Genomic DNA, 56,630 nt, shown 5'->3' with positions numbered 1-56,630 from the left:
ATCTTCCGTGACGTCACCCCGCTGGTGGAGCCGCTCTCGCTGGACGAGGCGTTCCTCGACGTGGCCGGGGCCCGGCGGCTCTTCGGCAGCCCCACCGAGATCGCCCGGCTGATCCGCCGCCGGGTGGCCGAGGAGCAGGAGCTGACCTGCTCGGTCGGGGTGGCGCCGAGCAAGTTCGTGGCCAAGCTCGGCTCGACCCGGGCCAAGCCCGACGGCCTGCTCGTGGTGCCCGCCGCCCGGGTGCTGGAGTTCCTGCACCCGCTGCCGGTGGCGGCGCTGTGGGGGGTGGGGGAGCGGTCCGCCGAGGCGCTGCAACGGCTGGGCCTGCGCACCGTGGGCGACCTGGCCGAGGCGCCGCCGGGCCTGCTCCGCCGGGCGGTGGGCGAGGCGTCCGCCGCCCACCTGCACGAGCTGGCCTGGGGGCGGGACCCGCGCCGGGTGAGCCCGGAGCACGTGGAGAAGTCGATCGGCGCCGAGGTCACCTTCGACACCGACGTCACCGACCCGGCGGAGATCCGGCGCGCGCTGCTCGCCCTCGCCGAGAAGGCCGGCGCCCGGCTGCGCGCGGCGGGTCAGGTGGGGCGCACCGTGTCGCTCAAGGTCCGGTTGGCCGACTTCCGCACGGTCAGCCGCTCCCGCACGCTCGGTGTGCCCACCGACACCGCCCGGGAGATGTTCGACACGGCCTGGGCGCTCTGGACCGCCCTGGCCCCCGGCGAGCCGGTCCGCCTGGTCGGCGTCCGGATGGAGGGGCTGGCCGCCGCGGAGGAGACGCCGCAGCAGCTCACCCTGGGCGCGCCCGAGCGCGGATGGCGGGAGGCGGAGGCGGCGGCGGACGCCGCGGCCGCCCGATTCGGGCGGTCCGTCATAGGTCCGGCCAGTCTTCTCGGGAAGCGTGATCCCCGGCGACCGGAAAAACCGACCCGGCCGTAGGTCGTCCCGCTTTCCGACGCGCGAGCCCCCTCGTAGACTTGCGGGTAAGCAGCCGGTTGGCTGCCACGGTCTGTCGGCCCGCCCGGGCCGACCAACGTGACCGGGGAGGAGTGCCGTGCCGCTCTCGGAGCACGAGCAGCGGCTGTTCGAGCAGATCGAGCGGTCGCTTGCCGAGGACCCCAAGTTCGCCTCGGCCGTGCGCGCCAGCGACCCGCGTTTCCACGCGCGGCGTCGCGTGCTCGTCGCTGCCGGCGTGGTCATCGCTGGTCTGGCCCTGTTGATCTACGGTGCCGTGATCAAGACGCCCCCGCTGGCCGTGGCGGGCTTCGTCGTCATGCTGGCCTCGTTGGGCTACGCGGTGCAGTCGCACCGCCGATCCCAGTCGCCCGACCTGCACGTGGTCGGCGGCACGACGAGCCGCCGTCGTCCCCGTGGCCGCAGCGGCCGCCGGGGCTCCTTCCTGGACCGGATGGAGGACCGCTGGCGGCAGCGCCCGGAGGGCCACCGCTGAGCACGTCCCGCCCCTGAGGGCGGGCCCTCGCGACGGCGAATCGCCGGGCACCGCCCCCGGCGAGCGTGGTCGCTTCCGCGCGCCCCGATCCGCCCGGTCTCACGCCGCCCCGCCACGCCCACGCACGCCCCACGCCGCGTTGATCAAGAGGTTTGCGTCGGCGTGCGCCCGTTTCCTGACGCAAACCTCTTGATCGACGCGCGCTGGTGGCGACGCCGTGGGTGGAGTTCTGGGACCCGGTCCGGCCCGCCGGCGGGGGAGCGCCGGCGGGCGGAACCGGGTCAGCGGGCCGGTCGGCCCGCCAGGAGACGACGCGGGTTCCAGCGCAACAGTCGCTGCCGCACCTGCCCGGTCGTGGTGACCAGCCGGGTCGAGCGTTCGGTCAGGGCGGTCCGCCAGCGCAGCAGCACCGACGGTGGCAGCAGGGCCGCCAGCAGCCGGGTACGCCGGTTCGCCCGGGCCGCGAGGGCGCCGCGCACCGACCGCAGGGCCGGGTGCAGCTCCTCGCCGGTCAGCGGGTCGCGGGCGTAGCGGGCCCGCTCCTCGGCCCGGCCGAGCAACCGGATCCCGGTCACGGCGGCGGCGTCCTCGGCCAGCGTCTCCCGGGTCAGCCGCTCGGCGGTCGTCCGGGGGGTCTCCGTCAGGTCCACCCGGACGTGGAAGTCGACAAGCGTGTCGAGCAGTTCGTCCCAGGCGGCGTGCGCGTCCGCGCGGGCCCGCTCGGCGTCCACACCCACGACGATCTCGCGGGCCTCACCCCGCTGCCCCGGCACGGCGGCCATGGTGGTCGCCGCGGGCACGCTCGCCCGGGCGCGCCGGCGCCGGCGCAGCGCGGAGCGCCGCAGCGCGGGCACCGCGAGCAGCGCCAGCAGGGCGAGCGCCCCGCCCACCCACCACGGCCAGACCGGGCTCTGCCGGGTCGGACCGCCGTCGCCGACGGCCAGGCCCTGGTCGGCGTCCTTGTCGAGCCGGTCCGGGTCGTCCGCGCCGGCCGACGGGTCGACCCCGCCGGGAGCGGCCGTGCTCCCCGGCAGGGGCGTCACGTCCTCGGGGGCGTCGGTGTCCGGCGCCCAGGCCGAGCGGACCGACCCCTGGACGCTCGCCGCCGGGGTGGCGTCGAAGGGCACCCAGCCGATCCCGCCGAAGTGGACCTCGGTCCAGGCGTGCAGGTTCTTGTTGGTCAGCACGTACGTGCCGTCGCCGGAGTTGCTGCCGTTGGTGAAGCCGAACGCCACCCGGGCCGGGATGCCGGCGGACCGGACCAGCCAGGCCATCGCCGCGGCGTACTGCTGGCAGAAGCCCACCTTGGTGTTGAGGAAGTTGGTGATGTCGTCGCCGCTGGTGCCGCTGCGCGTGGACAGCGAGTAGGTGAAGCCGTTCTCGACCGAGAAGTAGTCGTAGATCGCCCGGACCTTGTCGTAGTCGTTCGTGCGGCCCTTCACCAGCTGGTCGACGAGCTTCTGGACCTCGCGGACGGACGGCGTGACGGTCTGCTGCGCCAGCACCGGGTCGTCGGCCGGTTGCGACGGCGCCGCCCGCAGCGCCGCCGGGCTGAACGTCGACCGGACGTAGTCGAACGAGTAGCGCTTGCCCCGGGAGTTCTCCCGGTTGGAGAACACGATCTGGCGGTTGGCGTCGTAGAGCCAGTTGCCGCTCAGGTCCTCGGTCTTCACCGGCTCCGCGTAGACGGGCAGCAGCGGCATGGTGAGGTTCTTGCTCACCTCGACGCTGGCCTCGTAGCGCTGCTGCGTCACGCCCCGGCCGCCGCGCTCCGTCGGGTCGGGCAGGTTGCGGTTGGCCGGCTTCCCCGAGGGCACCCGCACCCGGAAGCCGGTCGGCAGCAGCTCGTCGGCGACCCCGAAACGCAGGTAGAACGGAGCCGGTTCGTTGGTGGTCACCTTGACCAGCTCGGTCACCTCGCTCTGGTTGAGCTGGCCACTGAGCGCCGCGAACAGGTCGATCCGGCCGGGGCTGCCGCCCTGGCCGGGCCGCCCGTTGCCGGTGCCGGTGCCGTCGCCGACGGCGTTCAGGAGCCCGCCGGTCATCCCGGGCACGGCCAGCGGCAGGGCCACCGCCAGGACCACACCGACCACGGCCAGCCGGCGGCCCGCCGCGGCCAGCGGTGACGCCTCCCAGACGTCGACGTCGCGCCCCTCGCCGGTGAACCGCCGGCCGAACCGGCGTACGCGGTCGACGTTGTCGGTGACCAGCAGCCACAGGTAGCCGCAGGCGCCCACCACGAACGGGGTGGCGGGGACGCTGTCCACGTAGACCGCGACCGGCACCGAGTAGATGGCCAGCATGGGCAGCCCGGCCAGCGCGGGCCGGCGCAGCCCCACGGTGAGCACGTCGACCACCACGGCCACCGCGCCGATGCCGAGCACGGCGAGGAAGAGCAGCGAGTCCACGTCCGGCACCTGCACGCCGTAGGAGCGCATGTCCGACAGGGAGGCGCTCAGCAGGTCACCGAAGTGGGCGAAGGTGGCCGGGGTGGGCACGAACGCGAAGAACTCGGTGCCACCCGGGAAGACCCAGGTCAGGGCGAGCGTGAGACCGGTCAGCATGGCCAGCACCTGACCCCACAGGGGTGCCCGGGCCAGCCGGCTCAGCGCGGCCGCGCCGGCCACGACGGCGACCACGATGGCCGCCTGGATGAGCCAGGTCCAGCGCTCGAAGATCGCCGACAGCGGGGCCGCCGCCAGCAGGGTCGCCGCCGCGGCGACGAAGCCGAGGTTGCGGTGCGCGGTCACGGGTCCACCCTTCGGGTCATCGCACGCCTCCGGCCACCGTCTCGGCCAGCGCCGCCCGCAGCGCGAAGCCCTGCGACCCGCGCGCCGCCTGTGGCCAGAGCACCGGCAGCCGGTTGCCGTGCTCCACCCCGATGACCCGCCAGCCGCTCTGCAGCAGGGCGAGCACCGCGGCGCCGTGCGCGTGCTCCGCCTCGGCCCGGGCCTTCGGCGGCAGGTTCAGCCAGGTGTTGCTGTCGAGCAGGAAGCCCACGCAGGTGGCGCCGTTGCCGCGCAGCCCGGCCAGCAGCTCGGCCTCGGCGGTGCTCAGCGTGCCGAGGAGCGCGATGATCAGGCCGCCGTCGGCGCGCTGCCGGACCTGCTGCACCAGCGTGGTGAGCTCGCCCCGCTTGTCGAGGTGCACCTCGGCGAGGTGGTCGAGGAGCACGCCCTCGCCCCCGGCCTCGGTGGCGTCCACGTCCGCGCCGTTGCCGGTGACCAGGCGCAGCTTGTAGCCGGCCTGGCGCAGGTGCACCGCGATGCTGGCGGCCGTCGAGACCGCCCACTCGAAGCTCGCCGTCGGCCCCTCGCCCCGGTGCCCGGCGGCCCGGGTGTCCAGCACCACGGTGGCCCGGCTCTCCCAGGGCTGCTCCTCCCGGCGCACCATCAGCTCGCCGGTGCGGGCCGTCGACTTCCAGTGCACCCGGCGCAGGTCGTCACCCATCCGGTACTCCCGGGTGGCCGCGTCGTCCTCGCCGTGCACCGCCACCGAGCGGGCCCGGCTGTCGCCGCTGCCCGCGTACTCGCCGGGGAGGCGGACCGGGGGCAGTGGGGTGACCTGCGGGATCACCGTCAGGTGGTCGGTGCTGGGGAACGCCCGGCTCAGCTCGCAGAGCCCGAACGGGTCGGTCAGCCGGATCACCAGCGGCCCGACCTCGTAACGGCCGCGGACGTCGGCCCGGACCGTGTAGGCCACCGAGCTGGCCTGGTGGGCGCCGAGGCGCTCCAGCACCACCCGCGGCCGGCTGCCGAGCGCGTAGGGCAGCCGGTCCTCCAGCAGCAGGGTGCCGGTGGGCAGCCGGGACAGGTTCTGCAGCCGCAGCACCACGCGGGAGCTGGCCCCGACCGGCGCCCGGTGCGGCTCCAGCGACCGGCTGCAGGCGAGCTTGTAGCGGCTGCGCCCGACGTAGGCCGCCGCGAGCAGCGGCAGGATGGCGAGCAGGACGGCCACCCGGAGCAGGTCCTTCTCGCCGAGGATGGCGGCGGAGATCGCGGCGGCGACCGCGGCCGCCAGGAAGGAACGGCCGCGGGTGGTCAGCCCTCGCAGCCCGTCGCGCACCTCACGGCCTCCGCGGCTCGTACGGCCCGCGCCCGTTGTTGGGGGCCGGGGGGCGGGTGTCGTAGGGCGAGCGCTTGCGGTCGTGCGGGAGCGGGAGGCGGTGCACCAGCTCGGCGACGATCGCGTCGGTGGTGCGCCGGGCCAGCTGCGCGTCGGCGGTCGGGATGATCCGGTGCGCCAGCACCGGCACCGCGAGGGCCTGGAGGTCGTCGGGCAGCACGTAGTCGCGGCCCTCCAGGGCGGCCACCGCGCGGGCCGTGCGCAGCAGCTGGAGGGTGGCCCGCGGGGATGCGCCGAGCCGCAGGTCGGGAGCCTCGCGGGTGGCGGTGACCAGGTCGATCGCGTACTGCTTGACGGCGTCGGCGACGTGCACCTGCCGGACGTGGCCGATCAGCCGGCGGACGGTGGCCGCGTCGGAGACCGGCCGCAGCTCGTGCAGCGGGTCGGTGGCGCCGTGGCCGTCCAGCATGGCCAGCTCGGCGCCCGGGTCCGGGTAGCCCATGGCGATCCGGGCGGTGAACCGGTCGCGCTGCGCCTCCGGCAGCGGGTAGGTCCCCTCCATCTCGATCGGGTTCTGCGTCGCGATCACCATGAACGGGGTCTGCAGCTGGTAGGTCACGCCGTCGACCGTGACCTGCCGCTCCTCCATGCACTCCAGCAGCGCCGACTGGGTCTTCGGCGAGGCCCGGTTGATCTCGTCGCCGACCACCAGGTTGGCGAAGACCGCGCCCGGCCGGAACTCGAAGTCGTGCGTCTCCTGGTTGTAGACGCTGACCCCGGTGACGTCGCTGGGCAGCAGATCGGGGGTGAACTGGATCCGGCGCACCGAGCAGTCGATCGACCGGGCCAGGGCCTTGGCCAGCTTCGTCTTGCCGACGCCGGGCACGTCCTCGATCAGCAGGTGGCCCTCGGCGAGCAGCACCGCCAGCGCGAGCCGGACGGTGGCCGTCTTGCCCTCGATGACCTGCTCGATGTTGGCCACGATGGCCTCGCTGGCGGCGCGGAACTCGTCGTGCGGCAGCAGACCGCCCACCTCGTCCCAGGTCTGTTGTGTCACGGGCCTCCTCCTCGTCGCCGGACGGCAGCTCTGTATAGAGCACCTGGACCCGCCGTTGGGTTCGCGACGCCGAGCCTCGTCTGCCGCAAAAATCTCACTGGCCTCTCAGGCTAACCATGTTTCTCGTTGTCGCCGACCCCCGCAGCCCGTCGGCCGGTTACGCCCGGAATATTCGCCGGACCGGGGGACGTGTGGCCGGCCCGCGGGCGGGTAGCCCGGTTCCGGTTTCCGTGCCGAGGGCGGCGGGCGACCGGCGGGAGCCGCCGACGGGGTACACTGCCGGTCATGGCCGGAGTCTTCCTGCTTCTTACCGAGCCGTGCTGATGCGCTGAGAGCGCGACAGCACGGCGGCCCCTCCTGCGCGAGGGGCTTTTTCATGCCCGCAGCAGACCTCCGATACCCGACATGACCGCGCCGAGGAGACGCCATGAGTGAGGCAGCCGCACCGGCCACCGACATCCCCCCGTTCCGCTACACCGCCGCCCTGGCCGAGGAGATCGAGCAGCGCTGGCAGGACACCTGGGAGCGGGAGGGCACCTTCCACGCGCCGAACCCGGCCGGTCCGCTGGCCGACCCGGCCCACCCGCGCGCGGGCGCCGAGAAGCTGTACGTGCTGGACATGTTCCCCTACCCGTCCGGCGCGGGCCTGCACGTCGGCCACCCGCTGGGCTACATCGGCACCGACTGCTACGCCCGCTACCAGCGGATGGCCGGGCGCAACGTGCTGCACGCGATGGGCTTCGACGCGTTCGGCCTGCCCGCCGAGCAGTACGCCGTGCAGACCGGCACCCACCCCCGGACCACCACCGTGGCCAACATCGAGCGGTACAAGGCGCAGCTGCGCCGGCTGGGGCTGGGCCACGACGAGCGGCGCTCGGTGGCGACCATCGACACCGACTTCTACCGCTGGACCCAGTGGATCTTCCTGCAGGTCTTCAACTCCTGGTACGACGCGGACGCGAAGACAGCCCGTCCGATCGCCGAGCTGATCGCCGAGTTCGAGGGGGGCACCCGGCCCACCCCGGACGGCCGGGCGTGGGCCGAGCTGACCGTGGGCGAGCGGCGGAAGATCGTCGACGACCACCGGCTGGCGTACGTCTCGGAGGCGCCGGTGAACTGGTGCCCGGGGCTGGGCACCGTGCTGGCCAACGAGGAGGTCACCGCCGACGGCCGCTCCGAGCGGGGCAACTTCCCGGTCTTCAAGCGGAACCTGAAGCAGTGGATGATGCGGATCACCGCGTACGGGGACCGGCTGCTGGAGGACCTGGACACGCTGGACTGGCCCGAGCCGATCAAGCTGCAGCAGCGCAACTGGATCGGCCGGTCGACCGGCGCGCACATCGACTTCCCGACCGAGCGCGGCCCGGTCCGGGTGTTCACGACCCGGCCGGACACCGTCTTCGGCGCCACCTACATGGTGCTGGCCCCCGAGCACGAGCTGGTCGACGTGCTGGTGCCGGCCGCCTGGCCGGAGGGCACGAAGGAGGCCTGGACCGGCGGGCACGCCAGCCCGCGGGCCGCCGTCGAGGCGTACCGGAAGGCCGCCGCGGCCAAGACGGACGTGGAGCGGCAGGCGGAGACCAAGGAGAAGACCGGTGTCTTCGTCGGCGCCTGGGCGACCAACCCGGTCACCGGCGGGCGGATCCCGATCTTCATCGCCGACTACGTGCTGGCCGGCTACGGCACCGGCGCGATCATGGCGGTGCCGGCGCAGGACGAGCGGGACTGGGAGTTCGCCGAGGTCTTCGACCTGCCGATCGTGCGCACCGTGCAGCCGGCGGAGGGCTTCGACGGCAAGGCGTGGACCGGCGACGGCCCGGCGATCAACAGCGCGGCGCCCGACCGCGGCCTGGACCTGAACGGCCTGGGGGTGGCCGACGCCAAGGCGCGGATCATCGAGTGGCTGGAGGCCAACGGCCACGGCGCCGGCGCGGTCACCTGGCGCCTGCGGGACTGGCTGTTCTCCCGGCAGCGCTACTGGGGCGAGCCGTTCCCGATCGTCTACGACGAGACCGGGGCGCCCATCGCGCTGCCCGAGTCGATGCTGCCGGTCGAGCTGCCCGAGGTCGACGACTTCTCGCCGAAGACGTTCGACCCGGAGGACGCCGACAGCAACCCGGAGACCCCGCTGTCCCGGCGGCGCGACTGGGTCGAGGTGGAGCTGGACCTGGGTGACGGCCCGAAGCGCTACACCCGCGAGACCAACGTGATGCCGCAGTGGGCCGGCTCCTGCTGGTACGAGCTGCGCTACCTGGACCCGACCGACTCGCGGCGCTTCGCCGAGCCGGAGAACGAGGCGTACTGGATGGGGCCGCGCGGCGCGGGCGACTGCGGGGGCACCGACCTGTACGTCGGCGGCGCCGAGCACGCCGTGCTGCACCTGCTGTACGCGCGCTTCTGGCACAAGGTGCTGTACGACCTGGGCCACGTCTCGTCCTTCGAGCCGTTCCGCCGGCTGTTCAACCAGGGCTACATCCAGGCGTACGCCTTCACCGACCCGCGCGGCGCCTACGTGCCGGCCGAGGAGGTCGTCGAGGTCGACGGCCGCTACTTCCACGGCGAGACGGAGGTCAGGCGCGAGTACGGCAAGATGGGCAAGTCCCTGAAGAACGTCGTCACCCCGGACGAGATGTGCGCGGCGTACGGCGCGGACACCTTCCGGGTGTACGAGATGTCGATGGGTCCGCTGGAGGTGTCCCGCCCCTGGGAGACCCGGGCGGTGGTCGGCTCGTACCGGTTCCTGCAGCGGGTCTGGCGCGCCGTGGTCGACGAGCGGACCGGCGCGGTGCGGGTCACCGACGCGCCGGCCGACGAGGCCACCCGGCGGCTGCTGCACAAGGTGATCGACGGGGTCCGCGGCGACATGGAGGCGATCCGGTTCAACACCGCCATCGCCAAGCTGATCGAGCTGACCAACGGGCTGACCCGGCTGGCGGAGACCCCGCGCGAGGTGGCCGAGCCGCTGGTGCTGATGGTGGCGCCGTTCGCCCCGCACGTCGCCGAGGAGCTGTGGCGGCGGCTGGGCCACGACACCTCGCTGACGTACGCGGACTTCCCGACCGCCGACCCGGCGCTGCTGGTCGCCGAGACGGTGACCTACCCGGTGCAGGTCAACGGCAAGGTCCGGGGCCGGGTCGAGGTGGCCGCCGACGCGTCCGAGGACGACGTCCGCGCGGCCGCGCTGGAGGCCGTGGCCGGCGCGCTGGCCGGCAAGGAGCCGCGCAAGGTCATCGTGGTGAAGGGCCGGATGGTCTCCGTCGTGGCCTGACCCGGCGGGTTCGGCGGAGGCGCGTTCCGGGTTCGGGGCGCGCCTCCGCCGTGTCCGGGATCAACCGGTCCGGAGGGCTGCCTCGACCGTCGCGCGGTGCCGGCGCAACCACCCGTGCCAGCCGCGTACCGCGTCGACCGCGCCCGCCGCGCGGAGCCGGCGCATGCCCGGCTCGTCCCGGTCGGCGCCCGCGTCGATGCCCCGCCAGGTGCCGTCGAGCTGGTCGAGCATGACGGCGGCCAGCTCGCCCCGCGGCAGGGACACCCCGGGGGCCGCAGCCTCGTAGGCGTCGCACAGCAGCCGGCACCGCCGGGCCAGCTCGATCGGGTCGGCGTCGCCGCCCAGCGCGCTCCAGTGCCAGCCGGCGAACGCCACGTCCTCGATCCGCCGGCCCGGCCCGGCCAGGTCCCAGTCCAGGAACGCCACCGGCAGCGGCCCCGCCGGCGAGTCCCGGTAGACGGTGTTCTTCGGCGACAGGTCCCGGTGGCAGACCGTCTCCGCGTCGCCGGCCAGCGGGCTGCCGGCGCAGGCGTCGTGCAGTGCCCGGATCAGCTCGGCCAGCCGGGTGAGGGCCGGGTCGGCGAAGAAGGCGGGGTCCTCGCGGTCCCGCCAGGGCACCCGCCCGGCGAGGTGGGTGAGCACCTGCCGGCCCTGCTCGTCCACCCCGAGGTGGCGCGGCGCCAGGCCGGGCGCGGTCGTGGCCAGGTGCCGCAGCAGGGCCGTCACGACCTCGGCCCGGGCCGGGGGAGTGCGGCGGACGGTGTCGCCGATCCGGACCACCTCGGTGACGAAGCCGCCGGGCAGCCGTTCCTCCGCGGCCATCTCAGCTCGGGCCCAGCCGGCGGTGCCGCTCCGCCCGCCACCAGCGGTGGATGATGACCGCGCTGGCGATCAGGCCGAGGCTGGCCGGGGCCGCGGCGTACCAGTTGATCGAGTCGGGGGAGCTGACCGCCGCCCCGATGGCCGCGTAGCCGATCGCGGTGGGGGCCGCGGCGATCACGCTGCCGGCCAGGAACGGCAGCACCCGCGCCCCGGTGGTGCCGTAGCCGTAGCTGACCAGCCCGAACCCGGCGATCGGCAGCAGCCGGACGGTCATCACGCCGAACACGGTCTGCCGCGCGAACCAGCCGTCCAGCCGGGCCAGCCGGCCGCGGACCCGCTCGGCGACGAACTGCCGGCCCAGCAGGCGGCCGACCGCGAAGCCGAGCGCCGCCGCGAGCAGCGCCGCGCCGAGGGCGTAGGCGGCGCCCTGCACCGGGCCGAAGATCGCCCCGGCGGCCAGCGTGACGAAGGTACGCGGGACCAGCGCCACGAGCAGCAGCGCGCCGCCCACCACGGCCGCGACCGGCGCGTACCCGCCGAGCGAGTCGGCCAGCCGGGGCAGGTCGCCCGGATCCGGGCGGGGGACCACCAGCAGCGCGACGCCGAACGCCGCTAGCAGCAGGAGCAGCAGCGCGAACCGGCGCGCCGACGGCTGCCGGAGCAACCGGGCGAACCGGCGGGATCGTCGCCGCCACGGTCGGGCGGCGCCGGTCATGCCCTCGCGGCGTCGGCCACCGCGGTGCGGCGCTCGGACCGGAGCCGGTCGGCCCACGTGTCGTCGAGCGGGGGGAGCTGGTGGACGCCGGTCGCCCAGCGCAGCAGCAGGTCGGCCAGGGCGGGGTTGCGGGCCAGCGCCGGCCCGTGCGAATAGGTGCCGAGCAGCTTGCCGCGCCAGGCGCCCTCGGTGGTCCCGTCGTTGCCCACCCCGGCCGTGACCCGGGCCAGCGGCGACACGCCGGGCCCGAGGTGGGTCCGCCCGCCGTGGTTCTCGAACCCGGTCAGGTACGGGATGCCCAGCCGCGGGTCGACCTCGCCGGCCAGCTCGCCGACCGCCCGGGTGGGACCCCGGTCGGAGGAGATGTCCAGCAGTTCGAGGCCGGTGCACCGGGTGCCCTTGGCGAAGAACGAGGTGCCCAGCAGTTGGTAGCCGGCGCAGACGCCGAACACCACCGAGCCCTGGGCCACCGCCCGGTGCAGGCCGCCGTCGGCGATGAGCCGCTGCGCGCCCAGTGCCTGCGGGCCGTCCTCGCCGCCACCGATCAGGTAGATGTCGGCGGTGGCGGGCAGCCGCTGGTCGGAGCGGACCTCCAGCACCTCGACCGGCATGCCGCGCAGCTGGGCCCGGCGGGCCAGGATCAGCGCGTTGCCCCGGTCGCCGTAGGTCGACAGCAGGTCGGGATAGATCCAGACGATGCGCAGGCTCTCAGTTGACACGGTCCAGCTCCGCTCGGATGTCCTGGAAGGCGGTGTAGTTGGCGATGACCTCGAGCCGGCCCGGCGGCACCGCGCGGACCGCGTCGTCGAAGGTCCGCACGTGCTGGAACGGCACCCCGTTGACGTCGAGCCGTACGGCCAGGTCGTAGGCCCGGTCGCCGGTGATCAGCACCTGCCGGCCGGCCAGCGGGGAGAAGTCGACGTCGAAGAGCCAGGAGGTGTCCAGCCCGTCGGGGTCGCGCGCGTTGATGGAGAGCAGTGTCGGCGCGACGTCGGCCATGTCGAACGCCTCCAGCCAGCTGGCCGGGTTCTTGGCCAGCAGCAGCCGGATGTTGCGCCCGTCCCGGTCGACCTGGGCGTAGCGGCCGGCCACCGAGGTGACCACCCCGAGCCGGGAGACCGCGTCGACGGGGCGTACCCCGAACTCGGCGGCGACCGCCAGGGCGGTGGCCGCGTTGCCGAGGTTGACCTTGCCGGGGAGCTGGAGCTGCACCTTGTGCCAGGCGCCGGTGGGGTCGAGCACGCCGTCGTCCTCGACCGTCCACTGCGGCTGGGGGCGGCGCAGCGGGCAGCCGGTGCACCACCACTGCTCCCCGGAGCGCTGGATGGTGGAGCCGCACTCGGGGCAGACCCAGGAGTCGTCGTGCCAGCGCTGGCCGGCGCTGAACCAGGTGACGTGCGGCGGGACGTGGCCCTGGGCCGGGTCGGCCGGCGGGGTGGCGGCCCACACCACCATCGGGTCGTCGGCGTTGGCGACCACCCGCACGTCGGGGTGCCGGACCAGCGCGGCGCGCCAGAGCTGCGCCATCATGGCGACCTCCTTGGCCCGGTCGAGCTGGTCGCGGGAGAGGTTGAGCAGCGCCACCACGTGCGGCTCGGTGGCCTCCAGCACCTGGGCGAGGTAGTGCTCGTCCACCTCCAGCACCGCGTAGGGGGTGCTGCCGGCCTTGGCCAGCGCCGAGGTGTGCCCGGTGGGCATGTTGGCGCCGAAGGAGTTGGTGGCGACCCGGCCGAGCACGCCGACGGCGGCCGTGGTGAGCCGGGTGGTGGTGGTCTTGCCGTTGGTGCCGGACACCAGGGCGATGGCCCGCCCGGCCGAGAGGTGGGCGAGCAGGTCCGGGTCGATCTTGAGGCCGATCCAGCCGCCGATGACCGAGCCGTCGCCACGGCCCGCGGCCCGCGACAGCGCCGCGGCGGTCCGCGACACGGAGCTGGCCACCTTTGCCCGCAGGGGCATCTTCGCGTCCGTCACCCGAGCGAGGTTACCGGACCACCGGGCCCACCAGATCGCCGCCGAGGGCGATCCGTTCGGCCGGGGACGTCCGGCGGACGGCCAGCGTGCGCTCCGCCGGACGGAGTCGATCAATGTCGGGAAGCGGACCCCGGCGGCGGCCCGCCGCGCCCCTCCACTCCGCCCCACCCCCGTTGACGTGCGGTTTTGCGCGCGCAAACGCCACGCCACGCGGGCGTTTCTGGTTGCGGGTGGAGGGAAGTGGAGTAGAGTGGGGCGCGATGGTGAGGCCGGGAGGGCCGCACCGGCCCGGGGGGTCAGCGGCGCCGCGAACGCCGCTCAGGGCGAGGGGGTTGGGCCGATGTTCCTCGGCACCCACACTCCGCGCCTGGACGACAAAGGCCGGTTGATCCTTCCGGCGAAGTTCCGGGACGAGCTGGCGGGGGGTGTCGTGATCACCAAAGGGCAGGAGCGCTGCCTCTACGTCTTCCCGATGCCGGAGTTCCAGCGGATCGCCGACCAGTTGCGCGCGCAGCCGATGACGAGCAAGGCGGCCCGGGCCTACAGCCGGGTCTTCTTCGCCAGCGCGCACGACGAGGTGCCGGACAAGCAGGGACGGGTCACCATCCCCGGGCACCTCCGGTCGTACGCCGCGCTCGACCGCGACCTGGTCGTGATCGGGGCGAGCACCCGGGTGGAGATCTGGGACAGGGCGGCCTGGGAGGCCTACCTCGCGGAGAGCGAAGACGACTTCGCCGACATCGAGGAGGGGGTGCTGCCCGGCGGTCTGTAGGGCGTGACGGCGCCCGACGTACTGCGAGATCTCCAGCCGCTTTCGAGTTCCTGGCACCCCTTCCCCGGTGCCAGGCGCACGATCCGATACGGAGGGCCGCGGCCTCCGGCGGGCGGGAGCGGATGGGGATCTGGCGGTATGGCGAGGCGTCGTGGCGACGACGGACACAGGGACGGAAGCGGGATTCAACCAGTGGGGGTCGAGATGGGGGAGCTACGCGGCACGCACGTGCCGGTGCTGCTCGAGCGGTGTCTCGAGCTGCTGGCCCCCGCACTGGGCCGGCCCGGCCGCACCGTCCACGTCGACGCCACGCTCGGCCTGGCCGGGCACGCCGAGGCGGTGCTCGAGGCGCACCCCGACACGGTGCTGATCGGGCTGGACCGGGACACCGAGGCCCTCGCCCACGCGCGGGTCCGGCTGGCCCGGTTCGCCGACCGGATTCACCTGGAGCACGCCGTCTACGACGAGCTGCCCGAGGTGCTCGACCGGCTCGGCTACCCGGCCATCGACGGGATCCTGTTCGATCTCGGCGTCTCGTCCCTGCAACTGGACGCGCCCGACCGCGGGTTCGCCTACGCGCAGGACGCGCCGCTGGACATGCGGATGGACCAGACCCGGGGGGTGACCGCCGAGGAGGTGGTCAACACCTACTCCCACCCGGACCTGGCCCGGGTGCTGCGGGTGTACGGCGAGGAGAAGTTCGCCGGGAAGATCGCCTCGGCGATCATCCGGGAGCGCGAGCGGGCGCCGATCACCTCGTCGGCGCGACTGGCCGAGCTGGTCCGGGAGAGCATTCCGGCACCAGCCCGACGAACCGGGGGACACCCGGCAAAGAGAACGTTTCAGGCTTTACGGATCGAGGTAAACAGGGAACTGGCAGCGCTGGAGACGGCGCTGCCGGCCGCTCTGGACAAGCTCACCGTGGGCGGCCGCATGGTGGTCCTGTCCTACCACTCGCTGGAGGACCGGCTCACCAAGCAGGCGCTCGCCGACCGGGTCCGCAGCAAGGGCCCGGTCGACCTCCCGGTCGAACTGCCCGGGTCGGGTCCGACGTTCCGGCTGCTCAGCCGGGGCGCGGAGCTGCCCGGGGAGGCCGAGGTCGCCGCGAATCCGCGCGCCGCCTCGGTGCGGCTGCGGGCCGCGGAGCGGCTCGATCCGGAGGCGGCCCGGCAGGGGCGTACCGACCGCGAACGGTACCGCCGCCGGGTGAAGGCGATGCACCAACCGGGGACGGGGTCACCGGGGTCCGGTGAGGACCCGCGGTCGGCGCCGGGGGACGGGAACGGGACGGACGAAGAGGGGGAGGGGACATGAACGTCAACCAGCGCGACGGCCGGGACACCGGCATCGGGCAGCGCGCACCGCGGTCGGGGGGCCGGACCGCGGCGCAGCGTGCCCCGCGCGGCAGCACGTCGACGGTGGCGGCCGACCGGCCCGACCGTCGGGGGGAGACTCGCGCCCGGGGGGCGCGCGAGTTCGCCACCCAGGGCAGCGCCGCGCTGAAGCCGGCCGAGCGCGCCCGGACCACCGGCGGCAGCTCGCCGCGGCTGCGGGTCGCCCCGCCGCCGCCGGTCCGCGTGCCGCGGGCGCCGTTCGTCGGCCTGATCCTGGTGCTCGTGGTCGGCGGGGTGCTCGGCATCCTGGCGGTCAACACCAAGATCAACGAGAACGCGTTCAAGCTGGAGAAGCTCCAGCAGCAGCAGGCCAAGCTCGACGTCGACCAGCAGCAGCTGGAGAAGGAGATCGCCGACCAGAAGGCGCCCGGCAACCTGACGGCCAACGCCCGCAAGCTGGGCCTGGTCGACTCCGACGAGCTGGCCTACATCCGGCTCCCGGACGGCAAGGTGATCGGCGTCCCGCACCCGGTCGAGGGTGCGCCCGCGATCACCAGCCAGCAGGGCAACGGAGGCTGAGCAATGCCGCCGAGATCGGAGGATCCGCGCCGGGACGCCACGGGCTCCCGGCGCGGCTCGTCCCGGGGCGCGGAGCGCCGGGAGCCGGGCGTCGGCGGGATCTCCGACGCCCGGGCGTACACGCCGCGCGGTCGGACCATCCGGGAGGGCGGCGGCGCCGCCCGGACCGGTGGGAGCGCCGACCAGCGGCGTACCCCGCGCAGCAGCCGCTCCGGTGACCCGTTCCGCCCGGCCCTGCAGGTGCTCGACGGCGGCCGTACCGGTGCGACCCGCGCCGGCCGCCGGGAGACCGCGGCCGGTGGCCGGTCCGGCGTGGTGCGGACCGTCTCCGCCCGGCCGGTGCGCGAGCCGTTCGACGACGACGAGGCGCCGCCGCCCCGGCGCCGGCCCGGGCCGCGGCGCCCCGCGCGGCCGGCCGCCGCCCGGCGGCCGGTCCGCAAGCCGCGCCGCCCGCCGAAGCTCGCCGACCCGCGCCGCCGGCTGCGGCTCGGCACGCTGCTCGTGCTGGCGCTCTTCACCAGCATCGGCATCCGGCTGGTCTACCTCCAGACCGTCAGCACCCCGGCGTACGCCGACGGCGGGCTCGCCAACCGGCTCGCCGTGGTCGAGCTGCCGGCCCCGCGCGGCGCGATCTACGACCGCACCGGCGCCCCGCTGGCCCACAGCGTCGAGGCGCGGTACATCTTCGCCGACCCCACCCAGGTCAAGGACCCGGTCGCCACCGCCAGGCTGCTCTCCCCGCTGCTCGGGGTGCCCGCCTCCGAGCTGACCGGGAAGATGAAGCCCCGCAAGCTGCCCGGCGGCGGCTGGTCGCAGTTCGAGTACCTGGCCCGTGGCGTCGACATCGACCGGGCCAAGCAGATCATGGCGTTGGACCTGGCCGGCATCGGCGTGCACCGCGACGAGCGGCGCGAGGTGCCCGGCGGCGACCTGGCCGCCAACCTGCTCGGCTTCGTCAGCCAGGACATGAACGGCCTCGAGGGGCTGGAGGCGAAGTACGACGACGTCCTGGAGGGCAAGCCCGGCCGGAAGCGGTACGAGGTGGGGCAGGGCGACCTGGCGGCGCCGATCCCCGGCGGCTACAGCCAGACCACCCCGGCCCAGCCGGGCAGCTCGCTGGAGCTCACGATCGACCGCGACCTCCAGTTCAAGACCCAGCGGATCCTGTCCGACGCGATGGCCCAGACCCGGAACAGCGTCGGCGCCGCCGTGGTCATCGAGGTCGGCACCGGCGACGTGCTGGCCCAGGCGAGCTACCCCACCTACAACGCGGCCGACCCCGCCAAGGTCAACTCGCCGGCCGACCGCGAGGACGCCGCCACCAGTTTCGTCGTCGACCCGGGTTCGATCCACAAGGCGATCACCTACGGCGCCGCCCTCCAGGAGGGTGTGATCACGCCGGACACGACCTTGCCGGTGGCCAACAGCGTCACCAGGGGCGACGTGCCCTTCACGGACACCCACCCGGCCAACGGGCGGACCATGAGCATCCCGGGGATGCTCGCCTTCTCGTCCAACGTCGGCACCATCGAGATCGCCGACAAGCTCGGCCGGGATCGCCTGATCGACTACCAGAAGCGGTTCGGGCTGGGGCAGCCCACCGGCGAGGGCATGCCCGGGGAGGCCACCGGCCGGCTGCTCCCCGCGAGCGAGTGGAGCGACTCGTCGTACGGGTCGGTGCCGATCGGGCACAGCGTGGACGCCACCCCGTTGCAGATGGCCGCCGCGTACGCCGCCATCGCCAACGACGGCACGTACGTCCAGCCGCACCTGATCAGGAACGTGATCGGCCCGGACGGGAAGAAGAAGCCCGGTGCCGCCCCGGTCACCCGCTCGGTGCTCAGCCCGGCGAACGCGGCCGCGCTGCGCCGGATGCTGGAGGCGGTCACCACGGTCGACGGCCCGGACGGGCGGGCCACCGGCCTGCCCGCCGCGGTGCCCGGCTACCGGGTGGCCGGCAAGACCGGCACCGGCCTGCGCTACGAGAACGGCAAGCGCCAGCCCGGCGACGTCGCCTCGTTCATCGGGATGGCCCCGGCCGAGAAGCCGCGGTACGTGGTGGCGGTCTTCGTCTGGAGCCCGGGTGGCGAGGGTGGGGCGCTGGCCTCGCCGGCCTTCCGGGACATCATGTCCTTCACTCTCCGGCACTACCGGGTGCCGCCCTCGGCGACCAACAAGTCCCCGAAGTTCGAGGTCTTTCCGCACTGAGCCGGGAGGGCGGGACATCATCGGTGAGTGGCGACGAACCACCGGGGCGGCTGTGCGGTCGGAACCGGACGACCGGGTAGGGTCTGACGCCGTGCCCGGCAATCCACGACCCGCCACCGTGAATCCCGTCCGGCTCGGCGACCTCGCCGCCCGGCTGGCCGTCGCGCCGCCGGAGGGGGCCGCCGAGGTGGCCGTCACCGGCGTGACCCACGCGAGCCAGGAGGTCCGCCCCGGCGACCTGTACGCGGCCCTGCCCGGTGCCCGCCGGCACGGCGCGGAGTTCGCCGCCGCCGCGGCCGGGGCCGGCGCCGTGGCCCTGCTGACCGACCCGGCCGGCGTCGCGCTGGCCGCCGGGGCGGGCCTGCCCGTGCTGGTCGTCGACGATCCCCGGGCGGTGCTCGGCGAGGTCGCCGCCACCGTCTACGGCGACCCGACCGCGGGGCTGACCATGATCGGCGTGACCGGCACCGCCGGCAAGACCTCGACGAGCTACCTCATCGAGTCCGGGCTGCGCGCCGCCGGGCACACCACCGGCCTGATCGGCACGGTGGAGACCCGGCTCGGCGACCTGGTGATCGACAGCGTCCGGACCACCCCCGAGGCGACCGACCTGCACGCCATGCTCGCGGTGGCCCGCGAGCGCGGGGTGGACACCGTGGTCATGGAGGTGTCCAGCCACGCGCTGGCCATGGGCCGGGTCGGCGGGGTCCGGTTCGACGTCGGCGGCTACACCAACTTCGGCTCCGACCACCTGGACTTCCACGCCGACGAGGCGGACTACTTCGCCGCCAAGGCGAAGCTCTTCGACGGGCGCTGCCGGGTCGAGGTGCTCAACCACGACGACCCGGCGCTGCGGCCGCTGCTCAAGCCGGCGACCGTGACCTACTCGGCGGCCGGCGACCCGACCGCCACCTGGTGGGCCGACGGCGTCGGCGGCGAGGGCTACGCGCAGCACTTCACCGTGCACGGCCCGGACGGGGTGACCCTGCCCACCGGCGTGGCCCTGCCCGGCCGGCACAACGTGGCCAACGCGCTGCTGGCCGTCGCCACGCTCGTGGCCGCCGGGGTCGACCCGGCCACCGCGGCCCGCGGGGTGGCCGCCTGCGGCGGGGTGCCCGGCCGGCTGGAACTGGTCAGCGGGGACGCCCCGGTACGCGGGGTCGTCGACTACGCGCACAAGGCGAACGCCATCGAGGCGGTCCTCGTGGCGCTGCGCGACCTGACCGATGGCCGGCTGATCTGTGTCCTCGGCGCCGGCGGCGACCGGGACCGGGGCAAGCGGCCGGTGATGGGCGCCACCGCCGCCCGGGGCGCCGACGTGGTGCTGGTGACCGACGACAACCCGCGCACCGAGGACCCGGCCGCGATCCGGGCCGAGGTGCTGGCCGGCGCGTACGCGGCGGGCACCGGCGCGCGGATCATCGAGGCGCCCGGCCGGCGGGCCGCCATCGAGGAGGCGGTCCGGGTGGCCGAACCGGGGGACATCGTGGCGCTGCTGGGCAAGGGGCAGGAACGCGGCCAGGAGATCAACGGCGAGGTGCTGCCGTTCGACGACCGGGTCGAGCTGGCGGAGGCGCTGCGCGCCCGCTTCGGCGACCTGGTGGGCCAGCGATGATCCCGCTGACCCTGGCCGAGGTGGCCGCCGCGGTCGACGGCCGCCTCGTCGCCGCCGACCCGGACGCCCGGGTGACCGGCTCGGTGGAGTTCGACTCCCGCAAGGTCACCCCCGGCGGCCTCTTCGTCGCCTTCCCGGGCGAGAAGGTGGACGGGCACGACTACGCGGCCGGCGCGGTCGACTCGGGCGCGGTGGCCGTGCTCGGCACCCGCGAGGTCCCCGGCGTGCCCATGGTGCTGGTCGGCGACGCGCTCGACGCGATGGGGCGGCTGGCCCGCGCGGTGGTCGACCGGCTGCCCGGGCTGACCGTCATCGGGTTGACCGGTTCCTCCGGCAAGACCACCACCAAGGACCTGATCGCCCAGCTCGCCGTCCGGCTCGGCCCGACCGTGGCGCCGCCCGGCTCGTTCAACAACGAGCTGGGGCACCCGTACACGGCGTTGCAGGCCGGTCCGGAGACCCGCTACCTCGTGATGGAGAAGGGCGCCCGCGGGGTGGGGCACGTCCGGTACCTGTGCGAGGTGGTGCCGCCGCGGATCTCCGTGGTGCTCAACGTCGGGGTGGCGCACATCGGCGAGTTCGGCTCGGTGGAGACCATCGCGCTGGCCAAGGGCGAGCTGGTCGAGGCGCTGCCCGCCGACGGGCTGGCCGTGCTCAACGCCGACGACCCGCGGGTCGACGCCATGGCGGCGCGCACCGCGGCCCGGGTGGTCCGCTACGGCGAGTCCGAGCGGGCCGACGTGCGCGCCGTCGACGTGACGCTGGACGGGCGGGGCCGCCCGTCGTACACCCTCGTCACGCCGGAGGGGAGCGCGCCGGTGCGGCTCGGGCTGACCGGCCGGCACCAGGTGTCCAACTCGCTGGCCGCCGCGGCGGTCGCCCGCGAGCTGGGCCTGCCGCCGGCCGACCTGGCGGTGGCCCTGGGCGAGCTGGGCCTGGTCTCCACCCGCCGGATGGACGTGTTCGAGCGCCCCGACGGGGTGACCGTGATCGACGACTCGTACAACGCCAACCCGGCTTCCACCGGCGTGGCACTGCGGGCACTGGCGAGCATGCGGGGTACGGGGCGTACCGTCGCGGTGCTCGGCTACATGGCCGAGTTGGGCGACTTCGAACGGGAGGGGCACCAGCAGGTCGGCCGCCTGGCGGCCGAGCTGGGAGTCGACCGGCTGCTCGTGGTGGGCGAGCCGGCGGCGCCGATCCACGAAGGCGCGACAGCGGTAAGCAACTGGGGAGGAGAGTCGGTGCTGCTCACCGATCAGGCGGCGGCCGTCGAGGTGCTGCGGAGCGAGCTACGTCCGGGTGACGTGGTGCTGGTGAAGGGCTCCCGGTACCGCACCTGGGAGGTGGCCGACGCGCTGCGCGCGGACGCCGGGAAGGGTTCGGCCGCATGAGGGCGGTGATCGTCGCCATCGGGGTCGCCTTCCTGATCTCGCTGTTCTGCACCCCGATCGCGATCAAGGTGTTCACCCGGCTCAAGGCCGGCCAGCCGATCCGGGCCGAGGGCCCGGCCATGCACCAGGGCAAGAAGGGCACGCCGACCATGGGCGGCGTGGTCTTCATCCTGGCCACGGTGATCGCGTACGTCGCCGGTCACCTGGCCCTGACCACCCTGCCGGACGCGCAGATCGCCCAGGTCGAGCCGACCATCACGGCGCTGGTGCTGCTGGGGCTCATGGTGTTCTCCGGTGCGGTCGGTTTCATCGACGACTTCCTGAAGGTCCGCAAGCGGCACAGCGGCGGCCTCAACAAGCGCGGGAAGCTCGCCGGCCAGATCCTGGTCGGCGCGATCTTCGGCGTGGTGGCGCTCTACTTCCCGAGCAGCATGACCGACGTCCGGGGCAACGCGACCAACACCGAGACCGTCGGCAGCACCATGCTGAGCTTCATCCGGGACATCCCGGCCCTGGAGATCGGCAAGATCGGCTCGGTGATCGTCATCATCCTGGTGGTGATGGCGGCGACCAACGGCGTGAACCTCACCGACGGTCTCGACGGCCTGGCCACCGGCGCCTCGGTGATGGTCCTCGCCGCGTACGCGCTGATCGCCTTCTGGCAGTACCGGCACTGGTGCGCCGACCCGAACTACACCGAGGCGTACTGCTACACCGTCCGGGACCCGCTGGAGATCGCGTTGATCGCGGGCGCGGCGGCCGGGGCCTGCGTCGGCTTCCTGTGGTGGAACACGTCGCCGGCCCGGATCTTCATGGGCGACACCGGCGCGCTGGGCCTGGGCGGCCTGATCGCCGGCATGGCCATGTCCACCCGGACCATCCTGCTGCTGCCGATCATCGGTGGCCTCTTCGTGATCATCACGATGTCCGTGGTGATCCAGATCATCTCGTTCCGCACCACCGGTAAGCGGGTGTTCCGGATGTCGCCGCTCCAGCACCACTTCGAGCTGGCCGGCTGGAGCGAGGTCAACATCGTGGTCCGGTTCTGGATCATCGCCGGCATCGGTGTGGCCATCGCGCTGGGCCTGTTCTACAGCGAGTTCCTCGCCGCGGTGAGCTGACCCGCTGCCCCTGCGTCACGGCGGGATCCCTGGGTGTTACCAGGGGTCCCGCCCTTTCGCGTTCCGACACGCCGACCGGGCGGTTGCGCCACGGGCGGGCGGGTCGAGCCGCCATGATGGGCGGGTGGGGGAGGCACGAGACACCGAGGGCGCGACCGACACGCAGGCCCGGCGACCGCCCGCGGCGACCCGCCCGGCCGATCCGCCGGGGCCGCTGCTCGGGCTGGACGCGGCCGGCGGGCTGGCCGCGCTGCGGGGCCTGCTGGCCCGGCCGCTGGCCTCCTACTACCTGCTGCTCTCCAGCGCCGGCCTGCTGCTGCTGATCGGCCTGACCATGGTCTTCTCGGCGACCAGCGTGAAGGACTACGCCGAGGAGGGGAACGCCACGGCGTCCCTGGTCAAGCAGACGATCTTCGCGGTGATCGGCGTCGTGGCGTTCTGGGCCTGCCAGCGGCTGCCCGCGAAGACGTTCCGGGCCGGCAGCCGCCCCGCGCTCGGCCTCGCGGTCGTGCTGCTGCTCCTGCTCAACCTGCTGGTCGCCCTGGAGGCCCTGCTCCGGGTGAAGTCCATCGGCCCGCTCAAGGCCGAGCTGCTCTGGCTCTACCTCGGCCCGATCTCGGTGCAGCCGGTCGAGGTGGCCAAGTTCGCGCTCGTGCTGTGGGGCGCGCACGTGCTGGTCCGCAAGGGCGCCGCGCTCGGCTGGTGGCGGGAGCTGGCCACCCCGCTGTTCCCCGTGGTCGGCCTGCTCTTCGTGCTGGTCGGCTACAACGACCTCGGCAGCATGCTCTGCCTGCTGGCCCTCGTGGTCGGCCTGCTCTGGGCGGCCGGCGTGCGGAAGCGGGTCTTCGCCACGCTCTCCGCGATCGGCCTCGCCGGCATCGGCCTGCTGGTCGCCGCCGCGTCGCTCGGCGCCGGCTCCGGGTCCCGCGACGCCGACAACTACCGGCTGGGCCGGCTCACCATGTGGCTCGACCCGCCCGATCCGAAGACCTGCTTCGAGCTGGCGCTGGAGAACTGCTACCAGCCCATCCAGGCGCGCTACGCCATCGAGCACGGCGGCTGGTTCGGCGTCGGGCTGGGCAAGAGCAGCTTCAAGTTCGGCTGGCTCCCCGAGGCGCACAACGACTTCATCTTCGCGGTGATCGCTGAGGAGCTGGGGGTGGTCGGCTGCACGGTGGTGCTCGTGCTCTTCGCCGTGCTGGCCTACACCGGGCTGCGGATCGCCCGCCGGGTGGAGGACCCGTTCCGCCGGCTCGCCGCCGCCGGGGTCACCGCCTGGCTGGTCGGCCAGGCCGTCATCAACATCGGCGGGGTCACCGGGCTGCTGCCGCTCACCGGCGTACCCCTGCCGTTCATCTCCGACGGCGGCAGCGCCCTCGTGGTGACCCTGGCCGCGGTCGGGATGCTCGCCTCCTTCGCCCGCGCCGAGCCCGACGCGGCCCGGGCCCTGCATGCCCGTCCGCCGGCCCGGTGGGTCCGACTAGTGTGGGCCCCGTTGCCGCCGCTTCCCGGCCGGCGCCGCCGACCGGCGTCGCCACCGGCGGACCGAGGGTCCGTGCCCCGGTCCCGCCAGCGGCGGCAGGACGACCAGGCCGCGGCCCGCGGCGTCCGGTCCGACCGGGCACGCGCCGGCACGGCGAGCGAGAGGAGACGCTGATGGGTCCGCTGCGTTCGGTGGTGCTCTGCGGAGGCGGCACGGGTGGACACATCTACCCGTTGCTCGCCTTCGCCGACTGCCTGCGCCGACACGACCCGAGCGTCCGGATCACCTGCCTCGGCACACCGAAGGGGCTGGAGAACGAGCTGATCCCGCCGGCCGGCTACGACCTGCGCCAGATCCCGGCCTACCAGCTGCCCCGCTCGGTCAACATGAGCCTCGTGCGCACCCCGGACCGGATGTGGAAGGCCGCCCGCGCCGCGGGCAAGATCCTCGACGAGGTACGCGCCGACGTCGTGATCGGCTTCGGCGGGTACGTGTCGGTCCCCGGCTACCTGGCCGCGTGGCGGCGCGAGCTGCCCATCGTCATCCACGAGGTGAACGTGCCGCCGGGCGTGGCCAACCGGCTCGGCATGAAGTTCACCAAGAACGTGGCGGTCGGCTTCCCGCACCAGCCGGCGCAGGCCGAGTCGCTGCGCGACGCCCGGGTGGTCGGGGTGCCGCTGCGCCGGGGCATCGCCGGGCTGGACCGGGCCGCCGTGCGCAACGCCGCCCGAGCCCACTTCGGCCTCCGCCCCGACCTGCCGGTGCTCTTCGTGGCCGGCGGCTCGCAGGGCGCCCGCTCGATCAACCTGGCGGTCTCCGGCGCGGCCAAGGAACTGGCCCGCAACGGCGTGCAGGTGCTGCACGTGATCGGCGCCCGCAACGAGCCGGTCTCGGTCCCCACCGACCTGCCGGTGCCGTACGTGACCCTGCCCTACCTGTCCGAGATGGAGCTGGGCTACGCGGCCGCCGACCTGATGCTGGGCCGCGGCGGCGCCATGACCTGCGCCGAGGTGGCCGCCATCGGCCTGCCCACCATCTACGTGCCGTACCCGCACAGCAACCAGGAGCAGAAGCGCAACGCGCTGCCCGTGGTGGAGGCGGGCGGGGGGCTGCTCGTCGACGACGCCGAGGTGACCCCGGCCTGGGTGGAGCGCACGGTGATCCCGCTGATCCGGGACCCGCAGCGGCTCGCCGCGATGGGTGCCGCCGCGGCCGCGTACGGCCGCCGCGACGGCGACGTGGCCCTGCTGAACTTCGTCTACGAGGCGGTGAGCCGCTGATGGCGGCCGCCGCGACCGGAAGGTACGTCGCATGAACACCGCGCAGTTCACCCCCGCCGGCACGATGACCGCGGAGGACCTGGGCCGGATCCATCTCATCGGGGTGGGCGGCGTCGGCATGAGCGGCCTGGCCCGGCTCTTCCTCACCCGGGGCCTGCCGGTCTCCGGCAGCGAGCTGCGGGAGTGGCCGTCCCTCGCCGGCCTGCGGGCGCTCGGCGGCACCATCCACATGAGCCACGAGGCGGCCAACCTCGACGGCGTGGACACGGTCGTCTACTCGTCGGCCATCCCGCAGGACCACCTGGAGATGGTCGAGGCGCGCCGGCGCGGCCTGCGGGTGCTGCACCGCTCCGAGGCCCTCGCGGCCGCCATGACCGGCCGTCGCACCGTGGCCGTCGCGGGCACCCACGGCAAGACCACCACCACCTCGATGGTCACCATGGTGCTCCAGCAGGCCGGCGCCGACCCGTCCTTCGTGATCGGCGGCGAGATCTCCGAGGTCGGCTCCGGCGCCCACCACGGCACGGGCGAGCACTTCGTGGTCGAGGCGGACGAGAGCGACCGCTCGTTCCTCATCTACCGCCCGTACGTGTCGATCATCACGAACATCGAGGCCGACCACCTCAACACCTACGGCGACCTGGCCAACCTGGAGGCGACCTTCGCCGAGTTCGCCCGGCTCACCGATCCCGAGGGCTTCATCGTCACCTGCGCCGACGACCCGGGCGGGCGCCGGCTGGCCAAGACGCTGCGGGCCGAGGGGCGCCGGGTCTGGACGTACGGCGAGTCCGCCGACGCCGACCTGAGGCTCAGCGGGATGGCTTCCTCCGCGCAGGGGGTGCGCTACCTGGCCGAGATCGAGGGCCGGTCGCTGGGCGAGATCCGGCTCCCGGTGCCGGGGCGGCACATGGGGCTCAACAGCGCCTCCGCGGTGCTCGCCGCGTACCTGCTGGAGCTGCCGATCACGGCGGCGGAGGCCGCGCTCGGCGCGTTCCCCGGCGTGCGGCGGCGCTTCGAGCGCAAGGGCGTCGCCGACGGCGTGCTGGTCTACGACGAGTACGCCTACCACCCGACCTCGATGACGCTGGCCCTGCAGACGCTGCGTGAGGTGGCCGGCGACGGCCGGCTCATCGTGGTCTTCCAGCCCTACCGGCTCTACCGCACGCGCGACCTCCAAGCGGAGATCGCCGCCGCGCTCGGCATCGCCGACGAGCTGGTGCTGCTGGAGGTCTTCGGCCCGGGCGAGCTGCGCCAGCCCGGCGAGGGCTCGGCCGCGCTGCTGTCGGTGGTGCCGCTGCCGCCCGACCGGAAGGTCTTCGTCGAGGCGTGGGACGACGTGCCGGCCGAGGTGGCCCGCCGGGCCCGGCCGGGCGACGTGGTGGTGACCATGGGCGCGCCGCCGATCTCGCTGATGGGCGACCAGCTGCTCGACGCCCTGCTGGCCCGGACCGGTGGCACCGCGGCGATCGGCACCGGCGTCGACCCGGACGGCGCGGCCGCCACGGCCGGATGAGCCCCGGCCCGGCCCGCGGCCGTACCCCTGGCCAGGACGGCGGGGCCGGCCGGCGCAACCCGGTCCGGCGGTGGCAGCTGGTCCGGGCCGGCGCCGATGCCGTACCCCCGTCCACCCGGCGCTTCATGGCCCGGGCGCGGCAGCGGCGGATGCGCGCCGCGCTGCCCTGGGCGGTCACCGTCGCCGTGCTGGCGATCGCCGGGCTGGTCGCCTGGACCGTGCTCGGCACCGGCCTGTTCGGCGTCCGGGAGGTGCGGGTGGTCGGCGCGACGCTGGTCACCCCGGTCGAGGTGCGCGACGCCGCGGCCGTGCCCGACGACGCCCCGCTGGCCCGGGTGGACCTGGCCGCGACCGCCCGCCGGGTCGGCGTGCTCGCCCCGGTGGAGCGGGCCACGGTGGAGCGGGACTGGCCGGGCGCCCTGGTGATCCGGGTGGTGGAGCGCAGCCCGGCGGCCGCCGTGCCGCAGGGCGAGCGCTGGGCGGTCGTCGACCGCGCCGGCGTGGTCTTCCAGACCCTGGACCAGGCCCCTGCCGGGCTGCCGGTCGTCCGGGTCGGCCGGCCGGCCCCCGACGACCCCGGCACCCGGGCCGGGCTGGACGTGCTCGCCGCGCTCAGCCCGAAGCTGCGGGCCGAGCTGGTCGCGGTGGACGTGGCCGGGCTGGCCCGGATCACCCTGCTGCTGCGCGACGACCGGAGGGTGGTCTGGGGCGACGCGACCCGCAGCCCGGACAAGTCCAAGGTGGCCACCGCCCTGCTGGGTCGGAAGGCCGACACCATCGACGTCAGCGCACCGGACGTGGTCACCTTCCAGTGATCCGCCGGTGCGGCGACGTGAGCCGGCCCGCTCCCCGGGCGACACGCCGGAAAGGTCCTTGGCTCAGCGCGCGGCGGCGCATACGTTGCCCCGAAGAGATCAGTGGTTGACATCGCTCTAAGCCTCTAGTAGAGGGTGAGGGTTTCAGCCCTCGGAACAGCTGGGAAATGCTCCGCCGCTGGTCTGGCCAAGCCGTGTGGGGTCGGCCCATGCCAATCTCGAAGGGAAAGGACCGGAGATGACACCTCCGCACAACTACCTGGCGGTCATCAAGGTCGTCGGCATCGGGGGCGGCGGCGTGAACGCCGTCAACCGGATGATCGAGGTTGGGCTCAAGGGCGTCGAGTTCATCGCGATCAACACCGATGCGCAGGCGCTGCTGATGAGTGACGCCGACGTCAAGCTCGACGTCGGCCGGGAGTTGACCCGCGGCCTGGGCGCCGGCGCCAATCCCGACGTGGGCAAGAACGCCGCCGAGGACCACCGCGACGAGATCGAGGAGGTGCTCAAGGGCGCCGACATGGTCTTCGTGACCTGCGGCGAGGGCGGCGGCACCGGCACCGGCGGCGCGCCCGTGGTGGCCAACATCGCCCGCAAGCTCGGCGCGCTCACCATCGGCGTGGTCACCCGGCCGTTCTCCTTCGAGGGCAAGCGCCGCCAGGTGCAGGCCGAGGCCGGCATCGAGGAGCTGCGCAACCAGTGCGACACGCTCATCGTGATCCCGAACGACCGGCTGCTCGCGCTCGGTGACCGGAACATCTCCATGATGGACGCCTTCCGCACCGCGGACCAGGTGCTCCTCTCCGGTGTCCAGGGCATCACCGACCTGATCACGACGCCGGGTCTGATCAACCTGGACTTCGCCGACGTGAAGAGCGTGATGAGCGGCGCCGGCAGCGCGCTCATGGGCATCGGCAGCGCCCGCGGTGAGAACCGCGCCGTGGAGGCGGCCGAGGCGGCCATCTCCAGCCCGCTGCTGGAGCAGAGCATGGACGGCGCGCGGGGCGTGCTGCTCTCCATCGCCGGCGGTTCCGACCTGGGCCTGTTCGAGATCAACGACGCCGCCCAGCTGGTCACCGACGCGGCCCACCCGGACGCCAACATCATCTTCGGTGCGGTCATCGACGACGCGCTCGGCGACGAGGTGCGGGTGACCGTGATCGCGGCGGGCTTCGACGGGGGTGCGCCCGCTTACAAGGCGGTCGAGCCGTCCCGCAAGACCAACCAGAACCCGCCGACGCAGCCGAACGCACCGGTCAGCCCGCCGGCCACCATGCCGGCACCGCAGCAGTCGCCGCGCCGGGTGCTCTTCGACGACGTCGACGTGCCCGACTTCCTCAAGAACGGTTCCTGAGCCGCGCCGATGACCGACTCACCGACCACGGTGCGACCCGACCGTCGCGCCGAGCTCGCGGCCGGCCTCGCCCGGGTCCGGGCCCGCATCGCCGACGCCTGTGCGGCGGCCGGCCGGGACCGGGGCGAGGTCACGCTGGTCGCGGTGACGAAGACGTACCCGGCCGCCGACGTGGTCGCGCTGGCCGGGCTCGGGGTGACCGACGTGGGGGAGAACCGCGACCAGGAGGCGGCACCGAAGGCCGCCGAGGCGGCCGCCGCCGGTGCCGTGCCGCGCTGGCACTTCATCGGCCAGCTCCAGCGCAACAAGGCCCGCTCGGTGGTCCGCTATGCCGACGTGGTCCAGTCGGTCGACAGCGTGCGGCTGGCGACCGCTCTGGACGGCGCGGCGGCCGCCGCCCGGGACCGGCCGCTGGACGTGCTCGTGCAGGTGAGCGTCGACGGCGACCCGGCCCGCGGCGGGGCGCTGCCGGACGCGGCCGACCCGGACCGGGGCCTCGCCCCGGTGGCGGCGGCGGTGGCCGGGGCCGGCGGGTTGCGGCTCGCCGGCCTCATGGCGGTCGCCCCGCTGGGCTGGGAGCCCGAGCGGGCGTTCGCCCGGCTGGCCGAGGTGGCGGCGCGATTCCGCGTCGATCATCCCGGTGCGACGGTGCTCTCCGCGGGAATGAGCGGCGATCTGGAAATCGCGATCGGGTACGGCGCGACACATGTCCGCGTCGGTAGCGCGTTGCTCGGAATGCGCCCCACGCTGCGGTAGCCTGACCGCGAAAGAAGCAAATTACATCAGTGTTGTTCAGGAACGGCGTTCCCGTAGCCGGGGGCCGTGGCGAGCGGACCGCGAATCGCTCGCCAGGGGATTGCCGATCCGGTCCGATGGGCATCGTTGTCCACTCGTGATCAAGCGACACGGCACGGGGGCGCGTGCCGCACGGCGGACGGAAGGGCGCGGGGATGGGTGCACTGCGCAAGGCGGGGGTCTGGCTCGGTCTCGTCGAGGAGGACGATGAGCGGGCGTACGAGGACGGTGGCTACGACAAGGGTGGCTACCGCGAGTCGCGCTACCGGTCGAGCCGCTACGCGGAGGAGTTCGCCGACGACGAGGACGACGAGTCCGAGGAGCCGCCGGCGACCCGCGGGCGGACCGGCGACCGTGGCCGGCTGACCGAGCGCGCGTCGAGCCGCGCCGCCGAGGCCGACCGCGCCGAGGTGGAGCGGCCGGAGCGGACCGAGCGGTCCAGCGTCCGGTCGATCACCCGCTCCGGCGCGGGCGAGACCTCCGGCGCGCTGACCTACCACACGCGGGACAACCTCGCCCTGGCTCCGCAGGCCCAGCCGCGCGAGCGGGCCGTGGCGCCCGAGGACGAGCAGCGCTACCAGATCACCACGTTGCACCCGACCACCTACCGCGAGGCGCGCACCATCGGTGAGCACTTCCGCGACGGCGTGCCGGTGATCATCAACCTCACCGAGATGGACGAGGCGGACGCCCGCCGTCTGGTCGACTTCGCTGCCGGGCTCGCGTTCGGCCTGCGCGGTACGATCGAGCGCGTGACCAACCGGGTGTTCCTGCTCTCACCGGCCAACGTCCAGGTCACCGCGGAGGACAAGGCCAAGATCGCTGAGGGCGGCTTTTTCAGCCTGAGCTAGCCCGCACGACCGAGGGACGTCGCCTGCCGTGTTGTCGATCCTGTTCCAGGTGCTCTATCTGCTCCTGTATTTCTTCCTGCTTGTGCTGTTGGCCCGATTTGTCCTGGGGGCTGTTCTGGCCTATGGTCGCCGCTGGCAACCGGGCCGTGGAGCATCGGCGGGATTGGAAGTCGTGTGGAGCGTCACTGATCCGCCCCTGCGCGCGTTGAGGCGTGTGATCCCACCACTGCGAATTGGTACCGTGAGCATCGACCTGGCCTCCCTTGTGCTCCTGGTTATCCTGTTCGTGCTGATGGAGTTCGTGTTTAGGCGCCTGATCCTGGCCTTTGCCTGACCAGAGCGCTTTCGCGGCCGCAACTGACCCGAGGAGTTTCGATGCCGCTGACCCCGGCCGACGTCCACAACGTCGCCTTCAAAAAGCCGCCGATCGGCAAGCGGGGGTATGACGAGGAGGAGGTCGACGCCTTCCTGGACGAGGTCGAGCGCGAGCTTGCCCGTCTGATCGAGGAGAACAACGAGCTGCGCGCCCAGGTGGAGCGCGGCGGTCGGGGCGGGGCTCCCGCCGGCCCCGGCGGCGACGCCCGGCTCGCGGCGGAGCTCAACGACGTCAAGGCCCAGCTCGACCGGGTGCAGCGCGACAAGGCGGCCGCCGAGCAGGCGGCGCGGGCGATGCAGGCCGAGCTGGAGCAGGTCCGTGCCCAGGGTGGCCCGGCGGCCTCCGCCGCCGACGGCGAGCAGCAGGCGCTGCGAGTGCTCATGATGGCCCAGCGCACCGCCGACGACCACGTTTCCGACGCCCGGCGCGAGGCCGACCAGCTGCTCTCCGAGGCCCGTTCCAAGGCCGAGGAGGTCACCCGCGAGGCCCGCGCCAAGGCCGACGCCCTGGAGCGGGACGCCCGCCAGCGGCACCAGGAGGCCATGGGCGGCCTGGACGCCAAGCGCACGGCGCTGCAGAAGCACATCGAGGAGCTCAAGCAGTTCGAGCGCGAGTACCGCACCCGCCTCAAGGCCTACCTGGAGAGCCAGCTGCGTGACCTCGACGGTCGCGGCCAGGGCCTCGAGGTCGAGATGAACCGCTCCGAGGGCACCCGTGCCACCGGGGGCAGCAACGGCCTCGCCACCGCCGGCCTCGCCGGCTCCTACGGCGGGGGCCGCGCGGGCTCGCTCGAGTCCGGCCGCTGATCCCGCCGTCGGTGGCCGTCCCCGCGGCGGCCACCGACCGCACCGACGATCGACACGACGCGGCCGGGGGTGAGCCGTGATAGCAGCCAGCATCCCGCTCATCCTCGTCGCCGTCGTGCTCCTGGTCGCCGGGCTGGCCGGTGGGTCCAGCCCGCTGCTGATCACCTCGATCGCGGCCAGCCTCCTGGCTGCCGTCGCCCTCGTGGCGGGCACCCGACAGGCGGCCGCGGCCCGGGCAGCGGCGGGCCGGGAGACCGGGCCGCGCCGCCGGACCGCGCCGACCGGCCCGTCCCCGGACGAGCCGGAGATCCCGGTCCCGCACCACACGTCGACGGTCGGCACCGGTGGACCCGGGTGGCGGCAACCACCCGGTCCACCGGTGACCGACCCGTCCGACCCGCCGGCCGCGGCGTTCGACCCGCCGGCCGAGCCGTACCCGCCGGCCGAGCCCTATCCGCCGGCCGATTCCTATCCGCCGGCGGAGCCCTACTCGCCGGCCGCCGCGTTCGATCCGCCGGGCGAGCCCTACTCGCCGCCCGCCCCACGCGGCCCGTCCCGTGCCGAGGCGGCGTTCGACGGGTCGGCGCCCACCTCACCGGCGCCCACGTCACCGGCGCCCGGCGGCCCGTTCGAGGGCGAGCCGCCCGCCGAGTTCCTCACCGACGGGGAGGTCGCCCGGCTGGTCCGGCTCGACGGCGAGGTCCGCGTGGTCGACGGCCACCCCCGCTTCCACCTGCCCGGCTGCGCCCAACTGGTGGGCCGGGCCGACGAGCCGCTCCCGGTCGCCGAGGCGGTCGGGCTGGGCTTCACCCCGTGCGGTCGCTGCGCGCCGGCGACCACGCTGCTCGCCGAGGCCCGGCCGCGCTGATCATGGTGACCATGGACGACTCGCTCACCGTCGCCGTACGCGTCAAGCCCGGCGCCTCGCGGGCCCGCGTCGGCGGCCGGTTCGACGGGCCGCACGGGCCGGCACTGGTCGTCGCGGTGAACGCACCCGCGGTCGACGGCCGGGCCACCGAGGCGGCCCGCCGCGCCCTGGCCGACGCGCTCGGCGTGCGGCCGGCGGCGGTCTCCCTGCGGTCCGGCGCGGCCAGCCGGGACAAGCTCTTCCTGGTCGCGCACCCGGCACCGGGGCTGCCCGACGTGCTCCGGCGCCTCCGCGACGGATCGGCCGGGTGAGGACCCTCCGGACGGGCCGGGCATGACGCCGGGGCTCGATGTCGCGCTGCTGGTCGGCGCGGCCGTCCTGCTCGTGGCGGTGGGTGCCGTGCGGTTCTCCACCCGGCTCGGCGTCCCGAGTCTCCTCGCCTACCTGGCGCTCGGGGTGGCCATCGGCGAGGCCGGCCTGGGCATCCGCTTCGACGACGTCGAGCTGACCCGGGTGCTCGGCTTCTGCGCGCTCATCGTGATCATCGCGGAGGGCGGGCTGAGCGCCCGGTGGAGCACCCTGCGGCCGGTGCTCGGCCTGGCCGCGGCGCTCTCCACGGTCGGCGTGGCGGTCAGCATCCTGGTCGTCGGCGTGGTGGTGCACCTGCTGCTCGGCCTGGACTGGCGGCTGGCGCTGCTCTACGGCGCGGTGCTCTCCTCCACCGACGCGGCGGCCGTCTTCGCCACCCTGCGCCGGCTGCGCCTGCCGCCCCGGCTGGTGGCCACCCTGGAGGCCGAGTCCGGGATCAACGACGCCCCGGTCGTCATCCTCGTGCTGCTGCTGTCCCGCGCCGGGGTGGAGGCCGCCCACCCCTGGTGGTACGAGGTGCTCCTGGTCGGCTACGAGCTGGGCGTCGGCGCTGCGGTCGGGGTGGCTGCCGGGATCACCGGCCGGTACGTGCTGCGCCGGGCCGCCCTGCCGTCCGCCGGCCTCTACCCGATCGCGGTGGTCGGCTTCACGGTCCTGGCGTACGCGGCCGGCTCGGTGCTGCACGCCTCCGGCTTCCTCGCCGTCTACGTGGCCGGCGTGCTGCTCGGCAACGCCCGGCTGCCGCACCGGCAGGCCATCCTGGGTTTCGCCGACGGGCTGGCCTGGCTGGCCCAGATCGGCCTGTTCGTGCTGCTCGGCCTGCTGGTCTCGCCGAGCCGGCTGGACGCGGCGGTGCTGCCGGCGGTGGTCACCGGGCTGGCCCTGCTGCTGCTCGCCCGGCCGCTGTCGGTGGTGGTCTCCGCGCTGCCGTTCCGGTTCGGGTTGCGCGAGCAGCTGTTCCTCTCCTGGGCCGGGCTGCGCGGCGCGGTGCCGATCGTGCTGGCCACCATCCCGCTCTCGCTGCGGGTGCCGGGTGCCGACCGGCTCTTCGACGCGGTCTTCGTGCTGGTGGTGATCTTCACGCTGCTCCAGGCCGGGACCCTGGCGCCGGCGGCCCGCCGGCTCAAGGTGACCGCGCCGGCCGAGGCCGCGGAGATCCTGCTGGAGACGGCCCCGCTGGAGCGGATGCGGGCCGACCTGCTCCAGCTGGAGGTGCCGCCGGGCTCCCGGCTCGGCGGGGTGCACGTGGACGAGCTGCGGCTGCCGGTGGGCGCCTCGGTGACGCTGGTGCTGCGCGACGGCGTCGGTTTCGTGCCCGGCCCGGACACCCGGCTCAAGGTCGGGGACAGCCTGCTCATCGTGGCCACCGCGGAGGTGCGGGACGAGGCGGAGCGCCGGCTGCGGGCGGTGAGCCGCCGGGGTCGACTGGCCCGGTGGTTTGGCGAGTACGGCGAGGACCGGACCGGCTGATCTGCTAGCGTTCCCTTTGCCCCAATTGGTGGCTGTTCGGGGCTGAAACGCGGTGCGACGGTGCGGCACGTTGTCGGACGCCGATACGTTCCGTATTCTTGCCACCCTCCGGAGTGCGCGGCCTCGTTGCCGCGCGCCCGTTCTGTACTCGGGGGACGCCGACGCCGGCGATCCCCGCCCAGGCACGCTGACCGCCGCGGCACGCGGCTGAGGGAGCTGACGATGGCGAAGCCAGCCGACACCAGGACCGCCGGCCGCAAGCCGGTGGCGAAGGCCACCCGCAGCGCCGCGGAGACCGAGAAGATCCGGGCCGCCCTGGCGGCACGGCGGGACGAGCTCAACGCCGAGTACGATCAGACGCTGAGCGAGATCACCGAGCTGCAGCGCGACCGGCTGACCGACTCGGCCGGGGACGACCAGGCCGACACCGGCACCAAGACGTTCGAGCGCGAGCAGGAGATCTCACTCGCCAACAGCATCAAGGAACGGATCACGCAGGTCGAGCGCGCGCTGGAGCGGCTCGACGAGGGTGGCTACGGCTGGTGTGAGCGGTGCGGCAACCCGATCCCGGTGGAGCGGCTCGCCGCCTTCCCGTCGGCCACCCTCTGCGTGAGCTGCAAGCAGCTGGAGGAGCGGCGCTGACGTCCGTTCCCCGGCGGCCGAACGGCAGACGGTGACCGCCACCGTCGCGAGCGTCGATGGGGAGCAGATGACCGCAGCACCGCCCGCCGGGTCCGGCACCGCCCAGCCCGGCACCGGCACGCCCCGCCGCAAGGCGACCGGCCTGCTGCTCGGCGTGGCCCTGGCCTCGCTCGTCGCCGACCTGGTCACCAAGCAGCTCGCGCTGTCCGAGCTGACCGGGCGGGGGCCGGTGTCGCTGCTCGGCGGCGCCGTCTATCTCAGCCTGACCCGCAACAGCGGCGCCGCGTGGAGCATCGGCTCCGACCACACCTGGGTCTTCCCGCTGATCACCATCGGCGTGGTCGCCTGGATCGCCTGGATGGCACTGCGGCTGCGGTCGCTGCCCTGGGCCGTCTCGCTCGGGCTCGTCCTGGGCGGGGCGCTGGGCAACCTCACCGACCGGATCTTCCGGGCCCCCGGGCACTTCGTCGGCCACGTGGTCGACATGGTCAGCCTCTTCGACCCGTACGGGCAGGTCTGGCCGGTGTTCAACCTGGCCGACAGCTCGCTGGTGTGCGGCGTGCTGCTGGCCGTGTTCCTGGAGCTGACCGGCCGGCAGCGGGACGGCTCCCGGGCCACCACCGAGCGGTCCGGCGACGAGACCCCCGCCGGGCAGCGGGAGGTCGCGTGACCTCCGCCTTCGCCGCCGGCGGCGACCACCGCTCCCTGCCCGTCCCCGACGGGCTCGACGGCATGCGGCTGGACCAGGCCGTGTCGCGGCTCTTCGGGCTGTCCCGCACGGCCGCGGCGGCGCTGGTCGACGCCGGGGACGCGCTGGTCGACGGCACGGTCCGGCCCAACTCGCACAAGGTCAAGGCGGGCTCCTGGCTGGAGGTCACGCTGCCCGCGCCGGCCGCGCCGCCGACCGTGGTGCCGCAGGCCGTGCCCGGCCTCGACGTGGTCTACGCCGACGACGACATCGTGGTGGTGGACAAGCCGGTCGGGGTGGCGGCCCATCCCAGCCCGGGCTGGACCGGCCCCACCGTGATCGGCGGGCTGGCCGGCATCGGCCACCGCATCTCCACCAGCGGCGCGGCCGAGCGGCAGGGCGTGGTGCACCGGCTCGACGTGGGGACCACCGGGATCATGGTGGTGGCCAAGAGCGAGCAGGCGTACACCGCGTTGAAGCGGGCGTTCAAGTACCGCGAGGTCGAGAAGCGCTACCACGCCGTGGTGCAGGGCCACCCGGACCCGCTGCGCGGCACCATCGACGCACCGATCGACCGGCACCCGCACCACGACTACCGCTGGGCGGTGGTCTCCGGCGGCAAGCCGAGCATCACCCACTACGACACCCTCGAGGCGTTCCCCGCGGCCAGCCTGCTCGACGTGCGGCTGGAGACCGGGCGTACGCACCAGATCCGGGTGCACTTCTCGACGCTGCGGCACCCCTGCGTGGGCGACCTCACCTACGGCGCCGACCCGAGCCTGTCCGCCCGGCTCGGGCTGAGCCGGCAGTGGCTGCACGCCCGCTCGCTGAGCTTCGCGCACCCGCGCACGGGCGACGAGGTCACCTTCGTCAGCGAATACCCGGACGACCTCGCCCGGGCGCTGGAGATCCTCCGCGACTGACCCGCCGATGAGCACCGACACCGAGCCCCCGCGCCGGTCGCGCTCCGCCGCGCTCACCTGGCTGGCCCTGGCCTGCGCGCTGGTGGTACTGGTGGTCGCCGTCGCACAGCGGCGGGACCGGCCGGTGGGCGACCGCACGGTGGGCGAGGTGACCCGGGTGGGCGTGGCCGACGGCGCGTCGGTGCCGGCCTACCTGCGGGCCGCCACCGACGAACTCGCCCGGCTCGACGCCCCGGCGCCCGGCAGCTACGCCCTGGTCTCGTTCGCCGCGTACCTGACGCCGGCGCAGGTGGCCACGGCGCTCGGCGGGGCTCCGGTCTCCGCCGTGCTGGCCCGGGTGCCGGTGCCCGGGCGGCAGACGGAGATCGTCCGGATCGCCGCGCTGCGCGTCCCGGACGACGTGGTCGCCGGGATGGCCGAGGTGGCCGTGCGCAAGGACCGGGAGGCCGCCGACTACCGGATCCGCGCCGCCACTCCCGCGGCCACCGTCGACCCCGGGCTGCGCCGGGTGTACGACACCGGGGCCGACGTGGCGGCGCGGGAGGCGGCCGGCTACCGGGCGGCCTGCGCCTGCGTCTACGCGGCCGTGGTGCGGGACGCCCCGGAGACCCTGCGGGCGCTGGCGGCCCGTTCCGGGGTCCGTGCGGTCGACCCCGCTCCGGAGGTGACCCGGTTGGACCGCACGGTGTTCACGCCGCCGCTGCCCGAGCAGCGGGACGTGGCCCGGCCGCCGGCCGACACCGGGCTCGTGCCGAGCCCCGGTATGGCCGATTCGTCGGAATCCGCACCGACGGTGACCGGATCCTCACCGGCCACCGGCCGGCCCGCCGCCGGGGCGGGACCGCCCAATCCCGCTCCCACCTCCTGAGACGTGCGGGTGGGTGGCGTCGGGTCCGGCCGGGCGGTGAGGAGGGCCACCGGGGGATGTGCGCACCGGGGTGTGGTCCGAATAGGGTTTCGTTCGTAGCCTGTCAGGCGGAGATCGATGGGCTGGGGAGGGGCGAGGCCTTGGACGGCAGCGAAACCGGCTGGGGTCGGCAGTCTGAGCCGGCACCACGGTGGCGGGCGCTGCTCGACCGGGCCCGGCTCGGCGGTCGCGGTGCGGAGCACCCCGACGCCGACCACCGCGCCGAGGAGCCCCCGCCGCCCCCGGAGCCGCTGCCCCGGCGGGCCGCCGGCACCGGCTGGACGGGCCGGGCGCAGGCCGTCGTCCGCCCCGCCGACGGGTCGTTCGGCGCCGAGCCGGCCTACCGCGCCGAGGCGACCTACCGGGTGGAGCCGGCCTACCGGGTCGACCCGCGCTACGGCGGCGAGCCGGCCTACCGGGCGGAGCCCGCCTACCGCGCCGAGCCGGAGCCCCGCGCCGAGCCGTCCTGGCGGTCCGAGCCGGTCCACCCGGAGCCGGCCTATCCCGAGCCGGAGGCGCGCGGCCGGGGCACGGCCTCGGTCGAGTCCCGGTACGCGCTGCTCGACGGCGGCTACCAGCCCGACCCGGCGCCGGTGGAGTCCCGCTACGCGCTGCTGGACCGGGGCCGCTACCGGCCGGAGACCCACCCCGCCCCCGAGCCGGCCCCGCCCGCCCCCGGCCACCCGGCCCGCACCGAGGGCTACCCGGCGCGGATCGAGCCGGCGCGGATCGAGCCGGCGCGGATCGAGCCGGCCCGGATGGAGTGGCGTGCGCCGGAGCCGGAGACGGACCTGGAGCGGGCGGCCGGGGTGCTCCGCCGCGAGCTGGGCGGGCCACGGGTGCTCGCCTTCGCCAACCCGAAGGGCGGGGTGCACAAGACCACCGCCACCGTGCTCGCCGCGGCCACCGTGGGCAGCGTCCGCGGGCGCGGGGTGCTCGCCTGGGACGACAACGAGCTGCGCGGCACCCTGGGCCTGCGCGCCGGCAGCGCCCGGCACGCCCGCACCATCCGGCACCTGATCCACGACCTCGCGCAGATCGAGATCCTGGAGGGCGCCACCCTGCTGGAGCACCTCGACGACTACCTGCGGCACGCCTCCGACGGCTCGTACGACGTGCTGGCCGGCGAGGAGAGCCCGCGCTTCGCCCAGCGGCTGGACCAGTTCACCGTGAAGCGCGTGCTGGAGCTGCTGCGCCGCACCCACGACGTGGTGTGTGTGGACACCGGCAACAACGTGGAGAGCCCCAACTGGCGCACCGTCATGCAGGCCGCCGACCAGCTCGTGGTGACCACCGTGCCCCGCGAGGACGCCGCGTTCAGCGCGGACTGGATGCTCGACCTGCTGCACGAGGAGGGCATGGGCGAGCTGGCCGACAACGCGGTCACCCTGATCTCCTGCCCCACTCCCGGCCGCACCGCCCTCCAGGACGACCTGGAGCGGCACTTCGCCACCCGGACCCGGGCCGTGGCCGTGGTGCCCTACGATCCGGCGCTGGAGACCGGCTCCTCGATCGAGTACCACCAGCTGCAGGCCGAGACCCGGCAGGGCTGGCTCAAGGCCGCCGCCGTGATGCTGGAGCCGTTCGCCCGCTGACCGCCACCGCCGCCCCGCAGGGCCCCGTCGCCTGAGAGGATCACCGGGTGAGTCCGGACACCCCTGATCCCGAGCGGGCCGCCGGCGGTCCCGACGCGCCCGGCGACGCCGCCCGCCCGCCCGCCGGCGCGGACAGCTCCCCGCGCCCCGACCGGCCCACCGACGCCGCCCCGCCCGACGCGTCCCGGGGCGCGGGGAGCGCACCCGACCGGTCCCCGAGCGCCGGGGAATCGCCCGACGGGTCCCCGACCCCCGACCAGGTGCCCGGGTGGCCCGGTGGCCTGCCGGTGCCCGCCGGCACCCCGGTCACCGCGCCCGGCGCGGACCCGCTCGCCGGCTACCCGGGCGTCGTCGGCGCCGTGCCCGGCGCGCCGGCCGCCGCCCGTCGGGGTGGGGGCCGGGCCACCGTCGTCGCCCTCGGCGCGGCGCTGCTGCTGACCGCGCTCGGCGCGCCGCTGGGCCTGCTCTGGGCGCTGGTGGCGCCCGGCACGCCCGTGCAGATGACCGATGAGGGCGCCGTGTACGCCACCCCGCAGCCGGAGCAGCCGATCGCCGCGGACGGCTGGTTCAGCCTGCTCGGGCTCGGCTTCGGGGTGCTCGCCGCGATCACCCTGTGGGTGGTGCTGCGCCGGCGGCGCGGCCCTGGCGGCCTGGTCGCCGGGACGCTCGGCGGGCTCGGCGCGGCGGTCGTGGCCTGGCAGGTCGGCCGCCGGATCGGGCTCGGCACCTACCAGCGGCTGCTGGACACCGCGCCGCCCGGGACCGCCTTCACGAAGCCCGCCGACCTGCGCGCCGGTGGCGTCGACTGGTACGGGCCGCTGCCCGTGCCGCACGGCAACCTGCTGCTGGCGGCGTTCGGCGCGGCCGTGACGTACACCCTGCTGGCCGGCTGGTCCCGGTGGCCCTCGCTGCGGCCGGAGCCGGAGTGGGACGGCGGTTGGGCGCCCGGCGGGCCGGGGATCAGTTCGGCGCCGGGGGACCAGCCAGCTCGCTGAGCGGCACCGGGACCGCCCGGACCTCGCGCAGCAGGGCGGCCTCCCGGTTGAGCAGCCGCAGCTCGGCCCGGAGCCGGCCGGCGGTGTCGTCGATGGCGAGCAGCCGCTGCCGGTCGTCGACGGTCAGCGCCGCGGTCGCGGCGACCAGGTGCGACAGCACCGTCGGATCCTCCGGCAGCTGCTCGGAGATCTCCTGCGGGTCGGGCCGGACGAGGCCCAGGTACTGCCGGAAGACCGAGATCACCCGGGCGGCCAGCAGGTCCGCCACCTCGTCGGTCCCGGTCGGCTCGGGCAGCCACTCGACCTCGGCGGTCAGGTAGGGCGCGGCGGCGTCGTCGACCTCGGCGATGCGGAACCGCCGCCGCCCCACCGTGACGATGTCGAACCCGCCGTCGGCCAGCTCGGTGACCTGCCGCAGCTCGGCGGTGCAGCCCACCTCGTGCAGGGTGACGTCGCCGCCGGCCGGCCCCGACCGGCCCGGGGGCCCGGCCGGCGCGACCTCCCAGCCGGCCTGGATCGCCACCACCCCGAACTCGCGCGCCGCGCCCTCGGGCAGGCCGACCAGGTGGCGCACCAGCGCCCGGTAGCGCTCCTCGAAGATGTGCAGTGGGAGGACCAGCCCCGGGAAGAGGACCGTCCCGAGCGGGAAAACCGGCAGCCGTGCGGTCACGTGATCGAGCGTATCCCGATCTCGTTCCCGTGGCGTGTCCCGGCTCACCGTCCCGGCGTACGGGCGGCTCCGGCCGGGGCGCGGGCCGGCCGCCTAGACTCGCAAGGGTGTTGAACCGGATCGACCTGCGCGGCGGGGCCCGTGACCCGCGCCGCCTGCTGCCCCGTGCCCAACTCGACGTCTCCGTGGCGGTCGAGCGGATCCGCCCCCTCGTGGAGGCGGTCCGGGAGCATGGGTACCCGGCGATCCGCGAGGCGAGTGAGCGGTTCGACGGTGTGTCCCCGGAGCGCCTGCGGGTGCCGGTCGAGGTGATCCGCGCGGCCGAGGACACCCTCGACCCGCAGGTCCGCGCGGCGCTGCTGGAGTCGATCACGCGGGCCCGCAAGGTGCACGCCGACCAGCGCCGCGTCGACCACACCACCCAGGTGGTGCCGGGCGGCACGGTGACCGAGCGCTGGGTGCCGGTCGACCGGGTCGGCCTCTACGTCCCCGGCGGCCTGGCCATGTACCCGTCGACCGTGGTCATGAACGTCGTCCCCGCCCAGGCGGCCGGGGTCCGCTCGCTGGTGGTGGTCAGCCCGCCGCAGAAGGACAACGGCGGCCTGCCCGACCAGCGGGTCCTCGCCGCCTGCGCGCTGCTCGGCGTCGACGAGGTCTACGCGGTCGGCGGCGCCCAGGCGGTGGCCATGCTGGCGTACGGCGCGACGGTCGACCCGGCGGGCGCCGAGCGCTGCGAGCCCGTCGACATGATCACCGGCCCGGGCAACATCTGGGTCACCGCCGCCAAGCGGCTGCTGCGCGGCGTGGTCGGCATCGACGCCGAGGCCGGGCCCACCGAGATCGCCATCCTGGCCGACGGCACCGCCGACCCGGCGCACGTCGCCGCCGACCTGATCAGCCAGGCCGAGCACGACCCCCTCGCGGCCAGCGTGCTGGTCACCCCGTCGACGGCGCTCGCCGACGCGGTCGACGCCGAGCTGGCCCGGCAGGTGCCGGCCGCCAAGCACGCCGAGCGGATCGGCACGGCGCTGCGCGGCGAGCAGAGCGGCGTGGTCCTGGTCGACGACCTCGAGGCGGGGCTGCGGGTGGTGGACGCGTACGCGGCCGAGCACCTGGAGATCCAGACCGTGGACGCCCGCGAGTGGGCGCTGCGGGTGCGCAACGCCGGCGCGGTCTTCGTGGGCGCCTGGTCGCCGGTGTCGCTCGGCGACTACTGCGCCGGTTCCAACCACGTGCTGCCCACCGGCGGCTGCGCCCGGCACTCCTCCGGCCTGTCGGTGCAGTCCTTCCTGCGCGGCATCCACCTCGTGGAATACAGCCGGGAGGCGCTGCGCGAGGTGGCCCCGCACGTGGTCACCCTGGCCGGCGTCGAGGACCTGCCGGCGCACGGCCAGGCGGTCAGCGCCCGCTTGCCCGGGGAGACCCCGTGACCACCCTCGACGACCTGCCGATCCGCGACGACCTGCGGGGCCTGTCGCCCTACGGCGCGCCGCAGCTCGACGTGCCGGTGCGGCTGAACACCAACGAGAACTCCTATCCGGTGCCCGAGCCGGTGGTCGAGGCGATCGGCAAGGCCCTCGCGGCCGAGCTGCGCGACCTCAACCGCTACCCCGACCGGGACGCCGTGGCCCTCCGCGCCGACCTCGCGGATTACCTCGGTCATGGGCTCACCGTCGACCACGTGTGGGCGGCCAACGGCTCCAACGAGATCCAGCAGCAGCTGCTCCAGGCGTTCGGCGGCCCCGGGCGCACCGCGCTGGGCTTCACCCCGGCCTACTCGATGCACCCGCTGCTGGCGCTCGGCACCGGCACCGCGTGGATCCCGGCCGCCCGCGACGCGGACTTCGGGCTGACCGTGGCCGACGCGGTCGCCCAGGTCCGGGCGCACCGGCCCGACGTCGTCTTCCTCTGCTCGCCGAACAACCCGACCGGCACAGCGCTCGACCCGGCCGTCGTCGCCGCCGTGCTGGCCGAGGCGCCCGGCATGGTGGTCGTCGACGAGGCGTACGCCGAGTTCGCCCGGCCCGGCACGGTCAGCGCGCTGGCCGTGCTGCCCGGGCACCCCCGGCTCGTGGTCACCCGCACCATGAGCAAGGCGTTCGGCTTCGCCGGCGGCCGGCTCGGCTACCTGGCCGCCGACCCGGCCGTGGTGCAGGCGGTGCAGCTGGTCCGGCTGCCGTACCACCTGTCGGCGCTCACCCAGGCCGCCGCCCGCGCGGCGCTGGCCCACCGCGACGCCCTGCTCGGCACTGTCACCGCGATCATGGAGCAGCGCGACCGGATCGTGGCCGACCTGCGCGCCCGCGGCCACCGGGTGGCCGACAGCGATGCCAACTTCGTGCTCTTCGAGGTCGGCGGCGACCGACAACTCCGGCTCGGCGCGTCTGACGCCGCGCCCCGACCCGGAGCCGTCGACCGACAACTCCGGCTCGGCGCGTCTGACGCCGCGCCCCGACCCGGAGCCGTCGACCGACAACTCCGGCTCGGCGCGTCTGACGCCGCGCCCCGACCCGGAGCCGTCGACCAGGCCGTCGCCTGGCGCACCCTGCTCGCCGCCGGTGTGCTGGTCCGCGACGTCGGCCTGCCCGGCTGGCTGCGGGTCACCGCCGGCACCCCCGCCGAGACCGACGCCTTTTTGTCTGCGATGGAGAAGCTGTCATGAGCCGGACCGCCCGGGTGGAGCGGATCACCAAGGAGACCAAGGTCCTCGTCGAGATCGACCTCGACGGCACCGGCAAGGCCGACATCGAGACCGGCGTCGGCTTCTACGACCACATGCTCAACCAGATCGCCCGGCACGGCGGCTTCGACCTGACCGTCCACACCGTCGGCGACCTGGAGATCGACGCCCACCACACCATGGAGGACACCGCGCTCGCCCTGGGCGCCGCGTTCGACCAGGCGCTGGGGGACAAGGCCGGCATCCGGCGGTACGGTTCGGCCACCGTCCCCATGGACGAGGTGCTGGTCCGGGCCGCCGTCGACCTGTCCGGCCGGCCCTACGTGGTGCACGACGAGCCGGTGCTCGCGCCGTACATCGGGCCGGTCTACCCGACGAGCATGACCCGGCACATCTGGGAGTCGTTCGGCCAGGCCGCCCGGGTCACGCTGCACGTGGACGTGCTGCGCGCGGCCCGGCCCGGCGGCCACCCGGACGCCCACCACGTGGTCGAGGCCCAGTTCAAGGCGGTCTCCCGGGCGCTGCGCGAGGCCACCGCGATCGACCCGCGCGCGGCGGGCGCGATCCCCAGCACGAAGGGCGCGCTCTGATGCGGGTACTGCCGACGTTGCTGCTGATCCTGGCCGGGGTGCTGGTGGGCGGCACCTGGTCTCTCCACAAGCAGGGCGCCGCCCGCGGCGCCGTGGTGATCACCGGGCTGCTCGCCGTGCTGGCCACCGCCGGCGGGCTGCTGTGGCTGCTTCCGGGGGAGGGCGCGTGAGCCGGCGGGTCGTGGTCCTCGACTACGGGTCGGGCAACCTGCGCTCGGCCGAGCGCGCCTTGGCGCGGGTCGGCGCCGACGTCACCGTCACCGCCGACCTGACCGCCGCCGCCGAGGCCGACGGCCTCGTGGTGCCGGGCGTCGGCGCGTACGCGGCGTGCATGGCCGGGATCGAGGCGCTGGGCGCCGGCCCGGTCATCGCCGACCGGGTCGCCGCGGGCCGCCCGGTGCTCGGCATCTGCGTCGGCATGCAGGTGCTCTTCGAGCACGGCGACGAGCACGGCGTGGTGACCAAGGGGCTCGGCCTGCTGCCCGGCGGGGTGACGAAACTCCCCGCCCCGCGGCTGCCGCACATGGGCTGGAACACCGTGCAGGCCCCGGCCGCCTCGGTGCTCTTCGCCGGGCTGCCGGCCGACGCCCGGTTCTACTTCGTCCACTCCTACGGGGTGACCGCACCGGCCGCGCTGGCCGCTGCCGGGGCCACCGTCACCACGGCCCACCACGGCGCGGACTTCGTGGCCGGGGTCGAGCGGGGCGCCCTGTCGGCGGCCCAGTTCCACCCCGAGAAGTCGGCCGACACGGGCGCCGCCCTGCTGCGCAACTGGCTCGGCACACTTGAGTAAGGAGCGGGCCCGGCGGCGGGAGGCGCGCCAGGCCGCGTTGGAGCGGGAACGCGCCGTCCGCTCCCGCCGCGTGGCGCGCCGGGAGCGGCGGCGTGCCGTCGTACGCCGGTTGACGCCCGTGGTGCGGCGGGGCCGCACCGGCCGGCTACGCCGGCACAGCCGGGGCGAGCGGGCGGCGATCGTGCTGCTCACCGGCGCGGCGGTGGCCGGCATCTGGAGTTTCGTCGACGACCTGGCGCTGCGGCTGGCGCTGGTCGTGTTGTTGCTGCTGGTCCTGCCCGCGGTCGTGGTGATCGCCCTGGACCGCCGTTGAAGATGCGAGGAGAAGACCTGTGAGCCTCACCCTGTTGCCCGCCGTGGACGTCGCCGACGGCCAGGCCGTCCGGCTGGTCCAGGGCGCCGCCGGCAGCGAGACCGCGTACGGGGATCCGCTGGAGGCCGCCCTCGCCTGGCAGTCCGACGGGGCGGAGTGGATCCACCTGGTCGACCTGGACGCCGCGTTCGGCCGGGGCACCAATGCCCACCTGCTCGCCGAGGTCGTCCGCCAGCTCGACGTGAAGGTCGAACTCTCCGGCGGCATCCGGGACGACGAGTCGCTGGAGGCCGCCCTGGGCACCGGCGCGGCCCGGGTCAACATCGGCACGGCGGCACTGGAGGACCCGGAGTGGTGCGACCGGGTCTGCGGCGAGTACGGCGACCGGGTGGCCATCGGGCTGGACGTGCGCGGCCGTACCCTCTCCGCGCGCGGCTGGACCCGCGACGGCGGTGACCTCTACGAGGTGCTGGCCCGGCTGGACAAGGCCGGCGCGGCCCGCTACGTGGTCACCGACATCACCAAGGACGGCACCATGCGCGGGCCCAACCTGGACCTGCTGCGCGAGGTCTGCGCCCGCACCGACGCGCCGGTGATCGCCTCCGGCGGGGTGTCCACCCTGGACGACCTGCGCGCGCTGTCCGCCCTGGAGGCGGTGGGCGTGGAGGGCGTGATCGCCGGCAAGGCGCTCTACGCCGGGGCGTTCACCGTCGCCGAGGCGCTCGCCACCCTGCGGGCCGGGGAGTGACCGCCGTCGCGGGGGACGGTGCCCGCACCGAGCCGGAGCCGTCGGGTGACGCCGCCGTCACCCGGCTCGGGTCGGGCGGCCCCTGGGAGGCGCTCTACGGCTACTGCCGGGTGGTCCGGGCCGGGCAGTCGGCGATCACGGCGGGCTGTACCTCCACGGTGGACGGCCGGGTGGCCCACGTCGGGGACGCCGCCGCGCAGACCGCCCAGGCGATCCGGATCGGCCTGGACGCGCTCGCCGAGGTCGGCGCCGGGCCGGCCGACGTGGTGCGCACCCGGATGTACGTGACCGACCGCGTCTACGCCGACGAGGTGGGCCGGGCGCACAACGCGGTGTTCGGGGCGGTCCGCCCGGTGGCCACCATGGTCGTGGTGGCCGGGCTCATCGATCCGGACCACCTGGTCGAGGTCGAGCTGGAGGCGTGGCTCGGCGACCGCTGAGGGCCGTCCGTGATTGTGGCGGCGGCCACCTCGCGCTCCGATCGGTTGTGCACAACTCAATTGGGCGCTACGGTTCAGCGGTGACCGATGATCTGGTGCTGCGCCGGCAGGTGTGCTTCGCCCTCTACGCGGCGTCGCGCGCCCTCACCGACGTCTACCGGCCCATCCTCGACGAGCACGGCCTGACCTACCCGCAGTACCTCGTGCTGCTGGTGCTCTGGGAGCGCGGCGACGACGCCCCCACGGTCTCCGAGCTCGGCGCGCGGCTCCGGCTCGACTCCGGCACGCTCTCCCCGCTGCTCAAGCGGCTGGAGGCGGCCGGGTTCGTGGTGCGCACCCGCTCGGCGGCCGACGAGCGCCGCGTCGAGGTGGGCCTCACCGCGCAGGGCCGGGCCCTGCGCGAGCGGATGGACGAGGTGCCGCGCCGGGTGGCTCTGGCCACCGGTCTCACCGAGGCCGAGCTGGTCGCCCTGCGGGACACCCTCACCCGGGTCACCGAGACGATCCACCGACAGAAGGAGCAGTGACCACCATGCAGGTGCTCTACACCGCGTCCGCGCAGGCCACCGGCGACGGCCGGGACGGCCACGTCCGCACCTCCGACGGCGGCCTCGACCTGGACCTGGCCGTTCCGAAGGAGATGGGCGGCGCCGGCGGCGCGACCAACCCGGAGCAGCTCTTCGCGGCCGGCTACGCGGCCTGCTTCCACTCGGCTCTGCGCCTGGTCGCCCGCAAGGCCCGGGCGGACGTCGCGAACTCGGTCGTCGAGGCCGAGGTGGGCATCGGCCCGAACGGCAGCGGCGGCTTCGGCCTCGCCGTCACGCTGGTGGTCGACCTGCCCGCCGTCGAGGGGTCCGCCGCGCAGCAGCTGGTCGAGGCGGCCCACCAGGTCTGCCCGTACTCCAACGCGACCCGGGGCAACATCGACGTCACCCTGACCGTCCGGGACGCCCGATGAGCGCCAACCGGGAGATCCACCTGGCGTCCCGGCCGCAGGGCTGGCCGACCACCGACAACTTCCGGCTGGTCACCACCGAGGTGCCCACCCCGGGGCCGGGCCAGCTCGTGGTCCGCAACCGGTACCTGTCGGTCGACCCGTACATGCGCGGGCGGATGAACGACGTCAAGTCGTACGTGCCGCCGTTCGCGCTCGACGCCCCGCTCGACGGCGGCGCGGTCGGCGAGGTCGTGGCCAGCGAGGCCGAGGGCTTCGCGCCCGGCGACGTCGTGCTGCACGGCCTGGGCTGGCGGGAGTACGCGCTGGTCGACGCCAAGGGCGCGCGGAAGGTCGACCCGGACCTGGCTCCGGTGACCGCCTACCTGGGCGTGCTCGGCATGACCGGGCTGACCGCGTACGCCGGGCTGCTCGACGTGGCGGCCATGAAGCCGGGCGAGACGGTCTTCGTCTCCGGCGCGGCCGGCGCGGTCGGCAGCATGGTCGGGCAGATCGCCAAGCTGCGCGGCGCCGGCCGGGTGATCGGCAGCGCCGGCTCGGCGGCCAAGGTCGAGCGGCTGCGGGCCCTCGGCTTCGACGCCGCGTTCGACTACCACGACGGCCCGGTCCGCGACCAGCTCCGCGCCGCCGCCCCGGACGGCGTCGACGTCTACTTCGACAACGTCGGCGGCGAGCACCTGGAGGCCGCCATCGGCGCCATGAACCTGCACGGCCGGGCCGCCATCTGCGGCATGATCGCGCAGTACAACGCCACCGAGCCGCCCGCCGCCCCGCGCAACCTGGCGCTGCTCATCGGCAAGCGGCTCACCCTGCGCGGCTTCCTGGTCGGCGACCACGGCCACCTGCGGGAGCAGTTCGTCCAGGAGATGGCCGGCTGGCTGCGGGACGGCCGGATCTCCTACGACGAGACGGTGGTCGACGGCATCGAGAACGCCCCGGAGGCCTTCCTCGGCCTGCTGCGCGGCGAGAACCTCGGCAAGATGCTCGTCCGGGTGTGACACGGCACTCGTTCGCGGCGGCCGGCCCCCTCGGGCCGGCCGCCGCGGCGTGCGCGTTGGATAGGCTCGCGGCATGACGGTGGCGGTACGGGTGATCCCGTGTCTGGACGTGGACGCCGGGCGGGTGGTCAAGGGGGTCAACTTCCTCGACCTGCGCGACGCCGGCGACCCGGTGGAGCTGGCGGCCGCGTACGACCGGGCCGGCGCCGACGAGCTGACCTTCCTCGACGTCACCGCCTCCAGCAGCGACCGCGGCACCATGCTCGACGTGGTGCGGCGCACCGCCGAGTCGGTCTTCATCCCGCTCACCGTCGGCGGGGGCGTCCGCCAGGTCGCCGACGTCGACACCCTGCTGCGCGCCGGCGCGGACAAGGTCGGGGTGAACACCGCGGCCATCGCCCGCCCCGAGCTGATCGCCGAGATCGCCGACCGGTTCGGCCGGCAGGTGCTGGTGCTCTCCCTCGACGTGCGCCGGGCGCCGGCCGGCACCACCCCGAGCGGCTTCGAGGTGACCACCCACGGCGGGCGCCGGGGCACCGGCCTCGACGCGGTCGAGTGGGCGGCACGCGCCGCCGAGCTGGGAGCCGGGGAGATCCTGCTCAACTCGATGGACGCCGACGGCACGAAGGCCGGCTTCGACCTGCCGCTGATCGAGGCCGTCCGCGCGGTCGTGGACGTGCCGGTGATCGCCAGCGGCGGGGCCGGCCAGGTGGCCCACTTCCCGCCGGCCATCGGCGCGGGCGCCGACGCGGTCCTCGCGGCCAGTGTCTTCCACTTCGGCGAGCTGACCGTCGGCGAGGTCAAGGACGCCCTGCGCGGCGCCGGCCACCCGGTCCGCTGAGCCGCCGGCCCCCGGTGCGGGGGTCAGGGCCGGCCGGAGTGACCCTCGGGGGAGCGGCGCGGCATCGGGATGGAGCGGACCACGTACTCCTGCACGGCGGCGGCGTGGTCGTCCTCGGCCAGGTGCCAGTCGGACTCGTCCGGGGCGGGGCCGCGGCTCAGCACGCCCTGCACGGTGTCCACGGTGGTGCCCAGCCCGGCGCTGGGCCGGGTGCGCCAGAGCCGCTCGCCGTCCGGGGTCACCCGGAACCAGCCGTCGCTGACGCTGACCAGCCCGGCGCTCACCAGCCGGCGGACCGCGCCCTCCACCTCGTGGCGTTCGGGGATGGCCTGGTTGAGGTGGTCGGCGGTGGAGAGGACGTCGGCGAGGCGCACGCCCTCCGGGCGCCGGGTGGCGGCGGCCCGGCGGTGCCGACCGGCGCCGCTCGCGATGACCAGTGAGACGAAGATCCAGGCGTCGCTCCAACGCCAACCGTTCTCCCCCATGCACGCATGATGCCCGGCCGCGACGGCGGAGAAAACACCCGGTTTCGCTCCCGGACGTCGCCGCAGCTCAGCGACGTCCCGCCCGGCCCGCCGGGTGGCGGTCGGCGCCGTGTACGTGACGCTGCGTGACGCAGGGGCGGGTCAGGCGGCCTCGCCGGCCGGGCGCGGCGTGCGGGGGAGCGCCGGATCCGCGGCGGCCTCGTCGGCCGGCGGGGCCGGCACCGCGAAGATCGGGATGAACAGTTGGGCGAGCGGCCCGATGGCCAGCGCGTACGCCACGGTGCCGAGGCCCACGGTGCCGCCGAGCAGCCAGCCCAGGCTCAGCACGGTCACCTCGATGACGGTCCGGACCAGCCGGATCGAGTAGCGGGGGTGGCGGGCGGTGAAGCCGGTCATGAGGCCGTCGCGTGGGCCGGGGCCGAGCCCGGCGCCCAGGTAGAGACCGGTGGCGGCACCGTTGGCGACGATACCGACGACCAGCAGGGTGGCACGCAGCGGCAGTCCTTCGCCGGGTGGCAGCAGGGCCAGGGTGGCGTCGACGACCAGCCCGATGACCACGACGTTGCTCACGGTCCCGAGGCCGGGCCGCTGCCGCAGCGGGATCCAGAGCAGCAGCACCACGGCGCCGACCGCGATGGTGACCGTGCCGAAGGAGAGGCCGGTCTGCCGGGCGAGCCCCTGGTGGAACACGTCCCACGGGTCGAGGCCGAGCCCCGACCGGATCATCAGCGCCATGCTGATCCCGTAGAGGGCGAGCCCGGCGTAGAGCTGGACGAGCCGCCGGGTGGGCCGGTACCCGAGATTGCCAATTCGTGCCATGGGTGCCACCCTAGGTGCCAATCTGGTCCGCGACAGAGCCAATTCAGGAGGGGTGGCCATGACGAGTCAGGTGCGTGGCGTCCAATTGGCTCGCCTCCTCGGGCAGTGGCATGCCCTGCCGGGCCGCCGGCGCAGCCCCGACTATGCCGCGCTCGCCGCCGCGGTCCGCGGGCTGCTCGCCGACGGCCGGCTCCCCCTCGGGGTACGCCTCCCGGCCGAGCGGGATCTCGCCGAGGCGCTCCGGATCAGCCGGACCACGGTGACCGCCGCGTACCGGGAGCTGCGGGAGACCGGCCACCTGGCCAGCCGGCGCGGCGCCGGGAGCTGGACCATGCTCCCGGGCACCCACCGGGTGGCCAGCACCGGGCTGTGGACCCCACTGGACGACCGGGACATGATCGACCTGGGGGTGGCCGCCCTCTCCGCCCCGGCGCAGCTCGTGCCGGCCGCCCGGGCCGCCGCCGAGGACCTGCCGCGCTACCTCGGTGGGGCCGGCTACCACCCGACCGGCATCATCGAGCTGCGCGAGGCGGTGGCCCGCGCGTACACCGAGCGGGGCCTGCCCACCAGCCCGGAGCAGATCATGGTGACCAGCGGCACCCAGCACGCGCTGGACCTGGTGCTGCGGCTCGCCCTGTCCCCGGGCGGCGGGGTGCTGGTGGAGTCGCCCACCTACCCGAACGCCCTGGCCGCGCTGTCGGCCCGGCGGGCCCGGATCACCACCCACGGGCTCGCCGCCGACGGTGACGGGTGGGACGCCGACCTGCTGCTGGGCAGCATCCGGCAGACCCGGCCGAAGCTGGCCTACGTGATCCCCGAGTTCCACAACCCGACCGGCCACCTCATGGCGGCCGACCTGCGGGAGCGGCTGGTCGGCGCGGCGCACGCCGCCGGGACCGACCTGATCGTGGACGAGTCCTTCGTGGACCTGCCGCTGGACGGCACCCCGCTGCCGCCGCCGGTGGCCACCTTCGACCGGCACTCCCGCGTGATCAGCATCGGCGGGATGAGCAAGCCCTACTGGGGTGGGCTGCGGATCGGCTGGGTCCGGGCGTCCGCCCCGCAGGTGCAGCGTCTGGCCGCCGCCCGGGTCGGTGTGGACATGGCCAGCCCCGTGCTCGACCAGCTCGTGGCGGTGCACCTGCTGGCCCAGGGGCCGGGCATCGTGATCGACCGGCGGATCCAGCTCGCCGCCCAGCGGGACGCCCTGGTGAAGGCCATGGCCGACCGGCTGCCCGACTGGAAGGTCACCGTGCCGCGCGGCGGCGTCACGCTCTGGGTGGAGCTGGACGGCCCGATCTCCAGCGCGCTGGCCCGCGCCGCCGAGGAGGTCGGCGTACGCCTGGCGCCCGGCCCCCGGTTCGGCCTGGACGGCACCCTGGAGCGGTTCCTCCGGCTGCCCTTCACGCTGCCCGCCGCGGACCTGGAGGAGGCCGTGGGCCGGCTCGCCGCGGTCCGCTACGACCTGGACCGGGCCGGCCGCCCGCAGTGGCGGGAGCCCTCCGTCATCGCCTGACGGCCCGGCGCGCCGGGGTCAGGGACACCGCTCCGGCCACCCGGCTGCCAGACTGTCCGCCGTGACGGACGGGACACGGCGTGCGCCGCGGATGCGGGTGATGACCGAGGGCGCCTCGGTCACCCCGCTGGAGCTCTTCTTCGACCTGGTCTTCGTCTACGCGCTCACCCAGGTGACCGCGTTGATGGCGGCCGACCTGACCTGGGCCGGCGTGGGCCGGGGCCTGCTGCTGCTGGCCCTGCTCTGGTGGTGCTGGTGCTGCTACGCCTGGCTCGGCAACACGGTCCGCGCCGACGAGGGTGTCGTCCGGGTGGTCCTCTTCGCGGTGGTGGCCACCATGTTCGTGGTCGCCGCGACCATCCCGGAGGCGTTCGTCGACCTGCCCGGCGGGCTCTCCGGCCCGCTCGTGTTCGCCGCCTGCTACCTGGCCGTCCGGGTGCTGCACCTGGTCCTCTACTGGTACGCCGCGCGCGGCGACGCCGGGCTGCGCCGCCAGCTGGTACGGGCCGCCCTGCCGATGCTGGGCGGGGCGGTGCTGCTCTTCACCGCCGCGCTGCTGCCCCCGTACCTCACCGACGACGCCGCCCGGGTCCTCACGCTGCGTACCCTGCTCTGGGTGCTCGCCCTCGCCGTCGACTACGGCGGCATCATGGCCATCGGCGCGGCGGGCTGGCAGATCTTCTCGGCCGCCCACTGGACCGAGCGGCACGGCCTCATCATCATCGTGGCGCTGGGGGAGTCCCTGGTCGCCATCGGGGTCGGGATCACCGCGCTGCCGATCTCCTGGCCGATCATCGTGGCCTCGTTCCTCGGCGTCACGGTGGCCGGGGCGCTGTGGTGGGCGTACTTCGACGTGGTCTCGATCGCCGCCGAGCGGGTCCTGGCCCGGGCGCGGGGCGCCGAGCGGGCCGCGCTGGGCCGGGACTCCTACACCTACCTGCACCTGCCGATGGTCACCGGCATCATCCTCCTCGCCCTGGGCTTCAAGAAGGTGCTGTCCTACGTCGGCGACGAGTCCCACCACCGGCTCACCGATCCCCTGCACGGCCTCGGCCTGCTCGCGCTCTACGGCGGCGTGATCCTCTACCTGCTCGGGCACGTGGGTTTCCGGCTGCGCAACATGCGCTCGGTCAACCGGCCACGGGTCGCGACCAGCGTGCTGCTGGTGCTGCTCCTGCCGGTGGCCGACCACCTGCCGGCGCTGGCCGCGCTGGGGCTGCTCGCCGTGGTCTGTGCCGGCATGGTGGTGTCCGAGGTGGTGCTCTTCGGCCCGGCGCGTCGCGCGCTGCGCGACGAGTTCCTCGCCGAGCACGGCGCCGGCGGCGCGCCCGGGCGGTAGGCGCTCGTTCCGGTACGGATCCTCCGATCGGCACCGGCACGGCACGGGGATTGCGGACACTGCCCGGGTGGGGAACGGCGGGGGTGCCCGGTGGTCGCGCGTCGTGTGGCCCGGCGCGCCCGGCTCCCGGACCACCCGCCTCGAACTCTTCTACGACCTGGTCTTCGTCTTTGCGTTCATCAACGTCACGACGCTCACCGCCACCCTGCTCTCCCCGGCCAACCTCTACCGCTGCCTGCTGGTGCTGGCCCTGCTCTGGTGGTCGTGGACCGGCTTCGCCCGGCTCGGCAACGCGGTGCGCGCCGACCAGGGCCTGCTGCCGGTGGTCGGCGTCGTCACGGTGGCCGCGACCTTCCTGCTGGTGCTCAGCGTGCCGAGCGCGTTCGTCGACCGTCCCGGCGGGCTGAACGGTCCGCTGGTCTTCGCGGGCTGCTACTTCGCGATCCGGATGAACCAGATCGCCGTCCTCGGGTGGGTGGATCGCTCGGATCCGCGCTGGCGCCGGGGGCTGCTGTGGCGCGCCATGCTGCCGACCGTCGCCACCGTCCTGCTGGTGATCGCCGGCACGGCTCCCCAGCGGCTCGGCGACCGGCCGTACGCCGTGATGCTGCAACTGGGGCTCTGGACCGTGGCGCTGCTGGTCGAGTACGTCGGCGGGGTGACCCTGGCCTCGCGGCGGTGGGTGGTGATCTCCGCCGGTCACTGGGCCGAGCGGCACGCCCTCATGGTGCTGATCGCGCTCGGTGAGTCGATCATCGCGCTGGGACTCGGCCCGAAGACCGGGCTGCCGCTCACCGGTCCCGTGGCGGTGGCCGCGCTGCTCGGCGTCCTGGTGGTGGCGGTGCTCTGGTGGGCGTACTTCGACACCCTGGCGTACGCGCTGGAGCAGGCGCTGCACCACGCCCGCGACCCGGCCGCCCGGCTCCGGCTCGCCCGGGACGTCTACACGTTCCTGCACCTGCCGCTGATCGCCGGGACCATCCTCTTCGCCCTCGGCCTCAAGGACCTGCTGGCCGACGCCGCCAGCCCGGAGACCCCCGGCTGGGGCCCGCCGCTGGGCGGCTTCTGGGTCACGATCCTGTTCGGCGGGGTGGGCCTCTACCTGCTGAGCCTCGTCGGCTGCGCGCTGGTGGCGCTGCGGGAGGTGCACTGGCCGCTGGTGATCACGGTCGTGGCGCTCGCCGTCGTCGCCCCCGTCGTCGCCCCGATCCCGGAGCTGGCGTCGCTCATCGTGCTGGCGGTGCTCGTCACCGTCGGGGTGGTCGTGGAGACGTTCCAGGAGGACGGCCGGCGGCGCCGGATCCGGCGGCTCGCGCTGGAGGAGCAGCTCGCCGCGGAGGCGGACCAGAGCCGCTGGCGTCAGGAGCACCTGTGAGCCGCGGCGGCGGCCGTGCCCCGGGACGGAGGGGCACGGCCGCCGGGCGGCGCGGGCTCGCTACAGCTCGGCGAGGGTGCCCGTGTACATCTTGTCGATCTCGTCGGCGAAGTTGGTCTCCACGCTCCGGCGCTTGATCTTCAGCGACGGGGTGACCTCGCCGTCCTCGATCGTGAGATCCCGGGGGAGGATCGTCACCTTCTTGATCGTCTCCCAGCGGTTCAGCTTGCCGTTCAGCTCGGCCACGTAGCCCTCGACCATGGCCTGCGCCTCGGGCGAGGTGACGATCGCGGTGTAGTCGCGGCCCTCCAGCGGCGTGCCCGCGGCCCAGCCCTTGATCGCGTCCGGGTCGAGCGTGACCAGCATGGTGCAGTAGTTGCGCGCCTGCCCGATCACCACCGCCTGCGAGGTGTACGGGCAGACGGCCTTGAACATGCCCTCGATGTGCGACGGCGCGATGTACTTGCCGCCCGAGGTCTTGACCAGGTCCTTCTTCCGGTCGGTGATGCGCAGGTAGCCGTCGTCGTCGAGGGTGCCGATGTCACCGCTGCGGAAGAAGCCGTCCTCGGTGAACGCGGCCGCGGTCTCCTCGGGCAGGTTGTGGTAGCCGCGCATGACCGGCTTGCCCCGCATGAGGATCTCGCCGTCGGTGTCGATCCGGCACTCCAGGTCGCCCATGGCCCGGCCCACGCTGCCGATCTTCAACCCGTCGGGCGGGTTCACGAACGCGCCGGCGCTGGTCTCGGTGAGCCCGTACCCCTCGGAGATGGGCAGGTTGGCCGCCGCGAAGAAGGTGGCGATCTCCTTGCTCAGCGGCGCCGCGCCGGAGACCAGCACCCGCATCCGGCCGCCGAGCCGGGCCTGGAGCTTGCTGAACACCAGCTTCTCGGCCAGCGCGTACCTGAGCTTCAGCCCGCCCGGGACCGGCTTGCCGGCCTGCTCCAGCGCGACCTTCTCCTTGCCCACCGCGACGCCCCAGGCGAAGATCTTCGCCTTCGCGCCGCCGGCGCTCTGGGCCGTGGTGACCGCCTTGTTGTAGACCTTCTCGAAGACCCGGGGCGCGCCGCACATGAGCGTCGGCCGGATCACGCCGAGCAGGTCGACCAGCTTGTCCACCCGGCCGTCGACGTAGGTGGGCAGGCCGACGTGGGTGGCGCCGCAGAGCAGCGTCTTGCCGAACGAGTGGGACAGCGGAAGCCACAGGTACTGCAGGTCGTCGGCGTGCAGCAGGCCCAGCTCGGCCTGCGCCACGCCCTCCCAGCACCAGCCGCCGTGCAGCAGCTCGACGCCCTTGGGCCGGCCCGTGGTGCCGGAGGTGTAGATCAGGGTGGCCAGGTGGTCCGGGCCGATCCCGGCGACCAGCATGTCGATCAGGTCGGGTTCGTTGGCCAGCGCCCGGGTTCCCCGTTCCTCCAGCTCCGCCAGGGTGAGCTGCGGGACGCCGGCGGCCGGGTCGGGCGCGCCGTCGAAGAGCACCACGTGGGTCAGCGCCGGCACCGCGCTGCCGGCGATCTTCGCGGCCTGGGCCGGGTTCTCGGCGAAGAGCACCTTGGAGCCGGAGTCGGCGACGATGTACGTCGCGTCCTCCGGCTCGGTGGTCGGGTAGACGGTCGTGGTGGCCCCGCCGGCACACATGATCCCGAAGTCGGCGAGCACCCACTCCAGGCGCGTGTTGGCCAGGATCGCCACCGGGTCCTCCAGGCCGACGCCGAGCCCGTGCAACCCGGCGGCGATCGCCCTGGCGCGCTGCCCGACCTGCTCCCACGTCAGCCAGACCGGCCCGGAGTCGTCCGGCGCGGGGTGGGCGAACGCGTGGCGGTCGGGGGAGTCCGCCACACGCTTGAGGAACATGTCGGGTACGGAACGGTACGGTACATCGAGAGCCATCGCTGTAGCCGCCTTCAGAGGGTGGAGGGACGTGACGGGGGTCACGCCATTCTGCGGTTACCGAAGAGTATTGCCTGGACCCGGGC

General features: G+C 74.5%; 54 protein-coding genes (1 of these 54 only partly in view). 43 read left to right on the top strand and 11 right to left on the bottom strand.

Translation table 11 applies throughout. The annotated features are described in order from the left end of the window. Together GA0070214_RS23475 and GA0070214_RS23470 are read left to right on the top strand one after the other, a co-directional pair. Positions 1 to 933 carry the 3' portion of a DNA polymerase IV gene (locus GA0070214_RS23475; RefSeq protein WP_091268114.1) on the top strand. The gene continues 327 nt to the left of window position 1, outside the view, so only the last 933 of its 1,260 coding nucleotides appear in the window; its start codon lies off the left edge, out of view; the stop codon is at positions 931 to 933. A 115-nt stretch (positions 934 to 1,048) separates the two neighbouring features. Continuing rightward, positions 1,049 to 1,444, top strand: coding sequence for a DUF3040 domain-containing protein (locus GA0070214_RS23470; RefSeq protein ID WP_091268111.1), 396 nt, complete (start codon positions 1,049 to 1,051; stop codon positions 1,442 to 1,444). A gap of 281 nt (positions 1,445 to 1,725) precedes the next feature. Here GA0070214_RS23470 and GA0070214_RS23465 read toward each other — a convergent pair whose 3' ends face one another. Genes GA0070214_RS23465 through GA0070214_RS23455 form a run of 3 tightly spaced genes read right to left on the bottom strand, consistent with a single transcriptional unit; the run spans position 1,726 to position 6,566 of the window. Next, on the bottom strand, positions 1,726 to 4,194 hold the full coding sequence (locus GA0070214_RS23465) for a transglutaminase TgpA family protein (RefSeq protein WP_091268108.1): 2,469 nt from the start codon (positions 4,192 to 4,194) through the stop codon (positions 1,726 to 1,728). A 16-nt stretch (positions 4,195 to 4,210) separates the two neighbouring features. Next, entirely contained in the window at positions 4,211 to 5,509 is a 1,299-nt protein-coding gene (locus tag GA0070214_RS23460; RefSeq protein ID WP_091268104.1) for a DUF58 domain-containing protein, read from the bottom strand. A 1-nt stretch (position 5,510) separates the two neighbouring features. Continuing rightward, positions 5,511 to 6,566 carry an AAA family ATPase gene (locus GA0070214_RS23455; RefSeq protein ID WP_091268102.1) on the bottom strand — a complete coding sequence of 352 codons (1,056 nt, stop codon included), beginning with the start codon at positions 6,564 to 6,566 and terminating at the stop codon, positions 5,511 to 5,513. A 427-nt stretch (positions 6,567 to 6,993) separates the two neighbouring features. Here GA0070214_RS23455 and leuS point away from each other — a divergent pair, with 427 nt between their 5' ends. Next, positions 6,994 to 9,834 (top strand): leucine--tRNA ligase, encoded by a 2,841-nt coding sequence (gene leuS, locus GA0070214_RS23450; protein ID WP_091268098.1) that lies wholly within the window; start codon positions 6,994 to 6,996, stop codon positions 9,832 to 9,834. Between the two features lie 60 nt (positions 9,835 to 9,894). Here the strand turns inward: leuS and GA0070214_RS23445 are convergent, their stop codons facing one another. From GA0070214_RS23445 to GA0070214_RS23430, 4 genes are read right to left on the bottom strand one after another with little or no spacing between them, the layout of a single operon-like run. Further along, complete coding sequence (locus GA0070214_RS23445) at positions 9,895 to 10,656, bottom strand: phosphotransferase (protein WP_091268094.1); 762 nt, start codon at positions 10,654 to 10,656, stop codon at positions 9,895 to 9,897. Position 10,657: 1 nt separating this feature from the next. Continuing rightward, complete coding sequence (locus GA0070214_RS23440; RefSeq protein ID WP_091268090.1) at positions 10,658 to 11,371, bottom strand: TVP38/TMEM64 family protein; 714 nt, start codon at positions 11,369 to 11,371, stop codon at positions 10,658 to 10,660. Beyond that, on the bottom strand, positions 11,368 to 12,090 hold the full coding sequence (locus GA0070214_RS23435) for a type 1 glutamine amidotransferase (protein ID WP_091268085.1): 723 nt from the start codon (positions 12,088 to 12,090) through the stop codon (positions 11,368 to 11,370). Before GA0070214_RS23435 ends, GA0070214_RS23440 begins: the two co-directional genes overlap by 4 nt. Beyond that, positions 12,080 to 13,327, bottom strand: a complete 1,248-nt coding sequence (locus GA0070214_RS23430; RefSeq protein WP_091268411.1) for a MurT ligase domain-containing protein — start codon at positions 13,325 to 13,327, stop codon at positions 12,080 to 12,082. Before GA0070214_RS23430 ends, GA0070214_RS23435 begins: the two co-directional genes overlap by 11 nt. A 355-nt stretch (positions 13,328 to 13,682) precedes the next feature. Between GA0070214_RS23430 and mraZ the strand changes: the two genes are divergently transcribed. From mraZ to GA0070214_RS23305, 25 genes are all read left to right on the top strand, one after another. Continuing rightward, on the top strand, positions 13,683 to 14,114 hold the full coding sequence (gene mraZ / locus GA0070214_RS23425; RefSeq protein WP_073831045.1) for a division/cell wall cluster transcriptional repressor MraZ: 432 nt from the start codon (positions 13,683 to 13,685) through the stop codon (positions 14,112 to 14,114). 204 nt (positions 14,115 to 14,318) lie between these two features. Next, positions 14,319 to 15,428, top strand: coding sequence for a 16S rRNA (cytosine(1402)-N(4))-methyltransferase RsmH (gene rsmH, locus GA0070214_RS23420; RefSeq protein WP_091268408.1), 1,110 nt, complete (start codon positions 14,319 to 14,321; stop codon positions 15,426 to 15,428). After that, positions 15,425 to 16,027: a cell division protein FtsL gene (ftsL, locus tag GA0070214_RS23415; protein ID WP_091268082.1), complete on the top strand. Its 603-nt coding sequence runs from the start codon at positions 15,425 to 15,427 to the stop codon at positions 16,025 to 16,027. The genes rsmH and ftsL overlap by 4 nt, the downstream gene beginning before the upstream one ends. Before the next feature lie 3 nt (positions 16,028 to 16,030). Continuing rightward, positions 16,031 to 18,235: a peptidoglycan D,D-transpeptidase FtsI family protein gene (locus GA0070214_RS23410; RefSeq protein ID WP_091268079.1), complete on the top strand. Its 2,205-nt coding sequence runs from the start codon at positions 16,031 to 16,033 to the stop codon at positions 18,233 to 18,235. Positions 18,236 to 18,287: 52 nt separating this feature from the next. Further along, the gene (locus GA0070214_RS23405) at positions 18,288 to 19,850 is read left to right on the top strand and encodes a UDP-N-acetylmuramoyl-L-alanyl-D-glutamate--2,6-diaminopimelate ligase (protein WP_208602877.1); all 1,563 of its coding nucleotides are present in this window, start codon (positions 18,288 to 18,290) and stop codon (positions 19,848 to 19,850) included. Continuing rightward, positions 19,847 to 21,244 carry a UDP-N-acetylmuramoyl-tripeptide--D-alanyl-D-alanine ligase gene (locus tag GA0070214_RS23400; RefSeq protein WP_091268072.1) on the top strand — a complete coding sequence of 466 codons (1,398 nt, stop codon included), beginning with the start codon at positions 19,847 to 19,849 and terminating at the stop codon, positions 21,242 to 21,244. The genes GA0070214_RS23405 and GA0070214_RS23400 overlap by 4 nt, the downstream gene beginning before the upstream one ends. Beyond that, positions 21,241 to 22,365: a phospho-N-acetylmuramoyl-pentapeptide-transferase gene (mraY, locus tag GA0070214_RS23395; RefSeq protein WP_091268070.1), complete on the top strand. Its 1,125-nt coding sequence runs from the start codon at positions 21,241 to 21,243 to the stop codon at positions 22,363 to 22,365. The genes GA0070214_RS23400 and mraY overlap by 4 nt, the downstream gene beginning before the upstream one ends. A gap of 214 nt (positions 22,366 to 22,579) precedes the next feature. Further along, a complete protein-coding gene (locus GA0070214_RS23390) occupies positions 22,580 to 24,022 on the top strand; it encodes an FtsW/RodA/SpoVE family cell cycle protein (protein WP_244167826.1) in 1,443 nt (480 codons plus the stop codon). Next, complete coding sequence (murG, locus tag GA0070214_RS23385) at positions 24,022 to 25,128, top strand: undecaprenyldiphospho-muramoylpentapeptide beta-N-acetylglucosaminyltransferase (RefSeq protein ID WP_091268064.1); 1,107 nt, start codon at positions 24,022 to 24,024, stop codon at positions 25,126 to 25,128. Before GA0070214_RS23390 ends, murG begins: the two co-directional genes overlap by 1 nt. 31 nt (positions 25,129 to 25,159) lie before the next feature. After that, a complete protein-coding gene (gene murC, locus GA0070214_RS23380) occupies positions 25,160 to 26,641 on the top strand; it encodes a UDP-N-acetylmuramate--L-alanine ligase (protein ID WP_091268062.1) in 1,482 nt (493 codons plus the stop codon). Next, entirely contained in the window at positions 26,638 to 27,456 is an 819-nt protein-coding gene (locus tag GA0070214_RS23375; protein WP_091268059.1) for a cell division protein FtsQ/DivIB, read from the top strand. Before murC ends, GA0070214_RS23375 begins: the two co-directional genes overlap by 4 nt. A gap of 238 nt (positions 27,457 to 27,694) precedes the next feature. Continuing rightward, positions 27,695 to 28,810: a cell division protein FtsZ gene (gene ftsZ, locus GA0070214_RS23370; RefSeq protein ID WP_091268056.1), complete on the top strand. Its 1,116-nt coding sequence runs from the start codon at positions 27,695 to 27,697 to the stop codon at positions 28,808 to 28,810. A gap of 9 nt (positions 28,811 to 28,819) precedes the next feature. After that, positions 28,820 to 29,566 carry a YggS family pyridoxal phosphate-dependent enzyme gene (locus tag GA0070214_RS23365; protein ID WP_091268054.1) on the top strand — a complete coding sequence of 249 codons (747 nt, stop codon included), beginning with the start codon at positions 28,820 to 28,822 and terminating at the stop codon, positions 29,564 to 29,566. Positions 29,567 to 29,760: 194 nt separating this feature from the next. Continuing rightward, entirely contained in the window at positions 29,761 to 30,456 is a 696-nt protein-coding gene (locus GA0070214_RS23360) for a cell division protein SepF (protein WP_091268052.1), read from the top strand. A 28-nt stretch (positions 30,457 to 30,484) separates the two neighbouring features. Then, complete coding sequence (locus tag GA0070214_RS23355) at positions 30,485 to 30,790, top strand: YggT family protein (RefSeq protein ID WP_091268049.1); 306 nt, start codon at positions 30,485 to 30,487, stop codon at positions 30,788 to 30,790. Between the two features lie 41 nt (positions 30,791 to 30,831). Further along, positions 30,832 to 31,638: a DivIVA domain-containing protein gene (locus GA0070214_RS23350; protein ID WP_091268047.1), complete on the top strand. Its 807-nt coding sequence runs from the start codon at positions 30,832 to 30,834 to the stop codon at positions 31,636 to 31,638. Positions 31,639 to 31,714: 76 nt separating this feature from the next. Further along, on the top strand, positions 31,715 to 32,506 hold the full coding sequence (locus GA0070214_RS23345) for a hypothetical protein (protein ID WP_091268046.1): 792 nt from the start codon (positions 31,715 to 31,717) through the stop codon (positions 32,504 to 32,506). 11 nt (positions 32,507 to 32,517) lie between these two features. After that, positions 32,518 to 32,817 (top strand): DUF167 domain-containing protein, encoded by a 300-nt coding sequence (locus GA0070214_RS23340; RefSeq protein WP_377463178.1) that lies wholly within the window; start codon positions 32,518 to 32,520, stop codon positions 32,815 to 32,817. Between the two features lie 22 nt (positions 32,818 to 32,839). Beyond that, positions 32,840 to 34,345, top strand: coding sequence for a potassium/proton antiporter (locus GA0070214_RS23335; RefSeq protein ID WP_091268043.1), 1,506 nt, complete (start codon positions 32,840 to 32,842; stop codon positions 34,343 to 34,345). Between the two features lie 222 nt (positions 34,346 to 34,567). Next, complete coding sequence (locus GA0070214_RS23330; protein WP_091268039.1) at positions 34,568 to 34,987, top strand: TraR/DksA family transcriptional regulator; 420 nt, start codon at positions 34,568 to 34,570, stop codon at positions 34,985 to 34,987. Positions 34,988 to 35,054: 67 nt separating this feature from the next. After that, positions 35,055 to 35,657 carry a signal peptidase II gene (lspA, locus tag GA0070214_RS23325; RefSeq protein WP_091268404.1) on the top strand — a complete coding sequence of 201 codons (603 nt, stop codon included), beginning with the start codon at positions 35,055 to 35,057 and terminating at the stop codon, positions 35,655 to 35,657. After that, a complete protein-coding gene (locus GA0070214_RS23320) occupies positions 35,654 to 36,598 on the top strand; it encodes an RluA family pseudouridine synthase (RefSeq protein ID WP_091268036.1) in 945 nt (314 codons plus the stop codon). The genes lspA and GA0070214_RS23320 overlap by 4 nt, the downstream gene beginning before the upstream one ends. A 7-nt stretch (positions 36,599 to 36,605) precedes the next feature. Continuing rightward, positions 36,606 to 37,466, top strand: coding sequence for a hypothetical protein (locus GA0070214_RS23315; protein ID WP_091268033.1), 861 nt, complete (start codon positions 36,606 to 36,608; stop codon positions 37,464 to 37,466). 140 nt (positions 37,467 to 37,606) lie between these two features. Further along, positions 37,607 to 39,100, top strand: a complete 1,494-nt coding sequence (locus GA0070214_RS23310) for an AAA family ATPase (RefSeq protein WP_091268031.1) — start codon at positions 37,607 to 37,609, stop codon at positions 39,098 to 39,100. A gap of 47 nt (positions 39,101 to 39,147) precedes the next feature. Further along, entirely contained in the window at positions 39,148 to 40,095 is a 948-nt protein-coding gene (locus GA0070214_RS23305; RefSeq protein ID WP_091268027.1) for a DUF2567 domain-containing protein, read from the top strand. On the opposite strand, the gene GA0070214_RS23300 is transcribed toward GA0070214_RS23305, so the two are convergent. Continuing rightward, complete coding sequence (locus tag GA0070214_RS23300; protein ID WP_091268023.1) at positions 40,061 to 40,765, bottom strand: LON peptidase substrate-binding domain-containing protein; 705 nt, start codon at positions 40,763 to 40,765, stop codon at positions 40,061 to 40,063. The genes GA0070214_RS23305 and GA0070214_RS23300 overlap by 35 nt on opposite strands. Before the next feature lie 107 nt (positions 40,766 to 40,872). Here GA0070214_RS23300 and hisD point away from each other — a divergent pair, with 107 nt between their 5' ends. The 12 genes from hisD (at position 40,873) to hisF (ending at position 49,123) form a co-directional block, all read left to right on the top strand. Then, positions 40,873 to 42,195, top strand: a complete 1,323-nt coding sequence (gene hisD, locus GA0070214_RS23295) for a histidinol dehydrogenase (RefSeq protein WP_091268019.1) — start codon at positions 40,873 to 40,875, stop codon at positions 42,193 to 42,195. Further along, a complete protein-coding gene (locus GA0070214_RS23290) occupies positions 42,192 to 43,427 on the top strand; it encodes a histidinol-phosphate transaminase (protein WP_091268016.1) in 1,236 nt (411 codons plus the stop codon). Before hisD ends, GA0070214_RS23290 begins: the two co-directional genes overlap by 4 nt. Beyond that, positions 43,424 to 44,035 (top strand): imidazoleglycerol-phosphate dehydratase HisB, encoded by a 612-nt coding sequence (gene hisB / locus GA0070214_RS23285; protein ID WP_091268013.1) that lies wholly within the window; start codon positions 43,424 to 43,426, stop codon positions 44,033 to 44,035. The genes GA0070214_RS23290 and hisB overlap by 4 nt, the downstream gene beginning before the upstream one ends. Continuing rightward, positions 44,035 to 44,205, top strand: a complete 171-nt coding sequence (locus GA0070214_RS31975; RefSeq protein ID WP_167364322.1) for a hypothetical protein — start codon at positions 44,035 to 44,037, stop codon at positions 44,203 to 44,205. Before hisB ends, GA0070214_RS31975 begins: the two co-directional genes overlap by 1 nt. Further along, complete coding sequence (gene hisH / locus GA0070214_RS23280) at positions 44,202 to 44,828, top strand: imidazole glycerol phosphate synthase subunit HisH (protein ID WP_091268010.1); 627 nt, start codon at positions 44,202 to 44,204, stop codon at positions 44,826 to 44,828. The genes GA0070214_RS31975 and hisH overlap by 4 nt, the downstream gene beginning before the upstream one ends. After that, positions 44,821 to 45,141: a hypothetical protein gene (locus GA0070214_RS23275; RefSeq protein WP_091268007.1), complete on the top strand. Its 321-nt coding sequence runs from the start codon at positions 44,821 to 44,823 to the stop codon at positions 45,139 to 45,141. The genes hisH and GA0070214_RS23275 overlap by 8 nt, the downstream gene beginning before the upstream one ends. 19 nt (positions 45,142 to 45,160) lie before the next feature. Further along, entirely contained in the window at positions 45,161 to 45,889 is a 729-nt protein-coding gene (gene priA / locus GA0070214_RS23270) for a bifunctional 1-(5-phosphoribosyl)-5-((5-phosphoribosylamino)methylideneamino)imidazole-4-carboxamide isomerase/phosphoribosylanthranilate isomerase PriA (RefSeq protein ID WP_091268002.1), read from the top strand. Beyond that, positions 45,886 to 46,329 carry a Rid family hydrolase gene (locus GA0070214_RS23265; protein WP_091267999.1) on the top strand — a complete coding sequence of 148 codons (444 nt, stop codon included), beginning with the start codon at positions 45,886 to 45,888 and terminating at the stop codon, positions 46,327 to 46,329. Before priA ends, GA0070214_RS23265 begins: the two co-directional genes overlap by 4 nt. 80 nt (positions 46,330 to 46,409) lie before the next feature. Beyond that, positions 46,410 to 46,856, top strand: coding sequence for a MarR family winged helix-turn-helix transcriptional regulator (locus GA0070214_RS23260; RefSeq protein ID WP_091267996.1), 447 nt, complete (start codon positions 46,410 to 46,412; stop codon positions 46,854 to 46,856). Between the two features lie 5 nt (positions 46,857 to 46,861). Beyond that, positions 46,862 to 47,287, top strand: a complete 426-nt coding sequence (locus tag GA0070214_RS23255) for an organic hydroperoxide resistance protein (protein WP_091268402.1) — start codon at positions 46,862 to 46,864, stop codon at positions 47,285 to 47,287. Further along, positions 47,284 to 48,282: an NADP-dependent oxidoreductase gene (locus GA0070214_RS23250; RefSeq protein WP_091267993.1), complete on the top strand. Its 999-nt coding sequence runs from the start codon at positions 47,284 to 47,286 to the stop codon at positions 48,280 to 48,282. The genes GA0070214_RS23255 and GA0070214_RS23250 overlap by 4 nt, the downstream gene beginning before the upstream one ends. A gap of 73 nt (positions 48,283 to 48,355) precedes the next feature. After that, on the top strand, positions 48,356 to 49,123 hold the full coding sequence (hisF, locus tag GA0070214_RS23245; protein WP_091267990.1) for an imidazole glycerol phosphate synthase subunit HisF: 768 nt from the start codon (positions 48,356 to 48,358) through the stop codon (positions 49,121 to 49,123). A gap of 23 nt (positions 49,124 to 49,146) precedes the next feature. Here the strand turns inward: hisF and GA0070214_RS23240 are convergent, their stop codons facing one another. Together GA0070214_RS23240 and yczE are read right to left on the bottom strand one after the other, a co-directional pair. After that, positions 49,147 to 49,608: a hypothetical protein gene (locus GA0070214_RS23240; RefSeq protein WP_091267987.1), complete on the bottom strand. Its 462-nt coding sequence runs from the start codon at positions 49,606 to 49,608 to the stop codon at positions 49,147 to 49,149. A 141-nt stretch (positions 49,609 to 49,749) separates the two neighbouring features. Beyond that, a complete protein-coding gene (gene yczE, locus GA0070214_RS23235; RefSeq protein ID WP_244167813.1) occupies positions 49,750 to 50,427 on the bottom strand; it encodes a membrane protein YczE in 678 nt (225 codons plus the stop codon). A 58-nt stretch (positions 50,428 to 50,485) separates the two neighbouring features. Between yczE and yczR the strand changes: the two genes are divergently transcribed. The 3 genes from yczR to GA0070214_RS23220 all read left to right on the top strand — a co-directional run bounded on the left by yczR (position 50,486) and on the right by GA0070214_RS23220 (position 54,657). Further along, positions 50,486 to 51,943 (top strand): MocR-like transcription factor YczR, encoded by a 1,458-nt coding sequence (gene yczR, locus GA0070214_RS23230; protein WP_091267984.1) that lies wholly within the window; start codon positions 50,486 to 50,488, stop codon positions 51,941 to 51,943. A 61-nt stretch (positions 51,944 to 52,004) separates the two neighbouring features. Then, positions 52,005 to 53,282, top strand: a complete 1,278-nt coding sequence (locus GA0070214_RS23225; RefSeq protein WP_208602875.1) for a low temperature requirement protein A — start codon at positions 52,005 to 52,007, stop codon at positions 53,280 to 53,282. Between the two features lie 67 nt (positions 53,283 to 53,349). Continuing rightward, the gene (locus tag GA0070214_RS23220; protein ID WP_244167812.1) at positions 53,350 to 54,657 is read left to right on the top strand and encodes a low temperature requirement protein A; all 1,308 of its coding nucleotides are present in this window, start codon (positions 53,350 to 53,352) and stop codon (positions 54,655 to 54,657) included. Between the two features lie 60 nt (positions 54,658 to 54,717). On the opposite strand, the gene GA0070214_RS23215 is transcribed toward GA0070214_RS23220, so the two are convergent. Beyond that, on the bottom strand, positions 54,718 to 56,544 hold the full coding sequence (locus tag GA0070214_RS23215) for an AMP-dependent synthetase/ligase (RefSeq protein WP_091267974.1): 1,827 nt from the start codon (positions 56,542 to 56,544) through the stop codon (positions 54,718 to 54,720). Positions 56,545 to 56,630: the final 86 nt, after the last annotated feature.

Source organism: Micromonospora chaiyaphumensis, from assembly GCF_900091435.1.
Lineage (GTDB): Bacteria > Actinomycetota > Actinomycetes > Mycobacteriales > Micromonosporaceae > Micromonospora > Micromonospora chaiyaphumensis.
Note: the sequence above shows the minus strand (reverse complement) of the source record. Positions and strands in the feature narration are given on the sequence as shown.

Coding starts and splice junctions, on each gene's coding strand:
- leuS (WP_091268098.1), top strand. CDS start 6,994: ATGAGTGAGGCAGCCGCACCGGCCACCGACATCCCCCCGTTCCGCTAC.
- GA0070214_RS23445 (WP_091268094.1), bottom strand. CDS start 10,656: ATGGCCGCGGAGGAACGGCTGCCCGGCGGCTTCGTCACCGAGGTGGTC.
- GA0070214_RS23440 (WP_091268090.1), bottom strand. CDS start 11,371: ATGACCGGCGCCGCCCGACCGTGGCGGCGACGATCCCGCCGGTTCGCC.
- GA0070214_RS23430 (WP_091268411.1), bottom strand. CDS start 13,327: ATGCCCCTGCGGGCAAAGGTGGCCAGCTCCGTGTCGCGGACCGCCGCG.
- mraZ (WP_073831045.1), top strand. CDS start 13,683: ATGTTCCTCGGCACCCACACTCCGCGCCTGGACGACAAAGGCCGGTTG.
- rsmH (WP_091268408.1), top strand. CDS start 14,319: ATGGGGGAGCTACGCGGCACGCACGTGCCGGTGCTGCTCGAGCGGTGT.
- ftsL (WP_091268082.1), top strand. CDS start 15,425: ATGAACGTCAACCAGCGCGACGGCCGGGACACCGGCATCGGGCAGCGC.
- GA0070214_RS23410 (WP_091268079.1), top strand. CDS start 16,031: ATGCCGCCGAGATCGGAGGATCCGCGCCGGGACGCCACGGGCTCCCGG.
- GA0070214_RS23400 (WP_091268072.1), top strand. CDS start 19,847: ATGATCCCGCTGACCCTGGCCGAGGTGGCCGCCGCGGTCGACGGCCGC.
- mraY (WP_091268070.1), top strand. CDS start 21,241: ATGAGGGCGGTGATCGTCGCCATCGGGGTCGCCTTCCTGATCTCGCTG.
- murG (WP_091268064.1), top strand. CDS start 24,022: ATGGGTCCGCTGCGTTCGGTGGTGCTCTGCGGAGGCGGCACGGGTGGA.
- murC (WP_091268062.1), top strand. CDS start 25,160: ATGAACACCGCGCAGTTCACCCCCGCCGGCACGATGACCGCGGAGGAC.
- GA0070214_RS23375 (WP_091268059.1), top strand. CDS start 26,638: ATGAGCCCCGGCCCGGCCCGCGGCCGTACCCCTGGCCAGGACGGCGGG.
- ftsZ (WP_091268056.1), top strand. CDS start 27,695: ATGACACCTCCGCACAACTACCTGGCGGTCATCAAGGTCGTCGGCATC.
- GA0070214_RS23365 (WP_091268054.1), top strand. CDS start 28,820: ATGACCGACTCACCGACCACGGTGCGACCCGACCGTCGCGCCGAGCTC.
- GA0070214_RS23360 (WP_091268052.1), top strand. CDS start 29,761: ATGGGTGCACTGCGCAAGGCGGGGGTCTGGCTCGGTCTCGTCGAGGAG.
- GA0070214_RS23350 (WP_091268047.1), top strand. CDS start 30,832: ATGCCGCTGACCCCGGCCGACGTCCACAACGTCGCCTTCAAAAAGCCG.
- GA0070214_RS23340 (WP_377463178.1), top strand. CDS start 32,518: ATGGACGACTCGCTCACCGTCGCCGTACGCGTCAAGCCCGGCGCCTCG.
- GA0070214_RS23335 (WP_091268043.1), top strand. CDS start 32,840: ATGACGCCGGGGCTCGATGTCGCGCTGCTGGTCGGCGCGGCCGTCCTG.
- GA0070214_RS23330 (WP_091268039.1), top strand. CDS start 34,568: ATGGCGAAGCCAGCCGACACCAGGACCGCCGGCCGCAAGCCGGTGGCG.
- lspA (WP_091268404.1), top strand. CDS start 35,055: ATGACCGCAGCACCGCCCGCCGGGTCCGGCACCGCCCAGCCCGGCACC.
- GA0070214_RS23315 (WP_091268033.1), top strand. CDS start 36,606: ATGAGCACCGACACCGAGCCCCCGCGCCGGTCGCGCTCCGCCGCGCTC.
- hisB (WP_091268013.1), top strand. CDS start 43,424: ATGAGCCGGACCGCCCGGGTGGAGCGGATCACCAAGGAGACCAAGGTC.
- GA0070214_RS31975 (WP_167364322.1), top strand. CDS start 44,035: ATGCGGGTACTGCCGACGTTGCTGCTGATCCTGGCCGGGGTGCTGGTG.
- GA0070214_RS23255 (WP_091268402.1), top strand. CDS start 46,862: ATGCAGGTGCTCTACACCGCGTCCGCGCAGGCCACCGGCGACGGCCGG.
- GA0070214_RS23250 (WP_091267993.1), top strand. CDS start 47,284: ATGAGCGCCAACCGGGAGATCCACCTGGCGTCCCGGCCGCAGGGCTGG.
- hisF (WP_091267990.1), top strand. CDS start 48,356: ATGACGGTGGCGGTACGGGTGATCCCGTGTCTGGACGTGGACGCCGGG.
- GA0070214_RS23240 (WP_091267987.1), bottom strand. CDS start 49,608: ATGGGGGAGAACGGTTGGCGTTGGAGCGACGCCTGGATCTTCGTCTCA.
- yczE (WP_244167813.1), bottom strand. CDS start 50,427: ATGGCACGAATTGGCAATCTCGGGTACCGGCCCACCCGGCGGCTCGTC.
- yczR (WP_091267984.1), top strand. CDS start 50,486: ATGACGAGTCAGGTGCGTGGCGTCCAATTGGCTCGCCTCCTCGGGCAG.
- GA0070214_RS23215 (WP_091267974.1), bottom strand. CDS start 56,544: ATGGCTCTCGATGTACCGTACCGTTCCGTACCCGACATGTTCCTCAAG.